The 55288-nt window shown below is 67.5% G+C and carries 55 protein-coding genes and 1 riboswitch (2 of these 56 only partly in view); of the genes, 24 read left to right on the top strand and 31 right to left on the bottom strand.

Annotated features, from left to right (window positions below):
• Together ACVWYS_RS07495 and ACVWYS_RS07500 are read right to left on the bottom strand one after the other, a co-directional pair.
• Nucleotides 1–558 carry the start of a glycoside hydrolase family 16 protein gene (locus tag ACVWYS_RS07495; RefSeq protein ID WP_456508884.1) on the bottom strand. Its footprint begins 606 nt before the window's first position, so 558 of the gene's 1164 nt are visible here — the first part of the coding sequence; the start codon lies at nt 556–558; its stop codon lies beyond the left edge, outside the window.
• Between the two features lie 209 nt (nt 559–767).
• Nucleotides 768–1394, bottom strand: a complete 627-nt coding sequence (locus tag ACVWYS_RS07500) for a DUF4430 domain-containing protein (protein ID WP_456508885.1) — start codon at nt 1392–1394, stop codon at nt 768–770.
• A 114-nt stretch (nt 1395–1508) separates the two neighbouring features.
• Between ACVWYS_RS07500 and ACVWYS_RS07505 the strand changes: the two genes are divergently transcribed.
• Nucleotides 1509–2219, top strand: a complete 711-nt coding sequence (locus ACVWYS_RS07505) for a DNA alkylation repair protein (protein WP_456508886.1) — start codon at nt 1509–1511, stop codon at nt 2217–2219.
• A gap of 21 nt (nt 2220–2240) precedes the next feature.
• Here the strand turns inward: ACVWYS_RS07505 and ACVWYS_RS07510 are convergent, their stop codons facing one another.
• From ACVWYS_RS07510 to ACVWYS_RS07520, 3 genes are read right to left on the bottom strand one after another with little or no spacing between them, the layout of a single operon-like run.
• The gene (locus tag ACVWYS_RS07510) at nt 2241–3455 is read right to left on the bottom strand and encodes a cation:proton antiporter (protein ID WP_456508887.1); all 1215 of its coding nucleotides are present in this window, start codon (nt 3453–3455) and stop codon (nt 2241–2243) included.
• On the bottom strand, nt 3452–3889 hold the full coding sequence (locus ACVWYS_RS07515; protein WP_344367551.1) for a hypothetical protein: 438 nt from the start codon (nt 3887–3889) through the stop codon (nt 3452–3454). The genes ACVWYS_RS07510 and ACVWYS_RS07515 overlap by 4 nt, the downstream gene beginning before the upstream one ends.
• A 35-nt stretch (nt 3890–3924) precedes the next feature.
• Entirely contained in the window at nt 3925–4179 is a 255-nt protein-coding gene (locus tag ACVWYS_RS07520; protein WP_456508888.1) for a hypothetical protein, read from the bottom strand.
• Nucleotides 4180–4356: 177 nt separating this feature from the next.
• A riboswitch (cyclic di-AMP (ydaO/yuaA leader) is annotated at nt 4357–4555 on the top strand.
• Between the two features lie 4 nt (nt 4556–4559).
• Here ACVWYS_RS07520 and ACVWYS_RS07525 point away from each other — a divergent pair.
• Nucleotides 4560–5234: a hypothetical protein gene (locus tag ACVWYS_RS07525; protein WP_456508889.1), complete on the top strand. Its 675-nt coding sequence runs from the start codon at nt 4560–4562 to the stop codon at nt 5232–5234.
• Between the two features lie 129 nt (nt 5235–5363).
• On the opposite strand, the gene ACVWYS_RS07530 is transcribed toward ACVWYS_RS07525, so the two are convergent.
• The 5 genes from ACVWYS_RS07530 to ACVWYS_RS07550 form a co-directional block, all read right to left on the bottom strand.
• On the bottom strand, nt 5364–6371 hold the full coding sequence (locus tag ACVWYS_RS07530) for a sensor histidine kinase (RefSeq protein WP_344367554.1): 1008 nt from the start codon (nt 6369–6371) through the stop codon (nt 5364–5366).
• Nucleotides 6364–7038, bottom strand: coding sequence for a response regulator transcription factor (locus tag ACVWYS_RS07535; protein ID WP_456508890.1), 675 nt, complete (start codon nt 7036–7038; stop codon nt 6364–6366). Before ACVWYS_RS07535 ends, ACVWYS_RS07530 begins: the two co-directional genes overlap by 8 nt.
• A gap of 5 nt (nt 7039–7043) precedes the next feature.
• Complete coding sequence (locus ACVWYS_RS07540; RefSeq protein ID WP_425547241.1) at nt 7044–7766, bottom strand: VTT domain-containing protein; 723 nt, start codon at nt 7764–7766, stop codon at nt 7044–7046.
• Between the two features lie 12 nt (nt 7767–7778).
• Nucleotides 7779–8549, bottom strand: coding sequence for a phosphatase PAP2 family protein (locus ACVWYS_RS07545; protein ID WP_456508891.1), 771 nt, complete (start codon nt 8547–8549; stop codon nt 7779–7781).
• Nucleotides 8550–8658: 109 nt separating this feature from the next.
• Nucleotides 8659–9216 (bottom strand): dihydrofolate reductase family protein, encoded by a 558-nt coding sequence (locus ACVWYS_RS07550; protein ID WP_456508892.1) that lies wholly within the window; start codon nt 9214–9216, stop codon nt 8659–8661.
• A 205-nt stretch (nt 9217–9421) separates the two neighbouring features.
• On the opposite strand from ACVWYS_RS07550, the gene ACVWYS_RS07555 reads away from it, so the two are divergent.
• From ACVWYS_RS07555 to ACVWYS_RS07565, 3 genes are all read left to right on the top strand, one after another.
• On the top strand, nt 9422–9619 hold the full coding sequence (locus tag ACVWYS_RS07555) for a helix-turn-helix transcriptional regulator (RefSeq protein WP_344367558.1): 198 nt from the start codon (nt 9422–9424) through the stop codon (nt 9617–9619).
• On the top strand, nt 9619–10824 hold the full coding sequence (locus tag ACVWYS_RS07560; protein WP_456508893.1) for a type II toxin-antitoxin system HipA family toxin: 1206 nt from the start codon (nt 9619–9621) through the stop codon (nt 10822–10824). Before ACVWYS_RS07555 ends, ACVWYS_RS07560 begins: the two co-directional genes overlap by 1 nt.
• Before the next feature lie 149 nt (nt 10825–10973).
• Nucleotides 10974–12143, top strand: coding sequence for a serine hydrolase (locus ACVWYS_RS07565; RefSeq protein WP_456508894.1), 1170 nt, complete (start codon nt 10974–10976; stop codon nt 12141–12143).
• Between the two features lie 13 nt (nt 12144–12156).
• Here ACVWYS_RS07565 and ACVWYS_RS07570 read toward each other — a convergent pair whose 3' ends face one another.
• From ACVWYS_RS07570 to ACVWYS_RS07585, 4 genes are read right to left on the bottom strand one after another with little or no spacing between them, the layout of a single operon-like run.
• A complete protein-coding gene (locus ACVWYS_RS07570; protein ID WP_456508895.1) occupies nt 12157–13044 on the bottom strand; it encodes a hypothetical protein in 888 nt (295 codons plus the stop codon).
• Between the two features lie 43 nt (nt 13045–13087).
• Complete coding sequence (locus ACVWYS_RS07575) at nt 13088–16228, bottom strand: efflux RND transporter permease subunit (RefSeq protein ID WP_456508896.1); 3141 nt, start codon at nt 16226–16228, stop codon at nt 13088–13090.
• A 1-nt stretch (nt 16229) separates the two neighbouring features.
• Nucleotides 16230–16700: an efflux RND transporter periplasmic adaptor subunit gene (locus ACVWYS_RS07580; protein ID WP_344367563.1), complete on the bottom strand. Its 471-nt coding sequence runs from the start codon at nt 16698–16700 to the stop codon at nt 16230–16232.
• Nucleotides 16697–19843 (bottom strand): efflux RND transporter permease subunit, encoded by a 3147-nt coding sequence (locus ACVWYS_RS07585; RefSeq protein WP_456508897.1) that lies wholly within the window; start codon nt 19841–19843, stop codon nt 16697–16699. Before ACVWYS_RS07585 ends, ACVWYS_RS07580 begins: the two co-directional genes overlap by 4 nt.
• Before the next feature lie 269 nt (nt 19844–20112).
• On the opposite strand from ACVWYS_RS07585, the gene ACVWYS_RS07590 reads away from it, so the two are divergent.
• Nucleotides 20113–20307 (top strand): DUF1918 domain-containing protein, encoded by a 195-nt coding sequence (locus ACVWYS_RS07590; RefSeq protein WP_456508898.1) that lies wholly within the window; start codon nt 20113–20115, stop codon nt 20305–20307.
• Between the two features lie 48 nt (nt 20308–20355).
• On the opposite strand, the gene ACVWYS_RS07595 is transcribed toward ACVWYS_RS07590, so the two are convergent.
• The gene (locus ACVWYS_RS07595; RefSeq protein WP_116768293.1) at nt 20356–21810 is read right to left on the bottom strand and encodes a DUF5129 domain-containing protein; all 1455 of its coding nucleotides are present in this window, start codon (nt 21808–21810) and stop codon (nt 20356–20358) included.
• A gap of 104 nt (nt 21811–21914) precedes the next feature.
• Between ACVWYS_RS07595 and ACVWYS_RS07600 the strand changes: the two genes are divergently transcribed.
• The 3 genes from ACVWYS_RS07600 to ACVWYS_RS07610 are packed head-to-tail and all read left to right on the top strand — an operon-like array spanning nt 21915 to nt 24643.
• The gene (locus ACVWYS_RS07600) at nt 21915–22448 is read left to right on the top strand and encodes a hypothetical protein (RefSeq protein WP_456508899.1); all 534 of its coding nucleotides are present in this window, start codon (nt 21915–21917) and stop codon (nt 22446–22448) included.
• Nucleotides 22445–24127 (top strand): DUF5671 domain-containing protein, encoded by a 1683-nt coding sequence (locus ACVWYS_RS07605; RefSeq protein ID WP_456508900.1) that lies wholly within the window; start codon nt 22445–22447, stop codon nt 24125–24127. The genes ACVWYS_RS07600 and ACVWYS_RS07605 overlap by 4 nt, the downstream gene beginning before the upstream one ends.
• 48 nt (nt 24128–24175) lie before the next feature.
• Nucleotides 24176–24643, top strand: a complete 468-nt coding sequence (locus ACVWYS_RS07610; protein ID WP_116768291.1) for an SRPBCC family protein — start codon at nt 24176–24178, stop codon at nt 24641–24643.
• 45 nt (nt 24644–24688) lie between these two features.
• On the opposite strand, the gene ACVWYS_RS07615 is transcribed toward ACVWYS_RS07610, so the two are convergent.
• A complete protein-coding gene (locus tag ACVWYS_RS07615) occupies nt 24689–25726 on the bottom strand; it encodes an isopenicillin N synthase family dioxygenase (protein WP_344367568.1) in 1038 nt (345 codons plus the stop codon).
• A 438-nt stretch (nt 25727–26164) separates the two neighbouring features.
• On the opposite strand from ACVWYS_RS07615, the gene ACVWYS_RS07620 reads away from it, so the two are divergent.
• Nucleotides 26165–27106, top strand: a complete 942-nt coding sequence (locus ACVWYS_RS07620) for an alkaline phosphatase family protein (protein ID WP_237563547.1) — start codon at nt 26165–26167, stop codon at nt 27104–27106.
• 37 nt (nt 27107–27143) lie between these two features.
• Here the strand turns inward: ACVWYS_RS07620 and ACVWYS_RS07625 are convergent, their stop codons facing one another.
• The 3 genes from ACVWYS_RS07625 to ACVWYS_RS07635 form a co-directional block, all read right to left on the bottom strand.
• Nucleotides 27144–28346 (bottom strand): alkaline phosphatase family protein, encoded by a 1203-nt coding sequence (locus ACVWYS_RS07625; RefSeq protein ID WP_456508901.1) that lies wholly within the window; start codon nt 28344–28346, stop codon nt 27144–27146.
• Nucleotides 28343–29611 carry an alkaline phosphatase family protein gene (locus tag ACVWYS_RS07630; RefSeq protein WP_344367570.1) on the bottom strand — a complete coding sequence of 423 codons (1269 nt, stop codon included), beginning with the start codon at nt 29609–29611 and terminating at the stop codon, nt 28343–28345. The genes ACVWYS_RS07625 and ACVWYS_RS07630 overlap by 4 nt, the downstream gene beginning before the upstream one ends.
• Before the next feature lie 96 nt (nt 29612–29707).
• Nucleotides 29708–30415, bottom strand: coding sequence for an endonuclease/exonuclease/phosphatase family protein (locus ACVWYS_RS07635; RefSeq protein ID WP_116768287.1), 708 nt, complete (start codon nt 30413–30415; stop codon nt 29708–29710).
• A 170-nt stretch (nt 30416–30585) separates the two neighbouring features.
• On the opposite strand from ACVWYS_RS07635, the gene ACVWYS_RS07640 reads away from it, so the two are divergent.
• Nucleotides 30586–31389 carry a thioesterase family protein gene (locus ACVWYS_RS07640; RefSeq protein WP_456508902.1) on the top strand — a complete coding sequence of 268 codons (804 nt, stop codon included), beginning with the start codon at nt 30586–30588 and terminating at the stop codon, nt 31387–31389.
• A gap of 16 nt (nt 31390–31405) precedes the next feature.
• Here ACVWYS_RS07640 and ACVWYS_RS07645 read toward each other — a convergent pair whose 3' ends face one another.
• Complete coding sequence (locus ACVWYS_RS07645; RefSeq protein WP_456508903.1) at nt 31406–31795, bottom strand: DUF2177 family protein; 390 nt, start codon at nt 31793–31795, stop codon at nt 31406–31408.
• 16 nt (nt 31796–31811) lie between these two features.
• Between ACVWYS_RS07645 and ACVWYS_RS07650 the strand changes: the two genes are divergently transcribed.
• Nucleotides 31812–32558, top strand: coding sequence for a lipoate--protein ligase family protein (locus ACVWYS_RS07650; protein ID WP_456508904.1), 747 nt, complete (start codon nt 31812–31814; stop codon nt 32556–32558).
• On the opposite strand, the gene ACVWYS_RS07655 is transcribed toward ACVWYS_RS07650, so the two are convergent.
• Complete coding sequence (locus ACVWYS_RS07655; RefSeq protein WP_456508905.1) at nt 32555–34114, bottom strand: carboxyl transferase domain-containing protein; 1560 nt, start codon at nt 34112–34114, stop codon at nt 32555–32557. The two genes, ACVWYS_RS07650 and ACVWYS_RS07655, sit on opposite strands and share 4 nt — an antisense overlap.
• Nucleotides 34108–35367: a CaiB/BaiF CoA transferase family protein gene (locus ACVWYS_RS07660; RefSeq protein WP_456508906.1), complete on the bottom strand. Its 1260-nt coding sequence runs from the start codon at nt 35365–35367 to the stop codon at nt 34108–34110. The genes ACVWYS_RS07655 and ACVWYS_RS07660 overlap by 7 nt, the downstream gene beginning before the upstream one ends.
• A 126-nt stretch (nt 35368–35493) precedes the next feature.
• Here ACVWYS_RS07660 and ACVWYS_RS07665 point away from each other — a divergent pair, with 126 nt between their 5' ends.
• Nucleotides 35494–36201, top strand: coding sequence for a FadR/GntR family transcriptional regulator (locus ACVWYS_RS07665; protein WP_456508907.1), 708 nt, complete (start codon nt 35494–35496; stop codon nt 36199–36201).
• Nucleotides 36202–36207: 6 nt separating this feature from the next.
• A complete protein-coding gene (locus ACVWYS_RS07670; RefSeq protein WP_456508908.1) occupies nt 36208–37539 on the top strand; it encodes a carboxylesterase family protein in 1332 nt (443 codons plus the stop codon).
• A 27-nt stretch (nt 37540–37566) separates the two neighbouring features.
• On the opposite strand, the gene ACVWYS_RS07675 is transcribed toward ACVWYS_RS07670, so the two are convergent.
• The 3 genes from ACVWYS_RS07675 to ACVWYS_RS07685 all read right to left on the bottom strand — a co-directional run bounded on the left by ACVWYS_RS07675 (nt 37567) and on the right by ACVWYS_RS07685 (nt 39498).
• Entirely contained in the window at nt 37567–38397 is an 831-nt protein-coding gene (locus ACVWYS_RS07675) for an oxidoreductase (RefSeq protein ID WP_456508909.1), read from the bottom strand.
• Between the two features lie 166 nt (nt 38398–38563).
• On the bottom strand, nt 38564–38821 hold the full coding sequence (locus tag ACVWYS_RS07680; RefSeq protein ID WP_456508910.1) for a hypothetical protein: 258 nt from the start codon (nt 38819–38821) through the stop codon (nt 38564–38566).
• Between the two features lie 44 nt (nt 38822–38865).
• The gene (locus ACVWYS_RS07685) at nt 38866–39498 is read right to left on the bottom strand and encodes a cysteine hydrolase family protein (RefSeq protein WP_456509574.1); all 633 of its coding nucleotides are present in this window, start codon (nt 39496–39498) and stop codon (nt 38866–38868) included.
• A gap of 134 nt (nt 39499–39632) precedes the next feature.
• Between ACVWYS_RS07685 and ACVWYS_RS07690 the strand changes: the two genes are divergently transcribed.
• Together ACVWYS_RS07690 and ACVWYS_RS07695 are read left to right on the top strand one after the other, a co-directional pair.
• Nucleotides 39633–40166: an N-acetyltransferase family protein gene (locus ACVWYS_RS07690; RefSeq protein ID WP_456508912.1), complete on the top strand. Its 534-nt coding sequence runs from the start codon at nt 39633–39635 to the stop codon at nt 40164–40166.
• Nucleotides 40167–40261: 95 nt separating this feature from the next.
• On the top strand, nt 40262–40750 hold the full coding sequence (locus tag ACVWYS_RS07695; protein ID WP_456508913.1) for a hypothetical protein: 489 nt from the start codon (nt 40262–40264) through the stop codon (nt 40748–40750).
• A 70-nt stretch (nt 40751–40820) separates the two neighbouring features.
• On the opposite strand, the gene ACVWYS_RS07700 is transcribed toward ACVWYS_RS07695, so the two are convergent.
• From ACVWYS_RS07700 to ACVWYS_RS07725, 6 genes are all read right to left on the bottom strand, one after another.
• Complete coding sequence (locus ACVWYS_RS07700) at nt 40821–41246, bottom strand: NAD(P)-binding domain-containing protein (protein ID WP_456508914.1); 426 nt, start codon at nt 41244–41246, stop codon at nt 40821–40823.
• Nucleotides 41247–41306: 60 nt separating this feature from the next.
• Nucleotides 41307–42581 (bottom strand): cytochrome P450, encoded by a 1275-nt coding sequence (locus tag ACVWYS_RS07705; RefSeq protein WP_456509575.1) that lies wholly within the window; start codon nt 42579–42581, stop codon nt 41307–41309.
• 55 nt (nt 42582–42636) lie between these two features.
• Nucleotides 42637–44268, bottom strand: a complete 1632-nt coding sequence (locus tag ACVWYS_RS07710) for an FAD-dependent oxidoreductase (RefSeq protein ID WP_456508916.1) — start codon at nt 44266–44268, stop codon at nt 42637–42639.
• Between the two features lie 100 nt (nt 44269–44368).
• Nucleotides 44369–45655 (bottom strand): ABC transporter permease, encoded by a 1287-nt coding sequence (locus ACVWYS_RS07715; RefSeq protein ID WP_456508917.1) that lies wholly within the window; start codon nt 45653–45655, stop codon nt 44369–44371.
• Nucleotides 45652–46350 carry an ABC transporter ATP-binding protein gene (locus tag ACVWYS_RS07720; protein WP_456508918.1) on the bottom strand — a complete coding sequence of 233 codons (699 nt, stop codon included), beginning with the start codon at nt 46348–46350 and terminating at the stop codon, nt 45652–45654. Before ACVWYS_RS07720 ends, ACVWYS_RS07715 begins: the two co-directional genes overlap by 4 nt.
• Before the next feature lie 120 nt (nt 46351–46470).
• Nucleotides 46471–47847 carry an alpha/beta hydrolase gene (locus ACVWYS_RS07725; protein WP_456509576.1) on the bottom strand — a complete coding sequence of 459 codons (1377 nt, stop codon included), beginning with the start codon at nt 47845–47847 and terminating at the stop codon, nt 46471–46473.
• 276 nt (nt 47848–48123) lie between these two features.
• Between ACVWYS_RS07725 and ACVWYS_RS07730 the strand changes: the two genes are divergently transcribed.
• The 8 genes from ACVWYS_RS07730 to ACVWYS_RS07765 all read left to right on the top strand — a co-directional run.
• Nucleotides 48124–50733 carry a bifunctional lysylphosphatidylglycerol flippase/synthetase MprF gene (locus ACVWYS_RS07730; RefSeq protein WP_456508920.1) on the top strand — a complete coding sequence of 870 codons (2610 nt, stop codon included), beginning with the start codon at nt 48124–48126 and terminating at the stop codon, nt 50731–50733.
• Nucleotides 50734–50975: 242 nt separating this feature from the next.
• Entirely contained in the window at nt 50976–51296 is a 321-nt protein-coding gene (locus tag ACVWYS_RS07735) for a hypothetical protein (RefSeq protein ID WP_344367589.1), read from the top strand.
• A complete protein-coding gene (locus tag ACVWYS_RS07740) occupies nt 51293–52219 on the top strand; it encodes a hypothetical protein (RefSeq protein WP_456508921.1) in 927 nt (308 codons plus the stop codon). The genes ACVWYS_RS07735 and ACVWYS_RS07740 overlap by 4 nt, the downstream gene beginning before the upstream one ends.
• Before the next feature lie 64 nt (nt 52220–52283).
• Nucleotides 52284–53534, top strand: coding sequence for a V-type ATPase 116kDa subunit family protein (locus ACVWYS_RS07745; protein ID WP_456509577.1), 1251 nt, complete (start codon nt 52284–52286; stop codon nt 53532–53534).
• Nucleotides 53531–53971 carry an ATP synthase subunit C gene (locus tag ACVWYS_RS07750; RefSeq protein ID WP_456508923.1) on the top strand — a complete coding sequence of 147 codons (441 nt, stop codon included), beginning with the start codon at nt 53531–53533 and terminating at the stop codon, nt 53969–53971. The genes ACVWYS_RS07745 and ACVWYS_RS07750 overlap by 4 nt, the downstream gene beginning before the upstream one ends.
• Nucleotides 53972–53989: 18 nt before the next feature.
• Nucleotides 53990–54214: a V-type ATP synthase subunit F gene (locus ACVWYS_RS07755; RefSeq protein WP_344367593.1), complete on the top strand. Its 225-nt coding sequence runs from the start codon at nt 53990–53992 to the stop codon at nt 54212–54214.
• Nucleotides 54211–54732, top strand: a complete 522-nt coding sequence (locus tag ACVWYS_RS07760) for a hypothetical protein (RefSeq protein WP_456508924.1) — start codon at nt 54211–54213, stop codon at nt 54730–54732. The genes ACVWYS_RS07755 and ACVWYS_RS07760 overlap by 4 nt, the downstream gene beginning before the upstream one ends.
• Nucleotides 54720–55288 carry the start of a V-type ATP synthase subunit A gene (locus tag ACVWYS_RS07765; protein ID WP_456508925.1) on the top strand. Its footprint extends 1180 nt past the window's final position, so 569 of the gene's 1749 nt are visible here — the first part of the coding sequence; it begins with the start codon at nt 54720–54722; the stop codon falls past the right edge of the window. The genes ACVWYS_RS07760 and ACVWYS_RS07765 overlap by 13 nt, the downstream gene beginning before the upstream one ends.

Here is a 55288-nt window from a genome sequence, read left to right on the forward strand (position 1 = left end):
GACAACCGCACCCCAGCCCCGGGTCGTGGCGGCCTGCGAACCGTCGCCGGTGGCGGCGACGGCGGCTTGGGCGGAAACGGGCGCGGCGGCCGGCGTGACCGACGTCGAACCCGTGGCGGCTGCCGCCGGAGCGGCACCCCCTGCGCCCGGATCGACCGGTGCGGCTGCGGGTGTGGCAGGGACTGCCGGCGCCGCCACGATTCCGGGATCTGCCGCTGTAGTGGCCGACCCGCCGACCGGCTTCAGCGCAGACCCGGTGGCCGGCGCCTTACTCGCTGCGGCCGCCGACGGCGTCGACGCCACGGCGGGATGTGAGGCCTCGCTGGCCGGGGAAAGGGCTGCGGCTCCTGCCGTGGGAGCAGCGCCGCACCCGGTCAGGGACAGTGCGCCCATGGTCAGCGCAATGGCGATTTTGTTGAAGTGTGTCGTCTTGAACTGTGCTTCTTTGGACGGTGCATCTTTGGACGGTGATTTCGTGAACAACGGACCCCTCCGGGCTTGGTGACTGGCGCACACAACCGTCGCTGCCAGGGCGGCGGCCAGTGCGGGAAGCTTCATCCGGCCCCTGCCGCAAGGGCACGGGCGAGCAGACGCCGAACGGCGCAACCGGGCCCGGCAAGGGGCAGTCCGGGGCCCTGCGTTCGGGCCAGGCCTTCGCGGCCAGTCGCCTACGTTACTGGATCGTTACCTTGGCCCGCAAACCTGCGCTTGTCGCCGCAAGTGCCGGAGTCGGGCGGCTTGATCGGATGCGGCGGCCCGGCGCCCCCTCATTCTCCAGACGGAAAATCGTAGGCGGCCGGGATCTTTGCCGGGGGAGTGCCGTAGCTCAGGACGATTTCGTCGTGTGCCTTCAACGGGAGGTCCCGGATGCCGGCGTCGTACTTCTGGCCGTTCACGTAGAGGGTCCACCCGTCCAGCGATCCCGCCCCGGTGCCCGGGGCGCCGCTGCCTCCGAGGACGCCCCATTCCGTGAAGAGCTGCCCGAGGGTGAAGACCTGGCCGGCAGTGGGGGACTCGATGTGCACCACGCCGGTGGTGTCGTGGGTGTGCAGCGCGGAGATGCCGTTGGCCCTGTTGTCCGGGCCGGCCGTGATGCCGATGTTGGCCGGCACAGCTACGGCCTTGCCGTCCTTCAGCACGTCCAGATGCGCATGGTAGTGGTCCACGTTCCCCTCGGCTGTCAGCACCGAGAGACCGGCCTGGGCGATCCGTCCGGGAGCCCCTGCGATGTCGAGGCCAAAATCGGCGGCGGAGGCTGTGGAGGTCGTCGGCGCCGCCGACGTGGCAGGCACCTCGGGGGACGGCCCGGAAGCAGCACACGACGCCACCCCCAACGTCACGGCGGAAAGTGCGACGGCAAGTGCCAGCTTGGGGTGCCTGGTGGTGGTGTGCATGGCTGGAGAACCGCTTTCAATCGGAAACTTGTCCCAATCAGTCTAGGTAGGCGCAGCCGGCGGGGCACGATTACGCGTTTTCCCGCCCGCGCGCCGAGGGGAAAGAATGGACCTGTGAGTGATGCTGGCGATTTCATTGACCTCGCGCTGCAGCGGGAAGGTTCCTGGAGCCGTGCGGAGGCGCTGCGGTACGGGCTGGGAAAGAATCCGGGGGGCGGTGGCCTCGGTTTCTACGGCGCCTCCGTGGGTGCCGTGCGCGGGACCGTCCGGGATGCCGGCCGCCGGTATTCCGGACTCGCGCATGATGAGATCACGGCACTGAGTTCTGAACTCTGGGCGGTGCCGGTCTTCGAGCGCCGCCTCGCAGCAGTCGTGCTGCTGCAGGACAACGTGAAGCTGTTGACCAACTCGGATCTCACCCGGCTGGAGGGCTTCATCCGGGAGGCTCGGCTGCCGGACCTCGTGGATCCGCTCGCCGTCGACGTCGTCGGGCCGCTCGTGGACGGTCTGGACGTCCTGGGCAGGGTGCGGGCCGACAGCGTGCTGGACCGGTGGGTGCGCGAGCCCGATCCCTGGCTGCGCCGGGCCGCGCTTCTTTCGCCGCTGATGGCGTTGCGCGCCGGCGCCGGGGATTGGGACAGGTTCGTCCGCCACGCGCGGGCGGTGCTCGGCGAGGACGCGGCGGGTTTGACGTTCGACGCCGACACGGAGGCCGACGGCGCCACAGCCGACGACGCCGCGGCGGTGCGGGACGCCGTAACGCGGGTCCTGGCGGAAATGGCCAAGAGGAGACCCGAGCTACAGTTCACGCCCGTCGGAAGGTGACGTTCCCTTACTCGATCTTGTTCAGTGCTTCGGAGCGTTTGGATCGCCTGGATCAGATTGGTCGGCGGTGCTGCCGGCTTCGCTTGAGCCGCCGCCGGCCTTCGCGGGCAACGCGAACCTCCTGGCCGCCCGTGACCCGGCCACTGCGCTCGCGGCGATGGTGATCAACGCACCCATCAGCAGGGCTGCTGCCTCGCCGGGGAACAGGACGTCAAGCTGCGTGCCGATGCTCGCAGCTGCCACCGGCACGCCGAGCTGGGCCGCCGACAACACGCCGAGCGGCAGGGGGAGCCCCAGGAACGCCAAACCGGCGTGCGCCAGCAATGTTCCGGCTCCCAGTGCCAGACCGAGCGCAATCATGTCCGGATGCCCGGCCAGGTCCTTGAGCGTGAGGGATGCGCCCAGCCAGACGAAGAACAGCGGGCCCAGGAAGCCGTCGCTGAGGGCAAAAAGTTGCCGGGCCAGCCGCCTCGGTTCGCCGACGGCCGCCACCACCAGGCCGAAGGAAAAGCCCGCCATCATCACGGACACGTTGCCGAAAGTCGCGACACCGGCCAGGGCAAACAGCACCGCCAACTGGATCCTCAGCTCCAGGGCAAACTTGCGGTTCTCCGAGAGCCGGTGCACGTGGCCGCGGATTCCCGTGCTCTCCAGCCAGCGGAGTATAAAAAAGAGCGCCACAGCGCAGCCCGCCACCGTGAGCACGGTCAGGGCCGCCCGGCCCGCGTGCGGCGGATCCACCAGGAGCGGCAACGCCACAATGCAGGCTATGTCAGCGATCGCCACCTGTGCGGTCATGGAAACGACGTCGGGTCCGCCGAGGCGCAGAGAATCGACGATCGGGAGGACCAGCGCGGCCGACGAGGACGCCAGCAGCACGACGTAGAGGGGAGCATGTCCAGTCCCGAAGAGCAGGCCGATGCCGGTTCCGACGACCACTGCCGCCGCGGCGGCCGCCACGGCGCGGCGGGTGCCTTTGCCGAGGGCGGAGCGGATTTGGGGATCCCGCACGGGAACATGGGTTCCGGCCACGAACATCATCAGTGCAAACCCGATGTTGGCCAGGAAGCTGAACGTCGGATCTGCCGGGTTCACCAGGCCCAGGCCCGTCCGTCCGATCGCGATCCCGGCCAGCAGTTCGCCCAGTACCACCGGCAGCCGCCAGTGCACCGGCAGCGCGAGCAGGGGACCAGCCAGGGCGACGACGGCGATCAGCGCCAGGGTCAGGAAGGTCATGGCTCGAGACTGCGGGACGGCCCCGGGCCAATCGGGGCAACAAGCTTCACCGGAATGTCGGTGTTCTCGTCCGTGAGGTAGGAGGCGCAGACCCGGTGATAGCCGTCGGCAATCTGGGCCGCGACTCCGGCGTCGAGGTCCCCGCGGACCAGGAGGACGGGGGAGAGCGGGCGGCCGTCGGCAATCTTGGCCAGGTCGGAGGCCACATGGGGGTTGTCCCGGGTCAGGAGCGGCAGGCCTGAGGCCCGCAGGATGTCTTTGGCCACGTGGTGGGTTACGGGCGCCAGGCGCAACGACTCCACGATGACGGCGGCCCGTGCGTCATCGGTGAGCAGCGAGAGATAACGACCGGCGGCCGGATAGTCGTGTTCCTCGGGCTCCCCGCGCCACAACACCTGGTCGCCCTCATGGCCCTTGTCCGAATCCTTTGTCATGGAATGAGACTAGTCCCGTGGAGGGGGCAGCGCGCCTACGTTCCTGACCGCCGTTCCACCACCGCGTAGGCCTTGCCGTCCAGGAATGCCCAGTCGTTGACAACCATAAACCCGAGGGCGTCCACCCGGTCGTTCAGGACGTGTTCGTCGAAGCCGCCGTCCCGTGGCTCCGCATCCCATGTGGACACATGGACGTCCGGGCCGTCGAGGATCAGCAGTTCGGTATTGACGTCGAAATCCTCCTGGGGCTGGTTGCTCAACTGGCAGATGGCGATACAGTGGCTGTTCATTTCGGGCCTCCGCTTCCAAGGTGGTGCTGATGGCATCATCTTATGGTCGAAAAGCTGCACCGCCCTATGGGCAACTGCCGGACCGCACTGTGGCGGCCGTTACCTGAATGTGACTTTCGCCTGCGGTTCGCGCTACGGTGGATAAGTGCCTGTTGTCTCCGATACGGGCGCTCCCCAGCCGATTGCCTAACTCTGCCGCGGCCCGGGGGTAACTCGCACCAACGACCGGCAGAGACGGGGAAACCACTTTTGGCCTGCTGATACGCAGGCCTTGGGGTGAAGCCGCACAGTGCCCGCAACGACGGGCCCCGGAGTGCGGCCGGGTGACTCCCATCCGAATCCGACAGCTCACCTCGCAGGCATTGGGAGAGGCTACATCCATGTCTTCAATCAATACTTTTGCGCGCCATGCCGCCGTCCTCGCCGCCGCATCCGGCCTGGTTCTTACCAGCGGAATGGCCGCCAACGCAGCCCCGGCACCCGTGCAGCGGGACTCCGCCCCGGCCTCCGCCGCGGACGTCAAGGGACTTCTCAGCGCGCCCGTCAGCGCCGATTCAAGCGTCAAGATCAGCTTCGACCGCCCCGCAGTAAGCTCTGTCGCCGCGCCGGTCATCGAACAGCCCAAGCCCGTTGCCGCTGCTCCCGCAGCAGCGCCGGCAGCAGCACCCAAGGCGGCCGCGGCGCCGTCCGTACAGGTGCAGGCAGCTCCGGCGGCCGCCCCGGCCGCGGCGCCCGCCGGTGGCCGCAACGCCATCATGCTTTCTGCCGCATACAGCCAGCTGGGCATCACCCAGGACTGCACCGCGATGGTGGAAAAGGCCCTTGGCGCGGCCGGTAAGCCCGTCGGCGACATCGGGCCCCGGGCCTTCCTCGGCCTCGGAACCGTTGTGGCGGCCCCGCAGCCCGGTGACATGGTGGTCCAGTCCGGCCACGTCGGCATCTACGCCGGCAACGGCCAGGTGATCAGCGGCGGCATGAACGGCGCCAACCAGACGATCGTGCACCCGCTGTCCTGGCTCACCGCGACCGGCGGCGTGACCTTCGTCCGCGCCTAAACCCCGCACGGGCCAGACGGCCCCTCCCGGGGCCACCCAATCCGGAAAGACCGGCGATCGATTTTCCCTTGGGGGCAAGCGATCGCCGGTCTTTCCCTTGTCCGGATTCTCACGGATTCCCCCGGTCTCTCAGTCATTTTTGCCCGCGGCGAGCGGAAGCGTCATCTTCATGACCGTGCCGGCGTCGCCGGTGGAGGCAACCTCGACGGCGCCTCCGGCAGCCACGGCGATCTCCCGGACCAGGGCCAAGCCGATGCCAAAGCTCCGTTGTCCCTGTGTTCCGCCGGTGCTGGCGGTCCGCACGAAGCGGTCAAAGATCCGGGCCTGGTCCACTCCGGTGATCCCGGTCCCTGTGTCCGCCACGGTGATGACCGCGCGGTTCTGCTCGATCGCCGTCGTGATGGTCACACGGCCGCCCGGCGGGGTGTGGGAGAGGGCGTTGTCCGCCAGGGCCAGGACGGCGCGGCGCAAGGCGTTGGCGTCGATCCTGGCCAGCGGCCGGGCAACGGCGAAGAAGTCCAGGCGCACGTCCCGTTGCTCCGCGACCAGCCGAAGGCTTTCGGCGACGCCGGAGGCGGTGTCGGCGAGGTCGGCAGGCGCTGCCGAGCGGTCAGGGGCGTCGGTGGTGGCCGCGAGGAGCAGTTCGTTGACGATCCCGGTCAGCGTCGCCGCGTCCTCCCGGATCCGGGCCAGGTCCTGGGCCTGTTTGGAGCCGGGCTCGGTGTTGCGCTGGGCAAGCTGGATCCTGGTGTCCAGGATGGTCAAGGGAGTGCGCAGTTCATGGCTGGCGTCCTGGACGAAGCGCCGCTGCCGGGCCAAGGCGTCGCCGAGGGGGCGGATGGCGCTGCGCGCGCTGAGCCATCCGACGATGCCTGCCAGCACGATTCCCGCGACCCCGGCGATGAGCATGGCTTCGAGCACGTCCCGGGAATCCAGGTAGGCGTAGGCCGCCCCGGCCGATGCCGAACGCGGAACTTCAGGATGGGCCAGCTGGTTGACGAGGTACAGCGCCGTGGCGGCGAGGAGTCCGAGGACCATGACCGCGCAGGCGGCGCTGATCCGCAAGGCGACTTTGAGGGAGGCCTTGCGCAGGGTGGAGTGGTCCGGGGTTTCGCCGGCGCCCCCGCCGTTACTCATGGGCATCGCCGATCTGGTAGCCGACGCCGTGCACGGTGCGGATGACGGCCTTGGAGATCTTCCGGCGCAAGTGGTGGACATAGGTATCGATCACCCCCGGCTGGTCGGAGGCATGGAAGTGCGCTGAGAGGAGTTCGTCCCGGGTGAAGACCCGGTCAGGTTCCGCGGCCAGGGCTGCCAGCAGCTGCCCTTCCTTTGCGGTCAGCGACACCGTGTGCCCGTAGACCGAGCGGATCGAGCGCTGCGCCGGGTCAAGTTCCCAGTCCCCGATGCTCAGCGGTGCCGGCACTGCGGCATAGGTGCGCGTCAGTGCGCGCAGTCGTGCCGCCAGTTCGCCGGCGTCGAACGGTTTGGTCACGTAGTCGTTGGCGCCGGCGTCCAGACCCCTGACTTTCTCCTCTGCGTCGCCCAGCGCGGTCAGGATCAGGATGGGCGTGCCGATTCCTTTGGACCGCAAGGCCCCGATGAGGGCGATGCCGTCCATCACGGGCAGACCGCGGTCGATCACCATGACGTCCCAGGCCTCGGTCAGCCCCGCGTGCAGGCCGTCACGACCGTTGGTGACCAGCCGGACGTGGTAATCCGTGTCCAGAAGCTCGGCGATGAGCGGTCCCAGGGCGGCGTCATCCTCGACGAGCAGCAGGGACGGCCGGTCAGCGGTTGTCATGTCAGCTATTCTTCCGTGACCAATTCCCGGGCCGGCAGTCCCTCCCCGGTTTCCGCCTCCGTGTCGCCGGCAGTTACCCCCGCGCGCCGGCTGGTGCGGCGGCGCCTGAGGAACTGCACGATACCCGGGACGACGGAGAGCAGGACCATGCCCACGGCGATGACGTCGATGTTTTTGGCGACGATGTCAAAGTGTCCCAGCCAGGTACCCAGCATCGTCACGGAGATTGCCCACGCCGCCGCGCCGGTGATGTTCCAGAGGACGAAGGATTTGTACTCATAGCGTGCGATCCCGGCACTGAGCGGCGCGAAAGTCCTGACCATGGGGACGAAGCGCGCGAGCACGACGGCGGCGCCGCCGTGCCGCCGGAAGAAGTCTTCCGTGGTGGTCAGGTGGGCCGTCTTCAGGATCCGGGCATCGTCCTTGAACCATCGCCGGCCGAAAGTGCGGCCCAGCATGTACCCCACCTGGTCCCCGACGACGGCGGCCGCGGTGACGACGCCGATCAGCACCGGCAGCGTCAGGTGCAGCTGCTGGTGCAGGAGCCCGGCGGTGAAGAGCAGCGAGTCTCCGGGCAGGAAGGGAAAGAGCACGCCGGACTCGATGAAGACCATGAGCGCGATGACGCCCAGGGCTCCCGGGCCCAGACCGGCGAGCAGGCTTGCCGGATCCAGCAGCGACGGTGACCCGGCGGCTTGCGCGGCCGGAAGGAGGGCTGAAATGTCCACGGTGTGCAGGGGTTACTTCCTCTCAGATGCCGGCTCAGAGGCCAGCGGGCGGGCGATGGCACGGGCAGGTAGCCGGTCCGCGATCTTCGGCGCGGCAACGTTCCAGAGCCCGGTGAGGATCACCACGGCTGCGCTGGCAGCCAGGAATGATGCCGTGACGTCGGAGGGGTAGTGGACGCCGATGTACAGCCTGGACCACGCCACGATGAGCGCCATCGCCGCGGCCGCGAAGGCCGTTACCTTGGCCCAGCGGGTCCCGCGGGCCAGGAAATACAGCGCGAAACCGAGAGCGACGGCAAAGGACACATGGCCGCTCGGGAAGCTGTTGGAGCCGGTTTCCGGTGCCAAAGGATCGAACAGCAGCGCGGGGTTCGGCCGCTGGCGGGCCACGAGGATCTTGAAGAATTCGCTGGCCACCCAGCCGGACACTGCCACCAGGCCGAATGCTATCGCCTTGACCAGTCCGCCGCGGAACAGCCAGATGCAGAGGGCGACGGCGGCGATCAGCGCGACGCCGGCGACCGGGCCAAACACGACGTTCAGTATCATCGCGACGGCGGTCAGGGCCGCGGCGTGATGCTGGCTGAGGTCCTGATCGACGCCGAGCTCGGTGGCGCTGAAGCCCGGCGTCAGCTGCGCCGCCAGGCCGAGAGCCAGGACGGCGGCGGAGAGGAGGAGGCCCAGCAGCAACCAGTGGCGGACCTGGGGGAGGGCCGGCAGCAGCGGCCGCGCGGCGGTACGACCTAGTGCTGTATCGCGTTCAACAGGGACGGGTCCAGTCATGGGTCCTCCGGCTCGGGACAAGGGCGCCAGGTTGGCGCCGGTTTCCACTCTTCCGCGAGGCAATTAAGAAACGCTTAAGAAGTGCCGCCCGGACGTTCCGCAGGGCTGATTACGCGGCGTAGCGCAGCAGGGTCACTCCGTTGCCGAAGGTCCGGGTCTCCAATAGCCGGAGCTGGACCGTTTTGTCCTCAGGCTTGAACAGGGGACTACCCCGTCCCACGAGAACCGGATGGACGTACAGCCAGTATTCGTCGATCAGTCCGAGCCGCCGGAAAGTGTCCGCGAGATTCGCTCCGCCAAGGGCCAGGTCGCCGCCCGGCTGCGACTTCAGCGCCAGGACTTCTTCGGCCACGACCTCCGGCACCACGGTGGTGTTCCAGCCGGCTGGCTTCAGCGTCCGGGAATACACGATCTTGGGCATCTCCCGCCAGATGTGGGCGAACTCGGCCATCGGGGCGCTGACATCGGGGTCGGCGTCCGCTGTCGGCCAGAACTCCGCCATCAGCTCGTAGGTGACGCGGCCGTCCAGGAAGGCGCCCATGGCGGCGAGCTGCTCGTTGAAGTGGCGGTGCAGTTCGTCGTCGACCATGTGCCAGCTCAGGTCCCGGTCCGGGCCCTCAAAGAACCCGTCCAAGGACACCTGCATGGCCATAATAATTTTCCGCATCGGGCGCTCCTTGCGTTTTTTCCAGCGTACCCCGGCAGAATCCTGCCGGTTGGGGGGTTTCGGTCATGTCCAGCCCCCGCCCCACCGCCGATCCGGCAGGATCTTGCCGAATTGCGGCCACTGAGGCAGGATGGGAGCCACGACCCGCCCAAGCGGCAGCATCCTGCCTCTTCCGGTGCGGGGAATACGGGAGGCAGGCGCGGCTATGAGTGATGTTTTGTCAGTGGCTGCGGGCATCCGGAGCGCCCGCAAGGACGCCGGAATCACGCAGGAGGACCTGGCCCACCTGGCGGGAACTTCGGTGCGCACCGTCCGATCCATCGAAACGGGAAGCGGCAACCCGTCGCTGCAGGCCGTCATCGCCGTCAGCAATGTCCTGGGCCTGCATCTGACGGTGCAGTGATGGGGGTCCTGGCGCCGGGGGACCTGCAGGACCTGAAGTTCGTCCGGTCCGCGGACGTATATAAGAGCGGCATTTTGGCCGGACACCTGAGCCGGACCGATTCCGGCGCGGTGAGGTTCGACTATCTCCCGGACTATCTCACGTCCGGCCTGCCTCCCGTGGCTGTCTCCCTCCCGCTGTCCGCGGCAGCGGTGGAGAGCACTGCCGGGGCGTTGCCGGCGTTTTTCGCCGGACTCCTGCCGGAGGGGCACCGGCTCACGGTCTTGAAGAACGCGACCAAGACCAGCTTCGACGACGAACTCACCCTCCTGCTGGCCGTGGGGGCGGACGTGCCGGGGGATGTTCAGGTGGTCCCCGCGGGTGCCCCTCGGGCGGAACCGCCCACCCTGGCCGACACGTCCCGGCCGGAGGAACTCGACTTTTCCGTGCTGGCCAACACGGTGGACCTGCACGGCCTGCCGGGGGTCCAGCGGAAGACCAGCGCCTCGATGCTGACGACGCCGCTCGCCCTGCGCGGGCACCGCTACGTGCTCAAACTGGACCCGCCGGAACATCCGCATCTGGTGGTCAACGAGGCGGCTCATTTGCGCGCCGCGAAGTCGCTGAAGATCCCTGTGGCCAAGAGCCGGGTCATCGCGGACCGGAACGGCCTCCCCGGCCTGCTGGTGGAACGGTTCGACCGCGTCAGGAATCCGGCCGGCGACTGGATCCGGCTTCCCCTGGAGGACGGCACCCAGGTGCTGGGACTGCCCCCGGCAGCGAAGTACGGCGTCAGCTCGGAGCAGGTGGCAGCGGCCCTGGCCGGGATCTGCAAGGCACCGGTGGTCGCGAGCCGCAACCTCTACCTGCAGTTCGTCTTTGCCTGGCTGACCGGCAACGGTGACCTCCATGCCAAGAACCTGGCCGTCCTCGGGAACCGACCGGGACGCACCATCGCCCCGGTCTTCGACGTCCCGTGCACCCTCCTCTACGGCGACGAAACCCTCGCTCTGCCCGTCTCGGGGAAGACCAGGAACCTCAAGGCGAGGCACTGGGCAGAGTTCGCCGCCACGCTGGGCCTTCCCCCGCGAGCGGCGGCCTCGGCCAACAGGACCGCGCTCGCCGCCGCGGGCACCGTCAGGCTGGAGGACCTGCCGTTCACCGGGTCGCCGCTGCACGGTGCGCAGCGGGAACTGGGATTTCGACGGCGGGAGCTGACCGGCTGATCGCAGCTTTTCCCACGGCCAGGCTCTTGCGCGGGGTCCGGGGAGGGTGCAGAATGCAGGGACTTTAGTGCCCCACAGCGGTCAGTCGCCGTCCGAGGGAGAAACATGTCTGCGAACGTTTTTCGAACAGATGCCCCGGGGAATTCGGGATGACTGAGCCGGCGCGTCATTACGGGACCGGCGGGCACCGGGCCTCCGACGGGTCGAAGCCCGGGCCATGGCCCCTCGCCTGGCGGGTGGGAAGGATCCGGCCGCAGTACCTGACGGCGGCCGCCGTCGCAGTCGCCCTGGCGGTGACCGGCAGCGTCTACGCGAGCGGCCAGGCGGGGATGCCGGGGATGCCGGCTGAGCCCGCGGCCGCGGCGGCCGCTGCGGCTTCCGGTACCGCCGTCACGGCCCCGCTCACGGCGCAGGCAACGCCGGCAGTCACTGACACCAGCCAAGCGGCCGCGACGGAAGCTACCGTGCCGGAAACTACCGGGCCGGAAACCACTGATCTGGCCCTCCCCGCCCCGTCCGCGACTGCCGCCCCCTCCGTCACGCCGCCCGCGGCCTCCGGGACTGCCGTCCCCTCCGTCACGACGCCTCCGGAAATCGCCGACGAGCCCGTCGCTGCCGTCACGGTCCCGACGGTCACACCCGAACTGGGCGGCCGGATCAACGCGATCATCGCGGCCAACAGCGCGTATGCACTGGGGGTGTCGTTGATCGATGTCTCGGACGGCGTGGTCCACGGCTACGGGGTCCAGGGCAATTTTGTCGCCGCCAGTACAGCCAAGATCCTTGCCGCGTCGGCCTATTACCACCTCGTCGAGACCGGCCGCGCCTCGCTGAGTGCCCCGTTGGGCGCCTCGACGGCGGGGGCCCAGATCCGCCAGATGGTTCAGCAGAGCAATAACGATTCATGGCTCCTGATACTTCGGGCTGTCGGTCAGCAGCGGATGACGGCTTACGCCGCGTCAATCGGGATCGGCTACGACTTCACGGTGAACCTGCTGACCCCGGAGGAGATGGCGCGGACCCTCTACCTGCTCTACACGGGGCAGCTGCTCAATGCGCGCAACACGGCCCAGCTGTTGTCTTACATGCAGAACACCAATTACGAGACCCTGATCCCGCCCGCGGTTCCGCCCGGCATAGGGGTTCACCACAAGTACGGGCTGCTGTTTGGAAACCTGCATGATGCCAGTGTCCTGGACAAGGACGGCCGCGCCTTCGTGTTTGTCGTGTACACGCGCGGCCGCGACTACTCGGACATGGGCCCCCGTACGGCGATCATTCAGCAGCTCACCCGGACGGTGACCGCCGCGTTGTTCTGAGCAATGATGGCTGTTAGGAACCGGTGCAGGCCTTTTCGGTGGTGCCGTAGACGTCAGGACTGACCGTATAGCCGTGGCGATCCTGGGCCAGCGCACGCTTGTTGACGGCCGCCAGGGCGGCCGCATCAAGCATCGTGGTCGAGACGAGGTTGAGGAACTCCTGGCTGTCCCCGCTGGACGCCGTGACTTTGAAGCTCCCCACGCCGGCGCGGTAGTACTTTTGCTGGTGGCCGACAGACGCCCCGTCCAGCGGGTTGAATTCGTCGATCTTCAGGATATTGGCTTTCCGGCTGACCACCTGGGCGCAGTCCAGGAAACCAATCGAGGGCGCTGACGCCTGCGTATAGGGTCCAAATCCTTTTGCGGGGTGCGCCAACATGGCGATGCCTGCCCGTGCCTTGTCGACTCCCGAGACGAACGTGTTCGGGGCGCCGGTAAACTTTCCGGCGTCGAACTCCTCCGGGTACTCACCCAGGAGCCAGACGGCTCCCTTTTCGGTCTGCGCGAAGAAGGCCAGTTCGGATTCCCCAAGGACTCCGTCCGAGTAATCGCGGTCCCACAGGACCACCGTGCGGACTCCGTCGATCTCCTTTGTCAGTCCCGTCACGATCGACACCACGCGGTGCGTGTGGACCTCCGGCGGACTCGTGGTGAGGTCCTTGACGGTGCCAGTGAACTCGGAGCGGGTTCCCGGCTTCATGGGAAGCCAAGTGTTGTCCACCGTAGGCTCGTGGGGGAAGTTTCCGGCGTTGAAGTCGGGCAGCGAACCCGGTCCGCAGTCTGTCGCGGTCGAGGCGCGGGCCGGCGCGGGTGCGGTGCCGGCCTCCGCTGCACCGGCCGTGAGGAGGGACAGCGGCAACGCCAGGAGGCAACTGACTACGGCAATGTTCTTGTGCAACATCGGACATTCCTTTGCGGGGTTCCAGGCCGGCCCGTAGCCGGGTTCAAACGGTCGCCGGGCCGGCGGCCGCGCGTTCCTTCTGACGTGTCTTCTTGGATTTGGCGAACCGGAGATAGAGAGAGGGAACGATGAACAGATTGAGCAGGGTGGAGGTGACCAGGCCGCCCAGGATGACGACGGCCATGGGGTGTTCAATTTCATGGCCGGGGATGTTGCCCATGACGACCAGGGGCACCAGTGCCAGCCCGGTGGCCAGGGTGGTCATGAGGATCGGCGAGAGCCGCTCCGCCGCCCCGCGCATCACCAGAGGACGGCCGAAGGTCTCGCCCTCATGCATTTCCAGATACTGGCAGTGGTTGATCAGCAGGATGCCATTGCGGGCAGCTATCCCCATCACGGTGAGGAAGCCAACGAGGGACCCGAGGGACAGGACACCGCCGGTCATGTAGGCGGCTATGACGCCGCCCACCAGGGCTACCGGCAGCGTCAGCAGCGACAGCACGGCCAGCCGCCAGCTCCGGAAGGACGCCTGCAGCAGCAGAAGGATCACGGCAAGCGCCGCCGCGGAGAAAATCATCAAGCGGTTCGTTGCCGCTTCGCGTTCGGTGTACTCGCCAAGCAGCTGCACGCTGTAGCCGGTCGGCAGATCCAGGCTTTCCAGCCGCGACTGCAGCGCGCCGACCACCCTTCCCAAGTCCGCCCCCTGGGCCAGGAACGATCCCACTTCCACGCGGCGGGAGCCGTTGGTGCGGTCGATCTGGTTCGGCGTCGGCACCAGGCTCACGTTCGCGACGTCGGCCAGGCGCACCCGCTGTCCGCTCGGCGTGTCGATGGGCAGGTCTTCAATGCTGGTGACGCTGGCCCGGGTCGCCGGGGTGCTCCAGACCTGGACGTCGTAGGCCCGGCCGTCGCGGAAAACGTCCCCGACTTCCTCGCCCGCCACGAGCGTCGCGGCAGCACGCCGGACGTCGCCGGGCTTGAGCCCGTACTTTTGCGCCGCGGCCAGATTGACCGTGACGGCGATCTGGGGGACCTCCACTTCAAGGGAGACATGCGCGTCTTCGGTGCCCTGGATCCCGTCCAAGATGGCCTTGACCCGCTGCGCCTGTTCCCGCAGCACGTTCAAATCGTCCCCGTACACACGGACCAGGATGGGCTCGCTGGCGCCGGTGATGACCTCTTCGATGCGCTCCTTCAGATATGTTTGGACGTCGCGGTGCAGTCCCGGGTAGCCGTCAACCACTTCCTGGATGGCGGCGACCGTCTTGTCGTAATCGGCGTGGCGGTCGATGCTGATCCAGTGTTCGCCGGCATTGACACCGACGATCTCGTCCGCGGCGAACGCCTGCCCAATGTGCGTCCCGCAGTTCAGGACGCCGGGGACCTTGAGGAATTCCTCGCAGCCACGCTGCGCGATCCGGTATTCCTCCGCGGCAGAGGTTCCCGGCTGCGAGACCCAGTGCATCAGGAAGTCCCGTTCCTTGAAGGTGGGGAACAGGGACGAGCCCATCAGGGGAGCGATGACCAGGCCCACCACCGCCAGCACCCCAAAGCCGGCGTAGCCGTACCGGGGCCTGTTCATGGTCTTGGACAGGGCGGCGTGGTAGCCGCGTTTGAGCACCCGCACCAGGGGAGGGTCGCGTTCCTCGAGTTTGGCGTTGCCCAGAAGGATCAGCGCCAGGGCCGGTGTGACAGTCAGCGCCACGAGCATGGAAGCGAGGACAGCCAGGGTGTAGGCGACGGCGAGCGGGCGGAAGAAGACGCCCGTGAGCCCGTCCAGGAAGAAGATCGGCACGGCCGCGACCACGATGATCAGCGTCGCGTACACGATCGGGCTCCGCATCTCGAGCGAGGCCCGCAGGACCACCGACGACGCGGATTCGTCACCGCCCGCGGCGCGGTGCTGTCGGAGCCGGCGCATGATGTTCTCGACGTCGATGATCGCGTCATCGACCACGACGCCGACGGCGATCACCAGCCCCGCCAGGACCATCGTGTTGATCGAACTGGACGTGAAATACAGCACCAGTGCGGCTGTGAGCAGGGACAGCGGAATGGCGATGAGGCTGATCAATGCCGTGCGCCATTGGAAGAGGAACGCGACGAGGATCATGACGACCAGCAGGCAGCCCAGCAGCAGCGCGACACTGAGGTTGGAGATCGCCTCCTCAACGAAGCTGGCGGGGCGGAAGATCGTGGTGTCGAAGTTAATGCCGCTCAGGCCCGGCTGCAGTTCGTGCAGGGCCTCCTCTACGCCCTTGGTCACATCCAGGGTGTTGCCCCAGGGCAGCTTCTCGACGATCAGCATGAGCCCGTGGCCGTTGTTGATCACGGCGTCACCAATGAGCGGCTGATGGTCCTCCACGACCTGGGCCACATCGCCCAGATGCAGTGCCACCCCGTCCTTTTCCCGAATGGTCACCTGGGCCAGGTCTGCAGGGGTCTGGATGGGCTGGACGTGACGGATGCCCATCCTCTGGGTGGGGCTGTCGATGAAGCCGCCTGTTCCGATGAACCGTCCGGGCGAGTATTTCAGCAGGCCGGCGTCCAGGGCGCCGGCGGTGACTTCCATAACCTGGTTGAGGGAGACGTTCTGGGCCTTGAGCTTGTCAGGTTCAACCTGCACCTGCAGCATCTGGAGCCGCTCACCCCAGATGGCCACGTTGGCCACGCCGGGTACCCGCAGCAGCCGGGCCCGGATCGTCCAGTAGGACAGCATCGACATTTCGATGAGCGAGTGCTCTTGGGATGTCATCCCGATCTTCATGACCCGGCTGGTCGAGGACAGCGGCTGCAGCATCACCGGTGGGGCCGCCCAGGTGGGCAGCGCCGCGGTTACCGAGGCCATCCGTTCCGACACCAGCTGGCGGGCGTTGAGCAGGTCCGTGCCCTGGTGGAAAACCAGCACGATCGACGACAATTGCGGCACGGACTTTGACCGCAGCTCGTCCAGACCCGGCATGCCGCTCACGGCGGCCTCGATCGGCACGCTGACGAGCTCTTCGACTTCCTGGGCGGTCAACCCCAGGCACGCGGTCTGGATTTCCACGCGGGGCGGGGCGAATTCGGGGAAGACATCCACGGACGCGGCACTCAACTGCAGGGAACCAAGCAGCATTACGGCGCACGCGAGGGCGACGACGACCGTCCTGAATCGGAGGCTGATCCCGATGAGCCAGCGCATGTCAGTGGGCCGTGTCGAATTCAGCGCCGAAGAGTTCCTCGGCCCCCGTCGTGACCACTACGGTGCCGGCCGGAGGCCCCTCCGTCAGGACGGCGACGTCGCCGTTGATGCGTTCGACCGTGATGGGCTGGCGGATGTAGACCCGGGGCTCGGGGTTGGTGTACACCCACGTCTTGCCCGTGCTGTCATAGATTACGGCCCCGTAGGGGACGGTGAGCTTCTTGGTCTGGGGATCCGTGGCCGTCGCGGCGGTTTCGATTCCGACGCGTTGGACGGCGTGTTCGGTGAGGGTCAGCCGGTGCAGGTCCGTGCCGGGCACTTCGGCAACGACCGCAGGGTCGCCGTCGGCCGGGGCGGCTGCCGGCGTCGGGCTGCAGCCGACGACGCTGAGTGCCGTCAACGCCGTCACAAACGCCCCGATGATGAATGACGCAACCTTGGTGCCCCGCTGCTGCGAAGGTGTCGAATTCATGATGCATCCTGACTTTCCGTCCGTGCAGCGGAGCCCTGGCTGGTCTGTGCGCCGGGTGCCGGCTTCGGCTCGAATCTGAGCAGCACGGCGGGCACAACTAGCAGGGTGAAGAAAAGCGTTGTCAGCAGGCCGCCCCAGATGATTACGGCGAGCGGCTGGATGATCTCCGTTCCGACGACGCCCCCGAAGAGGACCAGGGGCAACAGCGCCAGGCCCGATATCAGGGTCGATATCAGCACGGGGCCGAGCCTCTCCCGGGTCCCGCGGACCACCAGGGCAGGCCACGGTGCAGTGGCGTCCCCGGCACGCAGGCTCCGGACGTGGCCCGTCAACAGGAGGGCGCCGCGGACGGCGATCCCCAGGACGGCGGCGAAGGCGACCAGAGCGACCAGCGAGTTGACCCCGCCCGTGGCCTGGGCGGCCAGCACGCCGCCGGACAGCGCGAGGATCAGACCCAGGAAGAGCGGTGCGGCAAGCCGCCAGCTTCCCGTCGCCGTTTGCAGCAGGACCAGGATGCCGGCCGCGGCAACTGCCGCGAGGAGCCAGAGCCACTGGTAATTGCTCTGCTGCTGGGCGTATTGAGTGAGGATTTCCGCGTGGTACGACATCGGGAACTGCATCTTCTGCAAGCTTGCGTCGATGTCGCGCTGGATGTCGCCCAGGGGGCGCCCCTGGATCTCGGCTTTGACGTCGATGCGCCGCGACGTGTCATCGTGCAGGATGACGGACTCGTTCCCGACCATGGTCACTTGCGCGATGTCGCCGAGGCGGGCATGTCCGCCATTGGGGGTGTCGATGATCAGGTCGCGGACGCTGTCCAGGCTGTTGCGGGTGGCTGCAGTCCCTTTCACGATGACCGAGAAGACTTTCTGCTGTTCGTAGAGGTTCCCGACTTCAATGCCCTGCAGCAGTGCGGCGGCCGCACGCCGGACGTCGCCGGGGACGACGCCGGCCTTTTGGGCGGCGGCGAGGTCCACCTTGACCTCGGCGATCGGCTGTTCGGCCGGCAGGTCGACATGGGGGTTAACGACTCCGGCCGTTTGCTCCAGCAGCTGTTGCACCTCCGCCGCCTTCTGCCGCAGGATCGCCGGGTCGAGTCCGAAGACCCGGACGGCAAAGCCGCTGTCCGCCTCTTCCCGGATCTGGTCGATGCGCTCCTGGGGGTAGGTGGAGATCTTGCTTGTCAGGCCCGGATATCCTGCGATCACCCGGTCGACGGCGGCGGCCGTGTCGGCGTAGGAGGCGTCGTCGGCCACGGTCACCCACAGCTCGCCGGAGCTGACGTCGCCGACCTGATCGGAGGTGATGGCCCGCCCGACGTGCCCACCGACGTTGGCCACGCCAGGGAGGGCGCGCAGCTCTGCGGCTGCTGCCGCGGTGACCCGGCTCATTTCCTGGTCGGAGGTGCCGGCACTCGCGTTCCAGTGCACCACCAGGGTCTTGTCCGCCAGCACCGGCACGACGGGATTGCTCCCGGCCAGCTGGGGAACGAGTGCAAGTCCGGCCAGTGCCACCACCGCCGCGGCGGCGAACACCCACCGTGTCTTCCCCGCCAGGCGCGTCACGAGCCGGCCGTACGCGCCTTCGAGCCGCCTTAGCGACCGGCGCTCCGGCGCGTTGGAACCGACAGGAAGGACGAATGCCAGGGCAGCAGTGACGGTGATCGCGATGATCATCGAGACAACCAGGGCGATCAGGTAGCTCTCCACCAAAGGCCCGAAGAGGGCGCCGTTCTCACCGGAAATGAAGAGCGCAGGCATGACAGCCAACGCCATGATCAGCAGCGAGTAGAGGATCGGCGTGCGGACAGCCCGCAGGGCCGCCGGGATCACTGAATCGCCCGGTTGCCGGTCCTGTGCCTGCTGGCGCCGTGCCCGGGCAAGGCCGTTGAGGTCCTCCGCGACATCGCCCACGATGACCGCCAGGGCCAGCACCATGCCGGCCAGGACCATGGTGTTCATCCCGGTGCCGCGCCAGTCGAGCACCAGCGCCGCCGCGGTCAGCGACACCGGAATGGTGATGAGGCTGATCAGGGCCGTGCGCCAGGAACGGAAGAAGACGCCGAACAAGGCAACGATCAGCAGGAGAGTAATGAGCAGAGCGATGCCGAGCGTCCCGACCTCGTTGTCGATAAATGAGGCCTGCCGGTACACGCTGGTATCGATGGTGACTCCTGGCAGGCCTGGCTGGAGCGCGCGGAGTGCCTCGTCAACGCCGCGGGTCACGTCCATCGTGTTTGTCTCGGGGAATTTCTCGATGACCAGCAGCAACTCGGCGTCCCGGCTCAGCAGGGCGTCGCCGATCAGCGGCTGGTGGTCCGTGGCCACGGTGGCCACGTCCTTGAGCAGGAGATTGCCGCCGGCCCCCTCGATGGGAACCTGGCCCAGATCCTCCGGCGTGGTGATCGGCAGGACATGCTGAACACCGATCCGCTGGTGGCCCGTCTCGAAGAAGCCGCCGGTGCCCGGTGTGGATGCCTCCAGGTAGCTCAGCGGCGAAACCCACACTGAGTTGCCCGTCGTCTTGATGACCTCGTCCAGCGTAACCCCCTTGGCCTGGAGCTGCGCCGGATCCACCAGGACTTGAAGTTGTTGGTCCCGCAGGCCCCAGATCGCCACGTTCGCGACGCCGGGCACGGCCAGGAGCCCGGGCTTCATGGTCCAGCGGGCCAGCACTGACATGTCGATGGCCGACATGTCTTTGGAGGTCAGCCGGATCATCATGACCCGGCTCGTCGAGGACAGCGGCTGCATCAGCACGGGCGCCGCCGACACGTTGGGGAGTGCGCGTGCCTGGGTCAGCCGTTCGGAGACCAGCTGGCGAGCGCGGAAGAGGTCGGTCCCTGGCTTGAAGACCATCTGGATTGAGGAAAGGCCCGGCACGGACTTGGACCGGATCGCCTCCACCCAGGCAACGCCGTTCAGCAGGTCGGCTTCCATGGGCGAGGTGATGAGCTGCTCAACCTCGGCGGCCGAGAGTCCCAAGGCTTCAGTCTGGATTTCCACCTGCGGCGGGGCGAATTCCGGAAAGGCGTCCACGGACATGCCCGGCAGGCTGGTGAGCCCGAGGGCCAGGATTCCCGCCGCCGCGGCGAGGACCAACAGCCGGAACTGCAAGACCCAGCGGAGGATTGCACCCATCATGGCCGGTACCGCGCAGGCTCCACAGGAGTGCACACATCAGGGGAATCAGGGTCGAGTCGTCGGCGTCGTCTGTATCCGGGGACGTGGAGTGGCCCCGCCGCGAAACCGATCACCGGGAAAAGGGTTTTTGAGGCTTTTCCTGTTTGCCAAATTGCCTGTTTGCTTCGCACGGCGCGGCTCCTTGGTTCAAGGCCATAGCGCCCCCCAGCCGTCAAGAGCAATAATGATCTTCGGGCACACAGGCGTCAATAGAAATGCAGGTGACCGCCATGAATGCAGCCGCAGGAGACCGCATCATCATCCGTGGGACCACGGTGGAGTCCACGGACCGGCACGGTCTGATCCTTGAGGTCAAGGGAGCCGATGGGGCGCCCCCGTACCACGTCAGATTCGACGACGGCCACGAGACGATCATGTTCCCCGGCGGGGATTTCGTCGTCGAACGGGCCGGGAACGGGCCCTAAAAGGCACCTTCGGAGGGCGCCGGGAACTGGGCCCCAGGACGCTCCGCCCTAGAAACCCGACGAGCTCCCGGAACCGGAAAAGCTGCCGCCGCTGGATCCGTACCCGGTGGTGGCTCCGCCGCCGCGGGCGGTGCTGACGCTGCTGACGCCGGTGCTGAAGCCGGAATTGAAGCTCGGCACCGAGAAGAAGTAGTAGGACGGATACACGGTGCCGAGGATGCTCGGCTCGTAGGAGCGGCCGTACCTGGCTTTGGTCCCGGCCTGGGCGCTCTCCATGTCCTTGCGCATGAGCCCGGCCTCCTTCTCGTTGCGGGCGTAGGCCCCGATCACGGTATCGGCGTGCTGCTTCAGCAGTTCGGACAGCCGGGTCCGGGCATCACGCAACCGGTCCAGCGCCGTCTCGGGCGTGATGGAGCCGTCGGCCAGTTCCGATGACCAGCGTTCAAGGTCGCTGCGGCTTTCATCGCGAAAGGACCGCAGGGCAGCCGCCGTCGCTGAGGATCCCTCGGCACGGCGCTGGCTGAGCATCTCTTCCAGGCCGTTCAGGTCGCTGCGGAAGGGTGCGAGCTGGTGGTCCCAGGCGGCCGGCCAGGATGCTCCGCGGTTGAGCAGGGCATTGGTATCGGCAATCACGTCGTCCAGCACGTCCAGTTCCGCCGCCGCGTCGGCGTAGTTCCGGATCAGTTTGAGGTTGGGCCGGCGGCTAAGGTCCCGGCGGCTGAGGGCATGCACCTGATTGGAAAGCTCGGTGGCCATGTTGTAGCGGTTCATGAACGTGCGGTGTTTTTCCAGGACCGTGCTGCCGTACCGCGAGGATTCGGGGATGGTGCTGGCGTTGAGCTCGGTGACCTGCAGGTCCATGCTGACGTTCGCGTAGCTGGCGTCGCCCCGCGCGAGTTCCTTCCGGCAGGACACCCTGGTCCGCCACCGGACGATCAGCCATGCTGCCGCGCCGCAGACCGCGGCGGTCACCGTCAGCCAGGCCGAGGCAACGAAAGCCGTGGACCGGTACCATGGCTGGTTGATGAGTTCGGCGCCGCGGCGGACCCCGGCAATGGTGCCGTCAGTCCACTGGGCATCGCGGAACAGTTCCTTGGAGGCGTTCTGGATGTCCTCGCGCTGTTCGGGGGAGACCTTGCGGTCCTCACCCATGTAGGTCCCGACATGCCGGCCGACCGGGTCCAGGGCAAAAATGAACAGCCCGTCCGCCCACTTCTGCCCGTCGGGACTGATCCATTCGGGATGTTCGGCGCGGGCGAACCTCAGGACTTCCTCGTTCAGGTTGTCCGCGGCCGTGCCGTTGTATGTGTAGATCGCAACCTTGGTGGGCTGATAGAACTCGGTGGACCGCACCGCCGGCAGGAGCGTGTTTTGGTCCAGGACCCCGGCGCGGTCCTCAACCACGACGGCGGTCGGTGTCACGGCGAGCGCCGCGGCGGCTCCGCCGAGCAGTCCGACCATGAGCAGGAGCACAGCGGCGAGGGCATTGCGCATGATTCCCATTTTCCGAGCGTAGTGGGTGGCCCCGGCCGCGTCGATGCAACCGCCGCGGGAACGGGACGAAAGACACCATGACCGCGCACCGGCCCGGCGTCCATACTTGCGGCATGAGTTCTCCGCCGGAAGGATCCCAGCCCGAACGACCTCCAGGAGAACCAGAACCGGAGGAAACGAAGCCCGGTCCGGCGCGCCCCGCCAGGCCCGACCGGACCCTGCTGGCCATCATGGTCGCGATCGCGGTGATTGTGATCGTTGCCCTGGCTGTCGTCCTGACCCGCGGAGAACCGGCGCCGCTGGCCGAGTCGACGCCCGCCGGCGTCGTGCAGCGCTATGCCGCCGCTGTTATTGCCGGGGATGAGGCGGCCGCGTCCGCCTACTTGACCCCGGCCGCCCGGAGCAAGTGCAACAGCGAGGCCCGTCGGGCCGCGCAGAACCTGCGTGTCACGCTGGTCTCCACCACCGAGCGGCCGCAGTCAGCCGACGTGCGGGTGCTCATCACCGTGTCCGAGCCGGGCGGGCCGTTCGGCAGTGCTGAATACCAGGTGGAGGACGTCTTTGACCTCGTCCGGTCGGGGAACGGCTGGCAGATCGACAACGCACCCTGGCAGCTGACGGTGTGTCCCGGGCAGGTGAAGCAATGAGCGCCCAACGGACAGTGCGCCGGCTGATCACCTACGCGCTGCTGTTCGCGCTGGTGGTGATCGCCACCGTCGGGCTCGGCGGACTGCTGGGCCGCCTGTTCGTGACGGGAACGGAACTGGCCGTGGACGATGTCGCGGGGCTGGCGCGCTCGCTGGCCTTCGCCCTCATCGGCGGCCCGCTCGCGGCCGTCTTGTGGTGGGTGGTCTGGCGGCGGCTCGAGGACCCGGAGGAACGGTCCGCCGTCGGGTGGGGCCTCTATGTGACCGGCGCCTACCTGGTTGCCCTGCTGATCGCGTCCACCAATCTGATCAACACGCTGTCCTCGCTGATCGGCGGCCCGGGCCAGGAGTGGCGGCTGTCGCTGGCCACGGGACTGGTGTGGGCGGCGGTCTGGGTCTGGCACCGGTGGATGTGGCGCCATCCCCGGAAGGGTCCGGCCGAGCTGGCCGAGGTCCCCACGGTGCTCGGCTCGGTGCTGGGGCTCGTGCTGGGCGTCGGCGGCGCCGTCTCGGCCCTGTCCACCCTTCTGGATGCCGCCCTGCGGGGCGCCGCGGTTGAGGCATCGGTGGGCAAGCCATGGTGGGTGTCGGCGCTGCAGTCCCTGGTTTGGGCCGTCGGCGGAACCGCCGTCTGGTGGTGGCACTGGAAGCACGACGGCGGCCGGCGGCTGCGCACCGGGCTGGCTGACGTCGCACTCATCACCGTCGGGGTGCTCGGCGCCGGCATCCTCACCCTGGCCGGGTCCGGGGTGGCACTCTTTGTGGCCCTTCGCCTGCTGTTTGACCGTACCGAAGCGCTGGAGCTGTTGCTGGAGCCCCTCGCTCCCGCCGTGGCGGCGGCTGCCATCGGTTGCCTCGTCTGGGTTTACCACCGCAACATCGCGAGCGGGCGCTCGGAAACCACCCTTCAGGGCGGCAGGCTCGTGACCTCCGGCGTCGCGCTGGTCGCGGCGGCGTCGGGGATCGGCGTGATCGTGAATTCGGTCCTGGCCATGACGGCGACGCCGCTGGCCGGCGCCGGGGCGCGGACGCTCCTGCTCGGGGGAATCAGCTCCCTCCTGGTGGGCGGGCCTGTCTGGTGGCTCGCATGGCGTCCGCTGGAGCAGGCTGCGGGGACAGGCACAGCAACCGGCGCCGGACTGAACGCCCGGCGGATCTACCTGGTCGCCGTGTTCGGCCTGAGCGCCGTCGTTGCGGTGGTCACCCTGCTGGTGATCGGGTTCCGGCTGTTCGAGTTCTTCCTGAGCGATGTCAGCGGCGGAAGCCTCATAGACCGGATCCGCGCCCCGCTGGGGCTCCTGGTCGCCACCGGGCTCGTGTTCGGCTACCACTTCGCGGTATGGAGGCAGGACCGGGCCGTCCTCGCCACGGTCGGTCCGGTCCGTCCGCGAACGATCGGCCACGTGATCCTGGTGGCCGGACCGGATTCCGCGGCCTTGCGCCGCGTCATCAGCGAGGTCACGGGGGCAGCGGTCACCGTCTGGACGCGGGCGGACGCCAGGGCTGCTGACCTGACCGGCGTGCCTGCACTTCCCGGCGGCCCGCCCGGGCCACTCCAGGAGGCCGGCGCGGCGCAGGAAGAGCAGCTGGCGGCGGCACTGCACGGCGTGTCAGCGGCCCGGGTTCTGGTGGTTGCGGATCAGCACGGGGGGATCGACGTCATCCCGTTGCAAGGCTGACCGCCTGTCCTGCGTCAGGTGGGGCCGGCCACGCCCTAGGATGGCGGCATGTCTACCTTTGAAGTTACGCGCAGCGCAGTCATTCCCGCACCGGCAGAGGACATCTTTCCGCTGGTCGACGACTTCCACGAATGGACCAAGTGGTCGCCGTGGGAGTCTGTTGACCCTGCCATGGAGCGCAGCTATTCCGGCGTCGAATCCGGCGTCGGCGCCAAGTACGCCTGGAGCGGCAACCGGAAGGCCGGCTCCGGCACCATGGAGATCGTGGACGCCGCCGCGCCACGCAGCATCAAGATCCGCTTGGAGTTCACCAAGCCCTTCAAGGCCGTCAACCCCACCACGTTCACTTTCACGCCGTCGGGCAGCGGCACTCAGGTCACGTGGACCATGACCGGGGAGAACAAGGGCATCGGCAAGGTCTTCGCCCTCTTCATGAACATGGACAAGATGGTTGGTGCAGACTTCGAGAAGGGGCTCGCCGCGCTCGCCACGGCTGCCGCACAGCCAAAGGCCTGAGCAGGGAAGCCCCGCCCGGTGACGTTGCCCCGCCGCCGGGGCAGTTCAGGACCCGGTGGTCGGGACCAGTTCGGGGTGATGGATCCGGGCGACCTCCGGGTGGGCGCGCAGCCAGCCCTTGAGCACGTTGGCGCCGTAGGATGCGAGCATCGGGTTGTCCGGGTCATCGGTGATCCCCCGGGACCGGGCCGCGAGCGCGGGCGGGAGGGGCACCGGATCTATGACGGCGTCGAGCCGGGGCGACCAGAAGAACGGGACCGTGTAGCGGTCGACGCCGGGCGGGGGCGCCTCGACGCGGTGGATGGTGGCCGCCAGGTAGCCCTGGGTCGCGACTTCGAGCATTTCTCCGAGGTTGACCACCAGGGCCCCCTGAACCGGCTCCACCGGAATCCAGTTGTCGCTGCCCGGCGGGAGCACCTGCAGGCCGCCGACCTCGTCCTGAAGCAGCAAGGTGACGAAGCCGTAGTCCGCATGGGCGCCGACCCCCTGGGGACCGGCATCGGCGACGACGCCGCCGACATAGTGGACGAGCTTGGCCATCCAGGCCGGCGAGTCCCGGAACGGTTCGTCGAAGTAGTCTTCCGGCAGTTCCAAGGACACGGCGATGGCGCTCAGCAGTTCTGCGCCGATCCGTGACATGCGGTCCGCCCAGGCCATGCACACGCTCCGCAGCTCAGGCAGCGCGCGGTCCGGCATCAGGTTGGGCCCCTGCACCAGCCAATACGGCTGATCCGGCGGGTAGCCCTCGACGGCGGGGCGCTCCGGTCCAAAATCGAGCTGTTCACGGGCGTCCGGCCGCCCCCGGGTGACTTCGTGGCCCAACCGCGTGTAGCCGCGGAAATGCGGTGAGAGCCGGTTGTCCAGTTCCAGCCTGGACTCAAGCGGAAGCTCGAAGAACCGCCGGGTGACGTCGAACAGTTCGTCCACCTCGCCGGGAGTGGCCCCGTAGCCCGTGAGCTGGAAGAAGCCCACCCGGTGCGAAGCATCGCGCAAGGCTTCAATAAACGCCGGGTCAAAAGTGCCGTCCCGCCCTCTGGCTGCACTGAGATCCAGCAACGGAATCGAATCCGATGGTGCGTTCATGCTTGCAAACTACCACCACGGCATCCCCTACTGAACGGTAGGCCGGTTCCGGTTGCCCGGACGCCAGCCGAATTGGCGGTGCCGGTTCCCAGCTATTGCCTAGGCTCCTCGCGGGCTTTCTTGATCGCGGTGTGTAAGAGTTCAACAACGAGGGTTGCCAATGCCACGCTGATCGGGTTAACGAGAAAGCCGGAATCCATGCGCCGGAACGCCACGAAAGCTCAACGTCGAATCGCCGCGCGGCTGCTTGTTGCAGCAGTCCTGGTGCTGTCAGCAGCAGCGTGTCAGCCCTCGCCGCCCGGTGGCAGCCCGGGAACGGGATCCGGCACGCCTAGTGCCACGCCGAGTACCGGCGCGTCAGCGGGCACCAGCAGCCCCGGCGCCACGTCCGGGGGCTCTGCCTCGGCGCAGGCGGGCTCAAAACCGGGGCATGTGTTCGTGATCAACCTCGAGAACAAGGGCTACAACAAGGTGTGGGGTGCCGGTTCTGAGGCCACCTATCTCTCCCAGACGCTCCGCAGCCAGGGCGTCCTGCTGTCCGAGTACTACGGAATCGCCCACAACTCGAACCCGAACTACCTGGCCCAGATCTCCGGCCAGGCATCCAACGCCATGACCCGCGACGACTGCCCCACGTACGTCGCTTTCAAGCAAACGGGGACGGCCGCGCTGGGGCAGGTGGAGGGAACCGGCTGCGTGTATCCGGCATCGGTCCCCACGGTCGCCGGACAGCTCAGCGCCGCCGGCAAGACGTGGAAGGGGTACATGGAGGACATGGGGACGCCATGTCGGCATCCCAAGCTCGGCGCGAAGGACACCAGCCAGGGTGCCAAGGTGGGCGACCAGTACGCGACCCGGCATAATCCGTTCGTGTATTTCGAGTCCATCACCTCGACCCCGGACTGCCAGAGCAACGTGGTGGACTTCAGCCAGCTTGCCGGTGACCTCCAGTCCGTCGACACCACACCCAATTTGGCCTACATCTCGCCGAATCTGTGCAACGACGGCCACGATAGCCCCTGCGTCGATGGCAGCGCCGGCGGGCTGGCGGCCGCTGACAGCTGGCTGAGCCAGCAGGTCCCGGCGATCCTGGACTCCCCGGCGTTCAAACAGGACGGGATGCTGGTCATCACCTTCGATGAAACCGAGGGAAAGACGGTAGGACCGTCAGCCCTGCTGCCGGGCGGGACGGCCGGCGGCAAGATCGGTGCGCTGGTCATCTCGCCGTTCACCAAGGGCGGCACGACGTCGGATCAGGCGTACAACCACTTCAGCCTCCTGGCCAGCATCGAAGACGCCTTCTCGCTGCCGCGGCTCGGTTATGCCGGGGCGCCGGGCCTGAACAGTTTTGGCGCGGACGTCTTCAACGCCGGCTCCTAGCGGCGGCGCCCCGCCCTCGTCGCTGCCACGGCGCCGTTTAGACCCCCGCGTTGTAGACGTCGAGCCCGAAACGGTTCAGTCCCGGGGTTCCCGCATAGCCCAGGTATGGCAGGCCAAAGCTGTCTTCGATACTGGCCAGCAGGCTGTAGTGGTTGTAGGGGGTGGTGGACCACGTTCCACCCTTCGTGAAGGGTGAGATCACGAGGGAGCCGACGCGGCCACCGCCCGGGCCGGTGATGCCAGGCTCGGGGGTGTTGGGCCCGGCGGTTGCGGCGCAGCAGGCAGTGGCGTCGGACTGCGGCCCGTCGGATTCGTCAAACGTGATCACCAGGACGCCGTCCTCCTGGAAGGCCGGGGACGACGTAATGACAGGTACCCATTGCTTCAGCCATTCGTCCGCGCTTGCCAGGCCGCCGGGTTGTCCGTCCACGCAGGGGGTGTCGTGGCCGTCATGACACAGGTTTGGGGTGATCATCGACAGGTTCGCGGTGGTGGCTACCGAGGTGAGGTCCTTCGTCAGGGCGGTGAGGTCGACGTCGTTCTTGGCGCAGTCCGGGGAGCCGGTGATCCCTGCGAAGTAGACAAAGGGGTTGTGGCGGGCCGCGTACTGGTCGCCGACCCTGGCCTTCTGCGTGTCATCCACCGCGCCGAGGGCCGGGTGGCGGCACGGCGTTCCCATGTCTTCCATGTACCCCTTCCACGTCTTGCCGGCGGCGGTGAGCTGCCCGGCGACGGTGGGCACCGTGTCTGGGAAGACGCAGCCGTCCCCGACGGCCTGGCCTTGGCTGGCCGTTCCTGCTTCCGCGAAGGGAGAGTAGGTCTGGCAATCGGCCTGCATCTGGGGGTTGGGGCCCTGACCGGAAATCTGGGCGACGTAGTTCGGCTGTGAATTGTGAGCCGTGCCGTAGTACTGATTGAGCAGCACGCCCTGGCTGCGCAGCGTCTGCGAGAGATACGGTGCGGCCGACGCCGGGCCCCAAGTCTCGTCGTAGCCCTTGTTTTCGAGGTTGATCACGAAGATGTGCTTTGCGCCGGGCAGGTAGCCCTGGCCCGCGGTGGTTGCGGCCGGCGCGGCCGCATTGGCTGGCGTGGCCGCCGTGACGGCCGAAGGGCCGTAGCTGAGCGCCGCGGCGGCCAGCACGAGCAGCGCGGCGGAGGCAAAGCGCTTCAGGGTGCGGCGGCTCGCGCGCCGTTGCCGTGCGGCGCGTGCGGCGGGGGCTGTTTGGGTAGTGGGGTTCACGGGAGATTCCATCCGTCGGCGAGTGCTTTTTCTTTGAGTCCAGACCATTCCTCGGCCGGTGGTGGTCCCACGGGAGTGCAGGCGGGGCCGGCCACGAACGGCGGGACAAAGTATTTGGGAGCGGCCAGGTTTGCCGGCCTGCTGAAGTCCAGGACTTCGGCGATGTTGCGGGCTGCCCGGTCGCGCGGGGTCAAGGGCGGCAGGTTCCATCGCCATTCGATGGCCTTGAGGACCGAGGTGTGGTCGTAGACGTCGTGGGCAACGTACCGGCGTCGTGCGCGGGGTGAGACCACCACGGAGGGAACCCGGAAACCGCGCAGGGCGGTTTCCGGGTTGGTGTCCGGTGCGGTGGCTGGCGCGACGTGGTCGTAGAAGCCGCCCCACTCGTCGTAGTTGATGACCAGCAGGGTGTTCGCCCAGGCCGGCCCGGTGGTGACGGCGTTGTACACCTCTGCGAGGAAGAGCTCGCCGGAGCGGATATCGGCGTGCGGGTGGTCGTCGCCGGAGGTCCCGGAGCCTTCGTCGGTGAACCGCGGGTCCACAAAGGACACCGCGGGCAGGGTCCCTGCGGAGCAGTCGGTGAGGAATTCGGAGTAGTGGTGCGAAATGCCCTGATACTTGGCGCCCCAGAGCGCGGTGAAGGGGATGTCGCCGTAGTAGTACTTGCCGGAAACGCCGGCGGCGGCAAGCCGGTCCCAGATGGTGGGCAGCGTGGACGTCACCGTGGAGTTGTGCAGCCGGTCGGTGGCGGCGGCGTGCTGGTAGAACCGGTTCGGGTAGGTTTCGGCCATGGTGGCCGCGAAATACTGGTCGCAGACCGTCCAGTCCGGACCGGCCTGCCGCCAGAAGTCGAGGTCGGCGGCGTTGTAGTACCCGACGGCGAATTCGTCGTTTTCGCCGGCCCGCAACCAGCCGTTGTTCTTGCCGTTGTTGTACTGGATCCGGCCGCCTTCGTAGGAGTGGTCCGGATCCGGGTGGCCACAGCCCTGGAAGTCTGCCAGGTGGTGCGTGGTGTGCGGAATACCGTAGCGGTCCGTGAAGGTCAGGCCGGCCTGGGCGCCGTCAGCTCCGGGGAGCCAGCCCAGGAAGTGGTCAAAGGAACGGTTTTCCATCATCACGACGATGATGTGGTCGATGCCCGATGCGGCGGCCGGGGGCAGGACGGCCGTGGCGGCCTCCGCCGCGCGCCAGCTGGTGCCGGCAGCTAGCGCGGTAGCCGTGGCCGTTCCGGCAGTGGTCAGGAACGTGCGTCTGGAGAAGTTCACGCCCAGCAGTAGATCACGGCAAGATTACGATAAGCCTGCTTTCGATACCCGGTTCACCGTTTGTTCACCCGGTGTTCTTGACAGCGGGATGGCCCGCTACGGAGCGGCGGGTCCCGAACCGTTTCCGGACGCCTCCTGGCCGTATTCGGCCGTGATCAGGATGGGAAGGTGGTCCGAGGCGCCGCGGGGCAGTGTCTCCACGCTTTCGATCTCCAGCCCCTGGGAGGTGGCGAAGTCGAAGTGGCCCTTGAAGACCTTGTAGCGGGTGTAGGTCCGGCGGTCGCTCATGGTGAGGTCGTAGCCGGCGTCCTTCATCTGCGCTGTGAGGGATTTGGTGAAGAACGGATAGTTGAAGTCACCCACCATCAGTGACATCAGCCCGCCGCCCATGCTGAGCAGCTCGGCGTGGGCGGCATGGATCTGGTTCCGCCGCAACGAGTTCGACGCCGTCAGCGGTGCGGCGTGGAAGGAGGCGATGACGAGCTCGTGGTCGGTCTCGTTGTCCGTGACACGCGTTCCGATGAGCCGCTCATGCGCGGGTGCCAGGACGCGGTCGTGGAGGGACTTCTTCAAAGCGAAGGTCTTGGTGTCGTAAGCGGTGAAGCGGTCCTTGCGGTAGTAAATCGCCAGGCCCAGCCGGTTCCCCCGGGTGGCGTCGGCCAGGTGGAGGTTGCCGATGGTGGCCGGCAGGTCCTCGGTATCGCACTCCTGGAGGCACAAAGCGTCAATCTCGAAATCGCGGGCCAGATCGACCAGCTCGCCACTGGCCTTGTGCTTGCGGAGGTTGTAGCTAATGACTCGGATCAGGAGAGCACCCCTTCGGATGATAGTTGCGAACGCTGTGATCGAGTCTACCCAGTCCGGCTGGCCGAACGCTGAATATTGAGCGCATCAGGGACCCCGTGGCCTCCCGGCGAGGCGTTCGGCGATAGGGTGGTCTGGAATTCTCCGATGGAAGCTGCGAAAGGTCGACGTTGACTGCTGAACTGCCTGTTCTGGCCGAGGGCGATTTCTACTATGAGGCGCTGGGGGACGGGCGTTTCCGCTCCACAATCCACGCTCAGGGTGCCTGGAACGTGCACGAGCAGCACATGGCCCCGGCATCCGGGATCATGGCCGACTGCCTGGCCAGGCACGAGCCGCGCGAGGACATGCGCATGGCCCGTCTCAGCTACGAAATCCTCGGGCTGATCCCCGGCGGGGACTTCGAGGTGGTGACCTCCACCCTGCGCCCGGGCCGGACCATCGAACTGGTGCAGGCCGAGCTCGTCGCGGGTGGCCGCACGGCCATCCGCGCCACGGCCTGGCGGATGATCACCACGGACACCTCTGCCATCGCGGCTTTCGAGGATCCCCGGATCCCCGCCCCTGAGGACTGCGAACCGTACGACGCCGCGAGCGTGTGGCCCGGCGGCTACATCGCGTCCCTGCACATGCGGATCGCCGAGGGCCACCGGGCGGGGTCCGGGACGGTGTGGCTCCGCACCGACCATCCGCTGACCGACCGGGCGGACAGCGGCGACCTCGCCCGGCTGATTGGCCTCGTGGACACGGCCAACGGCATTGCCGCCCGGGTCCCGCCGGGCAAGGGCAGCTACGCCTTCCCCAACCTGGACCTGCAGATCCACATGTACCGGCAGCCGGAGGGGGAGTGGCTGGGGCTGGATAACGAAGTATCGTTCGGCACCGACGGGATCGGGCTGACCTCCACGGTGCTGCATGACCTCACCGGACCGTTCGGCCGCGCCGAACAGATCCTGACGCTGCGAAAGTCCTAGTTCGTCCGGGAGATTCCTAGTTCGTGTGGAAGACGACCCAGCCGGCCAGCGTGGCCAGGCCCGTCAAAGCCGCACCCCAGAGGATGTCGACCACGATCAGCTGCCACGGCCAGGTCTTGAGGGTGGCGGCATTGGTCAGATCGTAGGTGGCGTAGCCAAACACGCCCAGGGCGGCACCGTAGCCGACGGCGGTGAGCCAACTGCCGCCGTCGAGCGCGGGCCGCAGGGCAAAGAACACGATCCCGGCAATGTAGATCACGTAGAACACCACCGCGTACCCTAGATTGGGCTTGTCGGCCAGCAGGCCACCAATCTGGCGGCGGTAGAACGGGTTCATCGTCTTGAGCCAGATGGCGTCGATGATGGCGAACGCGGCGGCTACGACGAGGAATTGCAGGATGACCATAAGGGAGCATAACAACATGCCGCAGGCGCCAGCCGGACCCCGGACACTGTCGGTGGTGCGGCAGGAGGAATCGCTCGGCGCCGCCGCCGACCTCGACTTCGCGCTCGGGCTCCTCCAGAAGGTCAAGACCGGTGCACTGGGTCCCACCCTCCGGCTCTACCGGCCCGTTCCCACGGTCGCCTTCGGGCAGCGCGACACGCACCTGACCGGCTTCGAGGCCGCCGCCGCCGCCTGCCGCGAACACGGCTTCGAGCCTCTGGTCCGCAAGGCCGGCGGCCGCGCCGCCGCGTACCACCAAGGAACGCTGGTCATCGACCACCTGGAACCCGACACCGACGCGATCGCCGGGGCCAAAGGCCGGTTTTCGCTGTTTGGCGAACTGCTCGCCCGGGCGCTGCGCGACGCCGGCGTGGACGCCGGCGTCGGAGAGATCCCGGGCGAATACTGCCCCGGCGAGTTCAGCGTGCACGGCCGGGACCCGCAGGTCCCGGAACACCTCATCAAACTCGTGGGCACCGCCCAGCGGGTGGTCGCCGGCGGCTGGCTCTTCAGCTCCGTGATCGTGGTGGAGAATTCCGCCCCGATCCGCTCAGTCCTGGAGGCCAGCTACGCCGCGCTCGGCCTGGAATGGGACCCGGCGACGGCGGGCGCCGCCGATGACCTCGTGCCGGGCCTCGACGTCAACGCCGTCGAAGCCGCCGTGGTTGCCGCCTACGGCCGCTACGCCGCGCTCAGTGATGCGGAGTTCTCGAGCCTGCGCTAGGCGCGGTCCTCAACCGGACCGGCCCCGGACCGGGGAGCAACAGGTGGGAGCAGGCCGCCCAGGTTGCGGTACTTCGCCAGCCGCCGGGGGAGTAGCTCGGCGATTCCTGCACTGGCGAGGGTACCGAGTTCGTACTCGATGGCCTGGCCCAGCCGCCGGCAGAAGGCCTTCGGTTCGTCGGCGGCGTCGGGGCATTCATCCACGATGTGCTCCACGAGTCCGTTGGCGTGCAGCGATGCCACGTTGACACCCTGGGCTTCCGACATGGCCGGCGCGAAGCCGGTGCTCCGGTGGACGATGGCGCTGGCGCCCTCGGGCGGGAGGGGAGACAACCAGGCATGCTGGGCCGCGATGGTCCGGTCCGCGGGCAGGAGGGCCAGTGCGCCGCCGCCGGCACCCTGGCCGAGCAAGACCGACACCGTGGGCGCGTTCAGTCCGATGAGGTCATGCAGGGAACGGGCGATCTCGCCGGCCAGGCCGCCTTCCTCGGCCTCCGGGGACAGCGCCGCGCCGGCGGTGTCGATCACGGTGACAAGAGGCAGCCCGAGTTCTTCGGCCAGGCGCATGCCGCGCCGGGCCTCCCGGAGGGACGCCGGGCCCATCGCCGTCTGCCGGGAAGGCCGGGGCCGGGTGTGGCCGATGACCACACAGGATTGATGGCCGAAGCGGGCCAGCGCGAGCTGAAGGCCGGGGTCCTTTTCGCCCTGGCCCGTGCCGTTGAGAGGCAAGACATCCCGGGCACCGTGCGCGAGTAGTTGGCGCACATCCGGCCGGCGGGGATTGCGGGAGATCCTGATCGATTCCCAGGCGCCGGCGTCGGACGGCTTCACCGACAGCGTCGCGGGAGGCACCACCCGCGGCTGCGGGCCGGCGGTCACAATGCTCAAGGCGCGGTCGACGACGTCGGGCAGTTGCCCGGGCGGGACCACCGCGTCGATCAGACCCTTGTCGAAGAGGTTTTCGGCCCTCTGGACGCCCTCCGGGAACGGTTCGCCGCGGAGGGCCTCGTAGACCCGTGGTCCAAGGAAACCGAGCAGGGCTCCGGGCTCGGCGGCCGTGATGTGGCCAAGGGATCCCCAGGACGCCATGACGCCACCGGTGGTGGGATGCCGCAGGTAGACCAAGTAGGGCAGCCCCGCCTGCCGGTGGGCGCGGACGGCCGCGCTGATCTTCACCATGGACAGGAACGCGATGGTCCCTTCTTGCATGCGGGTGCCGCCGGACGCCGGGCCCGCGAGGAGAGGAAGGCCTTCGCGGGTGGCCCGTTCGACGGCGTTGACGATCCGTTGCGCCGCGGCGAGGCCGATGGAGCCCGCGAGGAACCGGAATTCGCTGACGATGACGGCGACCCGGCGCCCGCGGATGAGGCCCTCGCCGGTGAGGACGGATTCGTCCACTCCGGTCTTGGCCCGGGCGACGGCGAGTTCCTGCCGGTACTCCGGCCCGGGATCGGGGTCCACGACCGGCGCGTCCCAGCTCCGATAGGAACCCGGGTCGAGGACCGCGGCGAGGAGTTCGGCGGCGTCCAGGTGCCGGACTCTCTGTTGGGTCAGCATGCCGGGTGACCTTCCTGTGCCGTGCCGGATTCTGTGGCCGTGCCGCCACTGCTCGCCGGCACCAGCCCAAGCCATGTACGGATCCGTTCACCGTCCTGGCCCAGCAGCGGCGGTGCAGTGTGGGCCTTCAGGGTGGTTTCGGTAGTGTCGGCGGGGCCGAAGAACCGCAGCGGGGGACCGGGCAGGCTCACTGTGCCGAGGACTTTGTGTTCGACGTCGATCACGAGCCCCTGCGAGCGGACCTGGTCCCATTCGTAGACCTCGTCCAGGGTTCTGACCTTGCCGGCCGGGATGCCGGCGGCGTTGAGTTTGGCGAGCAGCGGCTCGGCGTCGTAATCCGAGAACATGCGCTCCACTTCCTCGATGACTTTCCCGCGGTTGCGAACGCGGTCCGCGTTGGTGGCGAACTCCGGCCGCGCGGCGTCGATCCCGAACTCGGCAGCGAACGTGCGCCAGAGTTTTTCGCTGCCCACGCTGATCTGGACCCGGCCCTGCCGGCAGTGGAACAAGCCGTAGGGGGCGATGGAGGGGTGGTGGTTGCCCTGGGCCCTGGGAACCTCGCCGGCCACGGTGGACCTGGTGCCCTGGAAGGCGTGGACCCCGATCAGCGCCGCCAGCAGCGAGGTGCGGACGATCTGGCCCTGGCCGGTGCGTTCGCGCTGCAGCAGCGCGGCCAGGGTGCCGAACGCCCCGTACATGCCGGCGAGGAGGTCTGCGATGGGGACCCCGACGCGCTGCGGATCGTCCGGCCCGGACCCGGTCAGCGACATCAGGCCGGCCTCGCCCTGCAGGATCTGGTCGTAGCCGCTGCGCCGGGATTCCGGGCCGTCGTGCCCGAACCCGGTGATAGACAGGACCACCAGCGCCGGATTCAGGGCATGCATCTCCGCAGCGGAGAACCCGAGCCGGTCCAGGACGCCGGGACGGAAGTTTTCGATGACAACATCGGCGCGCTCCAGCAGTTCACGCAGGACTGACCGGCCGTCGTCGCTCTTCAAATCCAGGGCAATGGACTCCTTGTTGCGGTTGCAGGACAGGAAGTACGTGGCCTGGGGATCGTCCTCGGGGCCCACGAACGGCGGGCCCCAGCCGCGGGTGTCGTCTCCGGTGCCGGGGTTTTCCACCTTGAACACCCGCGCGCCGAGATCTGCCAGCATCATGCCGGCGTGCGGGCCGGCGAGGGCGCGGCTCAGGTCCACCACGAGATAACCGGTCAGGGGACCGTGGTCGCGCGGCATGGGTTCAGAAGTCATGAGGTGGGCTCCGGATCTGGCGATGATTAGATTACTGGCTTAGTGGCCTAGCCTCCTAGACACTAGGTGTCTTTGTCAATAGTTCTCCGGTACTCTTAGAAGTCAGGACAGGCTGGAAGGACGCGCATGGCAAAGCAGGCAGCAACGCATCAGATTTCCCGCGTTTCACGGCCGCGGCTCTACGAACAGCTGGTAGAGCAGATCATGGATTTCATCGAGGCCGCCCAGCTGGGTCCTGGCGACACGCTGCCTGCCGAGCGGGACCTTGCCGAGCGGCTGGGGGTTTCGCGGGCAACGCTGGCGCAGGCCCTCGTGGCCCTGGAAGTGCTCGGCGTGATCGACGTCCAGCACGGCACAGGTGCAGTGCTGGTTTACCGGCCCAACGTTCCTTCGGTGATCAAGGGCCTCCGCGAGCACCGCAGCCGGCTCCCCGAGATCGTTGAGGCGCGCAGCACGCTCGAGGTCAAGCTGGCCGAGCTGGCCGCCTCACGGCGCACCGGGCAGGATATGAAGGCCATCGATCAGGCCCTCGAGGCCATGGCGGAAGAAGTCGCCACCGGAGACCGCGGTGCACGCGGCGACGAGCTCTTTCACCAGGCGGTGACCGCCGCCGCGCATTCGGCCGTGCTGGCCCAATTGATGACATTCATTGCCGGAATGGTCCTGGAAACGCGCCTCGAATCGCTTGGACAGCCCGGCCGTCCGGAGCAGTCGCTCGCCTCCCACCGCAAGATCGCCGATGCGATCAGGTCCCAGGATTCGGCCGCCGCCGCGGCGGCAATGCTGGAGCACATTGACCTTGTCTCCGATGTGGCACTGCTGAAACACGGCTGAACCGGTATGACTGCGGACCATTCTTTCGCACCGCCGTGCGGTCCCGTTACCGGATGGCGCGACGGCGCCGTCGTGCGTGCCACCGGCATTCCGTACGCCACGGCGCGCCGTTTTCAGCCGCCGGCGCCGGCCTCCGACTGGACGGACGTGCTCACGGCAACGTCCCTGTCCCCGGCGTGCCCGCAGGCCCCGGTGCCCTTCCTGGACGACGTGCTGGGCACCCGCTACGGCGAACTCCCCGGCGACGAGCATTGCCAGCACCTGTCGATCACCCTGCCCGCCGACGTCGGGGACGGCGAACGGCTGCCGGTCATGGTGTGGCTGCACGGCGGGTCCTACACGTCCGGCTCGGGGGACCTGGCGATTTTCGACCCGGCCGTGCTGGTTGCCGAAACCCGCGTCATCGTCGTCTCGGTGACCTACCGGCTGGGCATCTTCGGATATTTGTCCACCAGCACCGGCCGGCCGGCCAATCTGGGCCTGCTGGACCAGATCGAGGCGTTCCGCTGGGTCCAGCGCAACATCACATCCTTTGGAGGCGATCCGGGCAGGGTCACCGCCTTCGGGCAGTCGGCCGGCGGCGACGCCGTCGCACATCTCATGGCGACGCCGGACGCGGCGTCTCTCTTCCAGCGGGCCATCATCCAAAGCGCACCTTTGGGGATTACCCGCGGGCGGGAAAAGATGAGCGCCGCCATGGGCGCCGCCGCGGAAGCCGTCACCGACTCCACCCCGGCGATGGAGGTCGTCGCCCTCGAGGAGGATGTGGCCCGGGCTGCCAGCAAATTCGGGCTCATGGCTGCCATGCCGTTCGGAACCCAGTACGGGCACGCGCCCCTGCCGAAGGAGTCCGAGGTTGACCAGGCCTGGAATGCTGCCGCGCCGGGGATCGACATCCTCATTGGCCACACGGCGGAGGAGGCCCGGCTGTTCCTGCCCCAAAGCCCACGCCTCAGCCGGGTGGCGCGGCTTCCCGTCGTCGGCAGCGCCGTGCTCAAGGCCGTCACGTGGGTGGTCACCGAAGTGGTGTACGGCAAGTCAGCCAGACAGTTTGCCAGGCGGCATGTGCGCGCGGGCGGACGGGCCCACAGCTACGTGCTGTCCTGGCGGGCGCCCGGCAACATTTACGGCGCCGCACACACGGTTGACCTGCCGCTGCTGTTCGGCCACCAGCGGACATGGGAGTCCGCCGGACTCCTGGCCGGTGCGACCTGGGACGAGGTCAACGCCCACGGCCGGGCGATGCGGGCACTCTGGGCAAAATTCGCGTACGGGGAGAGCCTGGGAACCCGGGGAGAGATTCCCGGCTCGCTCCGGTACCGCGCCGTCCGAACGTAGGCCGGGCGTTGACGCCGCCGGGCCTGTTCAGCGGTCGATGCCCGTGCTGAGGCTGAGCCCGCGCCATTGGTCCAGTTCCGTACGCTGTGCGTCGGCGACGGCGGCAAAGGCGTCGAAAGCGTCTTTGCCGAGCACCATGAGCGAGGGCGGGTTGGCGCTGTCGACGACTGCCAGGATGGCTTCTGCGGCCTTGGCCGGGTCGCCTGGCTGGGTGCCGTGGACTGTGTCGTTCTCCTTGCGTCGCTTCCCGGCCGTCTCCGCATAGTCCGGAATCGCCGTCGCCGACTGGGTGAGTGAGCGGCCGGCGAAGTCGGTCCGGAACGCGCCGGGCTCGATCACGGTGACCTTGATGCCGAGGGGCTGCAGTTCCTTGTGGAGGGACCCGGACAGGCCCTCCAGGGCCGCCTTGGTTGCCGAGTAGTAGCCGGACCCGGCCGGTGAGATGCGTGCTCCGATGGAGGTGATGTTCAGGATGTTCCCTGCCCTTCTCGCGCGCATGTCCGGGAGGGCCGCTTTGATCATGTCGACGGCGCCGAAGACGTTCGTGTCGAACAACTGCCGGATGTCGGCGTCGTCCGCTTCCTCCACCGCGGCGCGGTAGCCGTAGCCGGCATTGTTGACCAGCACGTCGATGCCGCCGAAGCGCGTCCGGGCCTGCTCAACTACGGAGCTGATCTGTGCCTTGTCGGTGACGTCGAGGGGAAGGGCCAGTGCGGTGTCCGGGAATTCGGCCGCGATGTCCTCCAGGGTGGCGACGTTTCGTGCCGTGACGACGGCGTTGTGGCCGTGCGCGAGCACTGCCTGGGCGAGGGCGCGGCCGAGTCCGGTCGAGCATCCTGTGATGAGCCAAGTGGACATTGGGTCTTCCTTTCATTTCTCCGGAACCGGAGCATGGAGGCGGTCCGCGTGGGGCCGCCAGGGGTTCCTATACAGAACACCGCAGAATCGGCACGTTTGGGAGTGGCTGTTGATACAGGTAGTGACAGACCCCCTCGGGACCGGCCGGCCCGGGGTGGCAGCGCCCCTATGTCAGGGCGACGGCCATCACCCAAAGCAGTGCGAAGGCCCCGACGGCGATCATCGGGCGGTTCCATTTACTCTTCACTGTTCCGTCGGAGGACTGGAGTCCGGAGGTGCGGGCGTCCTGCCAGGCCTTGGCGATCTCGTCACGGCCGGTGGCCACCACGGGACGGCCCGACGCCGAGCGGTGCGTTCTGTACTGCAGCGCAGAGTCCGTCCTGTGAGCCTTCGGTTGATTCAGGTTCGCGTCCGGTGCTTTCAATGGTCCCCCTCCATGCCCCGAGCAGTCGTCGGGACAAGAGGAACCTACATCAATCGGCCTTCTGCGGCTGCGTCGCGTCCTGCCTGAGTGCTGGCGAAAATGTCCGGTTTCGGGACGGACGTGCCGTGTTCAACAGCGTCGATCCACTCACCGGTGGTCAGGACGGAGGCGAAGCGCGACTGCAGAACCACGAGCACGGCGCTGTGCAGCTGTTCGGCGCCCAGTGATCCCGCGTGGTTGGACATGGCTAGAGTTCCTGTGGCGTCGGAGAGGAACTCGACCTTCAGTCCACGGTGTGCCGCGTCCCGGGCGGTTGATTCGTCGCAGTTCTGCGTCATGTATCCGGCGATCACGACCGTGTCGATGTCACGCTCAGCGAGCCATTCCGCGAGATCTGTGTCGGCGAAGCAGGAGGGAAGGGTCTTTTCGATCAGGTGGTCATGGCTACGGCTGCTGACGACGGGATGCAAGGCGAATCCGTGGCTGCCGCGGGCGAAAATTGGCGATGTTTCCGGCGCAGTTTGCTGGACCGCAATGACAGGAATGCCTGCTTCCGTAGCGGCGTCGATGGCTTTGCCGATGTTGGCCAGGCTCACTTCCGGGTCGGGGAAACCGATCGGCAGGTTTCCGGAGATGTATTCGTTCTGCACGTCGATGACGAGAAGGGCGCGGTTCACGGAGGCTCCTTGAATGTGCGTGGTCGAGCGGGCGAGAGGCATCCCGGCGTTGCGATCCTAACCTCTTTCCGTGCGGGAGAGTCCCTCCCGCGCGCCGCACGGCACCGGTGAACTCAGTTGGTAGATTCGCGAGCATGACCACTTCGGATATCAGCGTCAGGGCCGCGACCGAAGACGACGCCGCACGGCTGGCAGAGATTCACGTTGCGGCATGGCGGGCCACGTACCGTGGCGTCATGACCGATCAGTATCTTGATGGCCTCGACGTCGGACGCGCGGCGTCTGCGTGGCGCCGCAATATTCGCGAGCCCCGCGAGGGGACTATGCACCTCGTGGTCCAAGACGGCAATGAGGTGACGGGATTCGCCATTGTCGGTCCCGCCGTCGGAGGCCCGGCAGCGGGCACCGGTCAGCTCCACGCGATCAATGTGCATCCGGACTGGTGGGCGCAGGGCGCAGGGTCCGCCTTGTTTGCAGCCGCCGAACAGCAGTTGATCGAACTCGGCTATGAGCGGGCAGTTCTCTGGGTGGCGAAGAGCAACGACAGGGCCATCAGCTTCTACAACAACCGTCGCTGGCTCCACGACGGAGCGACCCTGGAAGACACCAGTTTCGATCCTCCCGTGTCAGAGAACCGCCACAGCCGGACCTTCCCTCGGGCGCGGTAACCGGCTCATTCATTCGTGGCAGGCTTCGGCAACGATCAGGGCACGAATCCGGCACAACCGTGTCCCCGGGCTGTTGTTCCGCCGAGAATGACCGGATGGCATTCTCTCTGAAGTACCGTGGCCGGCGGTTCACGACCGCTGCGCTGATGGGTGCCCTGTTGCTGCTTGCCCCGATTTCGGGTTGCTCTTCGGCGGCAGGCGGGGAGCCGCCGTGTTTCCCGCCCGCCTATTCGCTGACCCCCGCGGAAGCCACGCCGGGGGACAAAGTCACCGTGGCGGCGCCGGACGCCGACTGCAATCCCCGCTACGGTTTGAACGCACGAATCCAGGTGACCGTGACCGATGCCTCGGGTGCGGAAGTGGTCAAAGCTACAACGGAAATGAACGACGCCGGCGGGTTCTCCTACACATTTGTCGTACCTCTTCGGGCGGTGGCCGGAGATGCGGTGGTCACCGCCGTGCCTTACAACATTGACTGGTGCGATGACACCGGCAGGAACAACCGCGTGGCGGCCTCAAGGGATGTCCTGCCGGAGCGGGTGTCGTGCGTGATTCCCATGCAGCCCCTGGCTATCACGCGCTGAAGCGCTTTCCTCGGCGGTGTGACGCGGTCGGCGGCCTAGTTCCCGATATCCCTGGTGAGGATCTTAAATCTTACGCCGCGGCCTGGGCCCTGTCCGAATGCCAGAGCGAACCAGAGCTTGGCGAAGTCATCGACGAGGCCCGGTAGACGCGGGCGTCCGGTGCGTGGTCGCTGATCAGCGCGATGCTGCTCATGGCCGTGCCGCCGGTGTTGTTGGTGGCGTCAATGACCATCTTGTGGTCAAGCGCGGCGGCCATTGCCCGTACGGCGTGTTCCATGGCGGCGCCGTTGATGGCCAGCAGGACGACGTCTGAGGAGGCGATCGCGTCGTTGATGGTGTCGCGGGCAGCGCCGATGCCGTTGGCGAAGTCGGCGAGGTTGGCGTCGTCGGGGGTGCGGACGCCGAAGACCACCGGGTAGCCGGCTTCGGTCCAGCGGCGGGCACGAGTGCGTCCCATGATGCCGGCGCCGACGACGGCGATTTTGGGCTGGATCAAGAGAATTCTCGATTCTGCAACACCGACGCGGGGCCGCAGCCAAAGCCGGGTCAGCCGGCCCTACCGGACCGTGCCGTCGCCGGCGGGCCCGTCAGGGGCGAGGACGCCGTCGATGTCCACCGGGAGGTGGGACGGGCCGCGCAGGAACGGACTCGGCCGGTACGGGGGCGGGTCGGAGACCAGGCGCGGGCTCTCCAGCCTGGTGGCGAAGGCGGTGAGGGCGATTTGCGCTTCCAGCCGGGCCAGGGGCGCCCCGAAGCAGAGATGAACGCCGCCGCCAAAGCCGAGGTGTTGGTTGTTGTGCCGGTCCGGGATGAAGAGGCCGGGATCAGCCACGTGGGCGGGGTCCCGGTTGCCCGCGGCCAGGACCAGGGTGAGGGAATCGCCGGCCGGGATGGTGGTGCCGGCGATGTCGATGTCATCGAGGGCCGTTCTGAACGGGACGAAATGTACGGGCGGCTCGTAGCGAAGCAGCTCCTCGACCATCGGGATGGCCATGCCGGGATCATCACGCAACCTCTGGAGCTCGGCCGGGTGGCGCAGCAACGTCAGTGCGCCGTTGGAGATGAGGTTCACGGTGGTTTCATGTCCCGCGATGAGCAGGAGAAGCCCGGTGCCCACCAGTTGTTCGTCCGGCATGCGGCCTTCCGGGCCGTCATCGGTGACCATCGCCGACAGCAAGTCATTCCCCGGAGCGCGCCGGTGGGCGTCGACCAGCTCTTCCATGAACGCGCGCAGTTCCTTGCCGGCCTCAATCCGTTTCTTTTGCTGTGTTTCGGGATCCAGGCCGGGATCCGTCGATTGCAGGGCAACGTCCACCCAGACCCGGAAGCGCTGTTCATCCCCCGGGGGCACTCCCAGAAGTTCGCAGATCACCGTGACGGGCAGCGGATACGCCAGGTCATCGACGACGTCGATCCGGCTGCGGGCCGCCATGTTGTCGATGAGGTCAGTCACAATTTCCGTCATCCGCGCCTCCATCCCCGCCACCCTGCCCGGCGTCGTGGGTGGTCCGAAATGTCGCATGGTGATCCGCCGGAACTTGTCGTGATCCGGAGGATCCATGCTGAGGAACGTTGGCGTCATGCCCGGCCCGTCCCCTTCCCCGTCCTCACCGGCGGCGGCGCGCATCGCAGCGGCCGCCGGGTTGCGCTCAATGTCGGAACTGACCCGCGGATCGTGCAGCAGGGCGGCAATCTCCGCGTAGGTGCTCACGAGGTAGCTTCCGTCCGGAAGCCGTGTCACCGGGGTCTTGCGGAGCTCTTCGTAGAAGGGGTAGGGGTTGGCCCGGTTGGAGTAGTCGAGGATCTGCTCCCATGTGCTGGGCTGGGACATGGCGAAGGCTCCTTGGGTCGTGGGGCCGGTGGCTGCCGGTCTCCTGGGCGGCGCTCTACGGGACGCGGCGGTCAGTCAGCCTGGCGCGTCGCTCATTGGGATAGTGGCCGGTTACGACGACGGTCGCGTCCTGGGTGGGGTTGGCGGCGGCCGGGAATCCGGCGGGCACCGGCCGGGCTTCGGCCGGCTCGTCAACGTGGCGGAACGTGGGCGGGAAAGGCGCCGCCTGCTCGATCAGCGGTTCGTAGAATTCCAGCCATTTGTTCTGGTTGAAGGCCACCGCAGCCACGATGCGTCCCTTGTAGCCGTAGACGGCCAGGAACCGCCGCAACGCGACCGATCCCTGTACGATGGCGACCTCGTCCGCAACCGAAGGCACGCCCACGCTCTTGATTTCGGTGCCGAACTGGACGGACCAGAATTTCGGCACGGCAAGGTGCGGCCAGCGTTCGGTCTCGCCGCTGACCATATTGTGTGCTGCAACTTCGGCCTGGGAGATTGCGTTGCCCCAGTGCTCGACGGCGAGGAACTGGTAGCCGAACATCGGCTGCGGGGCGCGGGATGCGTCACCGGCGACGAAGACATCGTCGGTGACCAGCCCGTTGACGTCGAAAGCGCGGCAGCCGGCGTCGCACGCGACGCCCCACGGGCCGCTGGCCAAGCCGGAACCGGCGAGCCATTCGGCGTTACGGACGGCCCCGAGCGCGGTGACGGCCACGTCCACGTCCAGTGCTGTGCCATCGGACAGGTGGGCGCGGCACAGCTGTCCGGTCGCGTCGCCTTCGAGCGAAACCACCCTGACGCCGCAGCGCAGATCCACGCCGTTCTCTTCCTGCAGCTCTCCGGCGATTGCGCCGATGACACCGCCGAGCGCCGCGCCGAGCGGTGCCGGACCCGCCTCCGCCACAGTGACCGACAGGCCGAGTTCGCGGCACACCGAAGCGACTTCGCAACCGATGAACCCGGCGCCAATGACCAAGACCCGACGAGGGCGGCCGGCCAGGAGCTTCCGAAGCGTGGCCGCATCCTCCCGGGTCCGCAAGGTCAGGACTCCTGCCAGCGCCGCCTCCGCTGCGTTGGGCCAGGACCGGGCCCGCACCCCGGTGGCGATCAACAGCTTGTCGAACCCGATCCGGCTACCGTCGGCGAGCTGCACCTGTCGTGCGGCCAGATCCAGTCCTGTGGCGGCGACGCCCAGACGCCAGTCGACGTCGAGTGCCCGGCGGCGTGGCAGCGACGTGTCTTCGGACCGTACCGCACCGGCCAGGACCTGTTTCGACAGCGGCGGCCGGTCATACGGCTCGTGTGTTTCCTCGCCGATCAGGGTCAGCGAACCTGTGAACCCCTCCTCGCGCAGCCGTTCCGCTGCGCGCAGGCCGGTCAGTGACGCGCCCACGACGACGATCCTTCCGGATCGTTTGAAGCTGCCCCCGTTGCCTCCGCTAGCGGCTGCCGCACCCGGGGATTCTGTCGGAGGTTGCGAACTCGCCGGCTCCTCAAGCTGGTCGAGCCGGATGGCCTGTACGGGACAGGCGGCCGCAGCCCGCCGGATCCGTGTTCGCTGCACCTCGTCAGGGGCCGGGTCGTACGTGAGTGCCTCGTCCCCCTGGATCGTGAAGACGTCCGGGGCGAGGAAGGCACACTGCGCGTAACCCTGGCATTTAGTGAGATCGACGACGAGCCTCATGCCGAACTTCTCCCTGTTTCGTCAAGCCAATCGAGTCTAAGCCTCGCGGGCCGGCCGCGGAAGAGGCCTGCGGCCGGCTGCAGCGAGGCCCTGGCGGGCCTTATTCGTAGCGGAGGGCGTCGATCGGGTTTTGCCGCGCTGCCCGCCACGCCGGGAGGGTTCCGGCGATGAAGGCGATGACCATGACCAGGAGGATGACGCCGGCAACGGAGCCGGGAGCGAAGGCGAGGATGTGGAGGCCCTCCAGATCGCTGAGGGGCCCGCGGGCCAGGGCGCCGCTCACCGCGGTGCCGAGCCCGATTGCGGCGGCGGAGCCGATGGCGCTTCCGAGGAAGCCGATGAATGCCGCTTCGGTGCTGAAGAGCGCGAAGACGGATCCGCTGCCCATGCCCATGGCTTTCATGAGGCCGATTTCCCGGGTGCGTTCCTGCACGGACATCAGCAGGGTGTTCACGATCCCGAAGCCTGCGGCCACCAGGGCGATGACGGCGAAGGCGTCCAGGACGCCGATGATCCCGTTGATGACGGTTTTGACCGTGCCGATCCGGTCATCGAGGGTCTGGGCGGTGTAGCCGGCTGCGGCGAGCTTGCCCTTCATGTCGTTGACCTGGGCGGCGGAGGACGGTGCGAAACTGGCTGTCACGTTCGCCCAGACGGACTTTGATGCGGCAGGCGCGCCGGTTCCCTGGGCATCGGCGAGGGCCGTTGAGAGGGACTTGTTGATGAAAGCGCCGCCGCCGCCGAGCAGTGCGCTCTGTTCAACGCCGGTGATCCGGGCGGTGATGGAGTGCATGATTCCGGTCGCGTCGGTGATGCCGATCGTGGCGTCCTGACCGACGGCCTGGTTATTGTCGGCAAAGCCAAGCGGGGCCACGTAGCTGGCGGGAAGGATCAGCTGCGGCTGGGCTGCGGAATCGTCCAGGGGAGCGCCCGCCGCGAGCTGCGGCTGCGCCCCGGCAAGGGGGCTGACCGACAGCTGGTACTTGTCGTGGTCGTTCCATTGGATGAAGTCCGGGCTGAGCCGGGTCACCGGGGTGACGCCTGTGATACCAGGGATGGCGCCGATCGCGTCCAGATCGGCCTGGCCCAGGGCCAGCTGGGTTGAACCCGGCCTGCCGCCGGCCGCAAGGACTTTCGTAGTGGCGTCGTATTTTTTCGGTCCCGAGGCGGGATTGCCGCTCGTGTCAGTTTTGGCGACCGTGAAGGAATTGCTGGAGCCGACGGCGGCGATCTGGCTGTCGATGTAATTGGAGATGCCGGTGCCAAGACCGTTGGTAATGGTCAGGGTGAACGCTCCGACGAAGATCGCCAGGATGGTCAGCAGCGTGCGCAACTTGCTGCGGAAGCTGTTCGCCATGGCGGTCTTCAGGATTTCGAGCGGGTTCATGCCGCGTGCTCCTCGTCGGTGTTGATCAGCAGGCCGTCACGGATATAGAGACGGCGGTTGAAGCGGGCGGCAAGGTCGTGGTCGTGGGTGACGGTGATCAGGGTGATGCCGTGGTTGGAATTGAGGTCGAACAGGATGTCCTCGACGATGCGCCCGGTGGCCGTGTCCAGGTTCCCGGTGGGCTCGTCCGCGAACAGGACCTGGGGACTATTGATCAGGGCACGGGCGATCACGACCCGCTGTTTCTGGCCGCCGGAGAGGTTGCCGGCCTTGTTGCGGGCCTTGTCGGCCAGTTCGAGCTGTTCCAGGACGGCCATCCCGCGGGCGCGCCGCTCCCGGCTGCCGACGCCGGCAATCTTGAGGGGGAGGACGACGTTCTCCAGCACGCTGGAACCCGGGTTGAGGAAGAACTGCTGGAAGACGAAGCCGAACATCGTGTTCCGCAGCGCGCTGAGCCTCCGCCCGCTCAGGGTCTTCGCGTCAGTCCCGTCGACGTGGACCTGCCCGCCGCCGGGGGTGTCCAGGAGTGCGAGGATGTGCATCAGCGTTGATTTGCCGGAGCCGCTCTTACCCACGATCGCCACGGAATCGCCGCGGTCGATCTCCAGGGAGACGCCTTTGAGGGCGTCGAAACGGTCGGGCCCGCGCCCGTAGGTCTTGGTGAGGTCTTGGGCGGCCAGAATTGGCACAGGCATGGGGTTCCAATCAGGAGGTGGGACTGCATAAAGGTCAGGGGAGGGGCGGGCGGCGCCGGGCGGTCGGTGGCCCGGCAAGCTAGGTCAAGAAGCCCTGCGAACCGAAAGCGGTGGAGGCACTCATGACGGGGCGAGGCCGAATCTCTGGAAGAGCAGCGGCAGCCCGGTTTTGAGGCCGTAGCTCACAGCGTCCCCGCGATGTCCGATGCCGGGCCCGACGAACCGGTGCGTTGTCATGCCGGCGGCCTTCGCCTCTGCCGCGGCCTTCGCGCTCTGGGGCCCGTATTGCGGGTCAATGGCGCCGTTGGTGAAGATGGCGAGCAAATCGGTGTACGTGTGGGCTTTGAGGATCGTTACGGGCTTCTCCGCATCGAATGCGGCCTGGCTGCCGCCGAAAATGGTTTTCACGGTATTCGCCGCGGTGCCGTCCACGGGCTCCAGCTCTCCGGAGATGTCCAGCAGCGAGCCGAAGAGCTCCGGTCGCTTGGCCGCGAACGAGAGCGCGCATTCCCCGCCGTTGGAGTATCCGGCCACGGCCCACTGGGTCCGGTCCGTCGCCACGTTGAGGTTCTTACGGATGTAGTTGACGACGTCGGTAGTGACATAGGTGTAAACGTTGCCCTTGGCGGAGTCAACGCAGACAGGATTCTTGTAGGGACTCCCCAGCTGATCCACCGTGAGGAATAGCGGGGCCAGCCCCTGGTGTTGCTGGGCCAGGGTGTCGAGCTCCTCGATGGCCGTTTTGCTCTGTTCGGGGCCGCCCGGCTGGCCCATCATCATGATGACGATCGGTAGATCCGGCGGATTGTCCACCAGGGCAGCGGGCGGGAGGTAGAGGGTGGCGTCACGGGCTTGGAATCCTGAGGCGTCAGCCGGAATCGTGACTGTTCCGCTTCGTCCGACAGTCGGCATCCCCGCAGGGGGCTTCCATTCTTGCCACAATGCGGACCCGGTGACTGGCTGGTGTGCCGGGTTGAGTTTGGGCAGGGCAAGATGCGTCGTCTGGCTGATGCCCAACATGGCTCCCAATGTCGGGTTCAGTCCATAGCCGGCGTTGATCCCGAGCGCCGCCGTCGTGATGAACAGCACACTGGCGAGCACGGCAACCGCCTTCCGCCACCAGCAGGACCGCCACAGGTTAACGACAGCCAGGCCGAGCCCTGCGAACGCGAAGATCACCCAGACGCGGGTGTCCGTGTCCAGTGGCAGGCCGAAGACGTTCAGCACCCTTTCGCAGACAAACAGAGTCAGGGCTCCGGTCAGGGCGCCGGCAGCCACGGCGACGGCCGCCGTGACGAGCCACCTCCGCCGTCCGGGCAATTGTGATGCGTGCGACGCCGGATCGCTGGCCTCTCCGGCTGACGGCCGCGGCCGGCCGATCCGGCGCGGCAGGAGCCCGGCGCGCAGGAGCAGGAAGAGGACCGCCAGGGCGGACAGGGCATAGAAGGAATAGAGCAACGGCTCATTGATGACGCTGACATTGAGGAGCTGCTCCATCGTGTTTCCTCCTGTCCGCGATTGGGGTTGCGCCCGGCGGTCCGCCCAAGGCTGCACGCTGCTCCGCACGGGAATGCAGGCGCCTTCACGGGCTTTTATAGCACGCCAGCCGTAGGCGAAGCTGGGAATTTGAGGGGTGCTACCATCGTTCCGGCCCCGGGCCGCCGTCGATGGGCGATCAGCGGAACAGCCTTTGCGGGCTCGGACGTAAGTGGTCAAATGGAAGCGACAGGATGGGCCTGCCTTGAGTGTCCCGAAATCCTGAAAGGATTCCCAGTGCCAGAATCGCCGCCCCTCGCCGGGCACCGGCGGTTGCATCGCCGCAGGCCGGTGCGATGGCTGCTCTCGGTGTTGCGGGGGGCTCCCGTCACGGTGGCGTTCGTCGCCGTCTTCTGGATCATGGGTCTCCTGACCTCGAGTATTGTCTCCGGCCCTGCACTGCGCTGGAGGGCCGATGTGGCGGCCACGGCGCAGTCGCTGCCGAATCATTGGTGGACGCCTTTGACCGCCGCGTTCTGGGCCCGGGATCTGCTCGGCTATGTGGTGGGAACGGTGCTGGTGCTGTTGGCCTGCATACCGTTGGAACGGCAGCTGGGCAGCAGGAAATTCGCGCTGGCGGCCGTTGTGACCCAGATTGCGGGGCTCGTGGCGGCCGCAGGATTTTGGGCGGGCACCCGTGCCCTTACGGGGAACTGGGCCCGGGAAGTCGGCGGAACGTTTTTTCTTGGCCCGAGCGCTTTCATCTGCGGGACCGCCATGGCCGCCACGGCTTCCATGGGCACCTTGTGGAGGCGGCGGATCCGTCTGGGGCTCTTTGGGCTCCTGATTCTTCTCGCCCTCTACAACGGGGGGTTCGCCGATCTGGCGCGACTTGGAGCCGGTGCTGCCGGCGCGCTCCTGGGCCCGATCCTTCTGGGCCGCCGCCCCCGGCTGGTGCGCCCGGTGAGTTCACGGCATGAGGGGAGGATCCTCGTAGCTCTCCTCGTGGCAGTCTCGGCCGTCGGGCCCGTGGTTGCGGGCCTGGCCCCGCACGCTGTCGGGCCGCTCTCGGTCTTGCGCTTCCTCTTCACGGACATCCGGCCCGTGGACCCCCAGACATTGCAGAACGTCTGCGCAGTCCCGGCCCAGCACCGGGACTGTGAGGCCGCGCACCTGCAACTGAGGGCAGGGGCGGGCGCAATCTTCATGGCGATTGTTCCGTCCTTTCTTCTGCTGCTGCTTTCTGAGGGCCTCCGACGCGGACGGCGCTTCGCCTGGGCCGGTGTGCTGGTGGTCCAGGCCGCGCTATCACTGCTGGCGCTCATTACGTTGGTGGGGGTGCTCCTGGCGGCAGGCCCGGACACGGTTGCCGGGGAACTGGTGGATGCGAGCCAGCCGGGCCACAGCACCCAACCGCTGGCACTTGTGGTCCCGCTTCTCGTCCCCGTCATGATTTTCGGTGTGGTCTTGGCCTGCCGGAGGTTGTTTCCTGTCGCCGCACCGCCCGGGACCTACACCCGGCTCGCCCTGCAGGTCCTGGCCCTGGCCGGCGTCCTGGGCGTTATCTATGTCGCGGCCGGGCTGGTCCTCGCAGCGGATTTCACCCCCGTCCCCGGACTCGCCGATCTGGTGGCCGACGTCCCCGACAGGTTCCTGCCGCTGGGCTTCACGGTGGACGTTCCGCCCGCCTTCTTCCCGGAGAGCACCTTGGCAGTTCTGCTCTACGAGGGAGTGGGCATTGTCTTCTGGGCCATCACGGGCGTCCTGGTCCTTAAATCCTTCGTCCGTCCGACACACCCCCGGCACGGCGATGACAAAGACAAAGCGTTGGCGATCCTCACATCACAGGAAGGCAGTTCCATATCCTGGATGACGACGTGGACCGGGAACGCCTACTGGTTCTCCCGCACGGGTCAGAGCTTCATCGCTTACCGCGTCATCGCCGGAATCGCCCTGACGGCCGGCGGGCCCGTTGGACCCAAGAACCTGATCCCGGCGGTAGTGGAGGAGTTTTACGGCTACTGCAGGTCCAATGGGTGGACGCCCTGCTTTTACTCCGTTACTGCGGAGGTCCGGGATGCCGCATCCGGCCTCGGCTGGGATTCCGTCCAGGTCGCCCAGGAAACCGTCCTGCCCCTGGACACCCTGTCGTTCAAAGGGAAGAGATTCCAGGACATACGCACGGCCTTGAACAACGCGGCCAAGGCCGGAATCCATGCAGAATGGGTTCGCTATCCCACGGCCGGCCTGGGCATCCAGACCCAGATCCTGGCCATCTCAGAAGAATGGGTCGCGGACCGTAAAATGCCCGAAATGGGGTTCACCCTTGGCGGGCTCGACGAACTCAACGACCCTGAAGTTCGCTGCCTGCTCGCCATTGACGCCCACCAACAGGTCCACGCGGTCACCTCCTGGCTTCCGGTCTACCGCAACGGACGGATCGTCGGCTGGACCCTTGATTTCATGAGGAGGCGCAGCACCGGCTTCCGGCCGGCTATCGAGTTCCTCATAGCCTCCGCAGCAACGAGCCTCAAGGATGAGAACTGCGAATTCATCAGCCTCTCCGGGGCGCCCCTGGCCCGGGTGTCGCCCACCCTCCACCCGGACGGGACGCCGGAGCGTCCGCCTGCGACCGCCGGCCTCGACCGGCTCTTGGATCGTCTGGGATCCGCCCTTGAACCCGTCTACGGATTCCGGTCCCTCCTGGCTTTCAAGAGCAAGTTTCACCCCCGCTATGTCCCTCTCTACATGGTCTATCCGGACTCGGCAGCCCTGCCCGGCATCGCCAATGCCCTCACGCGCGCCTACCTGCCGGACCTGTCCCTGGGCGAGGGGTTCCGGCTCCTGCGCAGCATCCTTAGCGAACGCGTCGGGACGGTTGGACATCCGGGTCGTCGGCCGCAATGAGGGCGGACGACCATGGGGTCTTTGGTCTCTGCCTTCGCGCCAGGAGCCAAGGGATGATGTGAGGACCCGCTCAGGAATGTGGCTCTGCGGACCCGGAAGGCGGCCCTGAGGAATTCCCGGGAGACGAGATGGCGCGATTGAGTATTCTGGACCGTTTCAGGCCTGTAGGTACCCCGGGAGCTGCCGGGCCGGCCGGGGTGCCGGCTGCAGACGACCAGGGGCGGGCTGCAGAACTGGCACCAGTGTTCGCTGCACTCGCCGGCGACGTAGCAGCATGCGAGTCGCTCGTTGCGGAGGCACGCCTGAGCGCGGAAGGAGAGGTGGCCCGGGCCCGCGCCGAAGCGGCAGCAATCGTGGCCCGGGCCCGGCTTGACGCCGAGGCGGCACGCGTCAGGGCCGCCGTCCGGATCGAACAGGATGCATCGGAGCGGGACGCGCAGCTGCTGGAACAGGCACGCCAAGAGGCTGCAACACTGGAAAAGACCGGCCTGGCGCGCATTCCCGCCGTCGTCGGAGAGGTCATCGACAACCTGCTGGCTCCACAGAGCGCCGAGCAGTCATGAAAGCCGACTGGGTCGCGGCCTCTGTGCGTGCCCGGTCCATGGCGCAGCGGCGCGCCGGTGCCGGGGCCAGCCGGGCGATGGCCACCCAGCCGACGCTGGACAGTGCCGTGGCCCTCCTGCGGGAATCGAGCTACGGGCAACGACTGGCCGGGGCCCGCGGGCTCGCGGCCGCTGAACGGGCCGTCCAGGAAACCGTCCTGTGGCAACTGAGGGTGCTGGCGGGCTGGCTTCCGGCGTCGGGCACGGCGCTCGCGCGGACTGCTGCCGGGATTTATGAAATCGAAAACATTGCGGCCCTAGCGCATCACCTTGCCGGCGGAGGACCCACCCCGGAGTTCTACGCTCTTGGGGCGCTCGCCACCGCGTGGCCCAGGCTGCGGACGGCGGGCTCGGCCGAAGAACTCGCCGCCATCGTGCGCGCCAGCGCCTGGGGTGACGTCGGCACCGCCGGGCCGGGCCCGATGCGGGATGCGCTGACCGTCGCATGGGCGCGAAGGCTGGCCGCCTCGGCAGCCGCGGCGCGGCCGTGGTGCGGCGCGGCGTGTGTACTCGTGGCCGCCAGGATCGTGCTGGTCGACGGCGCCGCTCCCGCCGCGCAGGTTCTGCACCTGTTGCGTCCAGTCCTTGGCAGTTCCTGGGAAACCGCTAGCGACATCGAAGGGTTCACCGCCGCCCTTCCACACTCTCTTCAGGGCGTGGTGCTTGGCGTTGCGTCCCCAAAGGACCTCTGGCGTGCTGAGGCCCGGGCGTATGCCGCGGCGGAGAACGATGGATTCCGTCTACTCCGGGGTTCGATGCCCGGGCCGGACGTTGTACTGGGCGCCATCGCGGTTCTGGCCATGGATGCCTGGCGTGTCCGGGCGGCCCTGGCGGCGGCTGCCTCCGGCGCGGGGTCAAGCGAGGTGCTCGATGCCGCGGCGTGAATCTCTGGCTCCCGTCCGGATGGAACGGGTGGCCCTCGTGGTCCCCGAGCAGGATCGCCGGCGCATGCTCGCAGAAGTGGCCCGCAGCGCCGTCGTCGAACTTGACCTGCCCTACGCGCCTGGCCGCGGCGCCGAGGAACTGGACAAGGCGGTGGCCGCCGCCATCGTCTCCGGGCCTGCCGCGGCGCTGGCGGGCTGGGCACCACGGCGCGAAATTCCCGCACTGACGGCCAGGCTTGCCCCGCTCGGGGCCGCCGTTGTCCCGCTGCCGCGGCCGAAGTGGATCCAGCCACCCACGCTGCTTGGCGGACAGGCGCGCAGCGGAGTGTCCCGGACACTCGTCGATACCTATGGAACCGTTCCCTACGCGGATCTGGATCCCACATGGGCCGCCGGCGTGGCCTACGTGCTGATGTTCGGGATGATGTTCGGCGATGTGGGACACGGCGCGATCCTGCTGGGCATGGGACTCTTCCTCCGCACGGGCCGGAGCAAAAGACTGGCCAAACTGCACAAGACCTGGCCGTTCGTGAGCGCGGCCGGGTTGGCCGCGATGTTCTTCGGCGCGCTGTACGGGGAGGCCTTTGGTCCCACCGGCCTGGTGCCGGTCCTGTGGCTGCAACCCCTGGAGGACCCGGTGCAGTTCCTGATCGCCGGCCTGTGGGTGGGAGCGTTGCTGCTTGCCGGCTCCTACGCCGTCGGCACCATCAACCGTGTCAGGGAGGGCGGCTGGGCCTACGCCCTGTACGCCCGCTCGGGCGTCGCCGGCTCCCTTCTATTCCTTGCTCTGGGGCTCCTCGTCTGGGGACTCGCGACGGGCACCGGGTCCCTGACGGCTGCCGCGGCGGTCATCGGTCTCGGCGCACTCATCTTCATCTACATCGGACTCTTCGTAGAAGCCGGGGGCGGGGCCACCGCCGTCTTCCAGGCATTCGTCGAGCTTGTGGACACTGTGATCCGTCTGGGATCGAACCTGGTCTCCTTTGCCCGACTCGCTGCTTTCGGGTTGACGCACGCAGCGTTGTTGACGGTGGTCTGGAACGGGACGACGGCGTTGTGGGGACCGGATTGGCGCGCTGCCGCCGCCATCCTGGTGTTCGTCGTCGGAAATGCCGTGACGTTCGCACTTGAAGCGCTGGTGGCGGGAATCCAGGCCCTGCGCCTCGAATACTACGAACTCTTTTCCCGCGTCTTCCAGGCCGAGGGGCGCCCGTTCAGGCCGTGGTCGCCGGAACTGACCTCCACCGCCGGGGATCCGGACGCCACCGCTTCGGTCCTCCCGTCCGGCACACCGGCTGAAAGGCAATCACCGTGAACCTCTGGTTCGGCGCCATCCCTGTCTTCGTTATCGCCGCAACAGGCGCCGTCCTCCTCGTCAAACGCTGGCGAAAATCGGCATTCAAGGTGCTGGCGGCGCTCAACGTCGCCGTGATGGGAGGGGCCCTGGCCCTTCTGGCCGGCGCGTTAAGTGCAGGCCCGGCTGCCGCAACAGGCCAGGTGCCTGCCCTTGCCGCTGCGGCCGCTGACACGACTACGGGCGCCGGCGGATCGGCCCTGATCGCTGCGGCCATCGCCGTGGCCGGCTCATCGATCGGGGCGGCATTTGCCGTGGCCTACACCGGATCGGCGGCACTGGCCGCAATGAGTGAACGCCCGGAAATCTTCGGCCGGGCCATGGTTGTTGTCGGGCTCGCGGAAGGAATCGCCATCTATGGCCTCATCATCGCCATCATCCTTATCGGCAAGGCATGAGCGCGGAGAGCTGGAACGATGCCAGGAACCATTGCCGCGATTGGTGAACCGGCGTTGCTGGACGGTTTCCGGCTCGCCGGCGTCGTCATCTTCACCGGTTCCACGGATGAGGAAATCCGCCGCGCGTGGACCGCACTGCCCCCGGACACGGCCATCGTCATCCTCACGCCCCGTTCTGCACGCGCGCTGGAGCCGGCCCTGACCGATCCCCGCTCGCCTATGACCGTGGTGCTTCCCTCATGAGCGGGCTGTCACCGGAAGCAGACGCCACATTGGAGCCGGTGCGGCGGGCACTGCGCTCGGCGGCCGAACAGCAGGCCGCTGAGCTCAAAGACGAGGCAAGCCGGCAAGCCGGTGCCCTGCTGGATGCTGCACGGGCCGAAGCGGCGGCGATCCTCGCCGCAGCAGTGAAGGAGGGCGAAGACGCGGCCCGCTCCGAGGCCGCACTGCGCTCAGCGCGGGCCCGCCGCCAGGCCCACGAGCTGGTCCTGGCACAGCGCAGTTCCCTACGGCTGGAACTGCACCGCCAGGTGCGGGAGGCTGCGGCCGGACTCACGTCAGACCCGCGCTACCCGGAACTGGTGGCACGGCTGGCGGGACTGTGCCGGCAACTGCTGGGCCCTGATGCCCTCGTGTCAGAGAGCCTCGAGGGCGGCGTCTTCGCCGAGGCCGGTCCGCGCCGCCTGGACCTTTCGCTGCCTGTACTGGCCGAGATGACCCTGGACGCCATGCCCGCGGCGCGTGAGCTGTGGACCCCGTAACGTCCCGGCGGGTCGGCACCGTGGTGCGTGTCAGCGGACCTCTGGTGGAGATCGAGGGGGTGGAAGGACTGTCCATGCTGGAGTTGATCGCCGTCGGTCCCCGGCGCATCAGCGCCGAAGCTGTCGCCATTGCAGGGAACCGGGCAACCCTGCAGGCCTATGAATATACCGGCGGCTTGAAAGCCGGCGATGTTGCCGTCCCCACGGGTGATGAACTCGCGGGCCTCTTGGGGCCGGGACTGTTGGGACACGTGTTCGACGGGCTGATGCGCCCGTTGTCGTCTGCGCCGATGTGGCTGACCCCGGAGCGGTCCGGATCCGCGGAAGACCCCGCGGTTTTGGCCCGCGATTGGACCTTTCAACCGGCGGCGGTGCCCGGCACCACTGTCTCTGCCGGCCAAGTCCTGGGCACGGTCCCCAATTCCGGGGCGATGGAACACCGGGTCCTGGTGCCGGCGGGTGTGTCCGGCGAGCTTAGCTGGCTGGCCCAGGAGAGTCGGGTCCACGTCCTCGACACTGTGGCCGTGATCGGCGGCCGCGAGGTGGCGCTGGCCGA

The organism is Arthrobacter sp. TE12231 (assembly GCF_054062895.1).

Bases quoted from the DNA above. Each gene is read 5' to 3' on its own strand.
- ACVWYS_RS07515 (WP_344367551.1), bottom strand. From the start codon at position 3,889: ATGACAAAGGATTCGGACAAGGGCCATGAGGGCGACCAGGTGTTGTGG.
- ACVWYS_RS07755 (WP_344367593.1), top strand. From the start codon at position 53,990: ATGCCAGGAACCATTGCCGCGATTGGTGAACCGGCGTTGCTGGACGGT.
- ACVWYS_RS07580 (WP_344367563.1), bottom strand. From the start codon at position 16,700: ATGAATTCGACACCTTCGCAGCAGCGGGGCACCAAGGTTGCGTCATTC.
- ACVWYS_RS07585 (WP_456508897.1), bottom strand. From the start codon at position 19,843: ATGATGGGTGCAATCCTCCGCTGGGTCTTGCAGTTCCGGCTGTTGGTC.
- ACVWYS_RS07660 (WP_456508906.1), bottom strand. From the start codon at position 35,367: ATGACTTCTGAACCCATGCCGCGCGACCACGGTCCCCTGACCGGTTAT.
- ACVWYS_RS07745 (WP_456509577.1), top strand. From the start codon at position 52,284: ATGCTCGCAGAAGTGGCCCGCAGCGCCGTCGTCGAACTTGACCTGCCC.
- ACVWYS_RS07695 (WP_456508913.1), top strand. From the start codon at position 40,262: ATGGCATTCTCTCTGAAGTACCGTGGCCGGCGGTTCACGACCGCTGCG.
- ACVWYS_RS07615 (WP_344367568.1), bottom strand. From the start codon at position 25,726: ATGAACGCACCATCGGATTCGATTCCGTTGCTGGATCTCAGTGCAGCC.
- ACVWYS_RS07500 (WP_456508885.1), bottom strand. From the start codon at position 1,394: ATGCACACCACCACCAGGCACCCCAAGCTGGCACTTGCCGTCGCACTT.
- ACVWYS_RS07655 (WP_456508905.1), bottom strand. From the start codon at position 34,114: ATGCTGACCCAACAGAGAGTCCGGCACCTGGACGCCGCCGAACTCCTC.
- ACVWYS_RS07600 (WP_456508899.1), top strand. From the start codon at position 21,915: ATGAGTTCTCCGCCGGAAGGATCCCAGCCCGAACGACCTCCAGGAGAA.
- ACVWYS_RS07595 (WP_116768293.1), bottom strand. From the start codon at position 21,810: ATGGGAATCATGCGCAATGCCCTCGCCGCTGTGCTCCTGCTCATGGTC.
- ACVWYS_RS07760 (WP_456508924.1), top strand. From the start codon at position 54,211: ATGAGCGGGCTGTCACCGGAAGCAGACGCCACATTGGAGCCGGTGCGG.
- ACVWYS_RS07670 (WP_456508908.1), top strand. From the start codon at position 36,208: ATGACTGCGGACCATTCTTTCGCACCGCCGTGCGGTCCCGTTACCGGA.
- ACVWYS_RS07520 (WP_456508888.1), bottom strand. From the start codon at position 4,179: ATGAACAGCCACTGTATCGCCATCTGCCAGTTGAGCAACCAGCCCCAG.
- ACVWYS_RS07715 (WP_456508917.1), bottom strand. From the start codon at position 45,655: ATGAACCCGCTCGAAATCCTGAAGACCGCCATGGCGAACAGCTTCCGC.
- ACVWYS_RS07645 (WP_456508903.1), bottom strand. From the start codon at position 31,795: ATGGTCATCCTGCAATTCCTCGTCGTAGCCGCCGCGTTCGCCATCATC.
- ACVWYS_RS07525 (WP_456508889.1), top strand. From the start codon at position 4,560: ATGTCTTCAATCAATACTTTTGCGCGCCATGCCGCCGTCCTCGCCGCC.
- ACVWYS_RS07575 (WP_456508896.1), bottom strand. From the start codon at position 16,228: ATGCGCTGGCTCATCGGGATCAGCCTCCGATTCAGGACGGTCGTCGTC.
- ACVWYS_RS07590 (WP_456508898.1), top strand. From the start codon at position 20,113: ATGAATGCAGCCGCAGGAGACCGCATCATCATCCGTGGGACCACGGTG.
- ACVWYS_RS07665 (WP_456508907.1), top strand. From the start codon at position 35,494: ATGGCAAAGCAGGCAGCAACGCATCAGATTTCCCGCGTTTCACGGCCG.
- ACVWYS_RS07550 (WP_456508892.1), bottom strand. From the start codon at position 9,216: ATGCGGAAAATTATTATGGCCATGCAGGTGTCCTTGGACGGGTTCTTT.
- ACVWYS_RS07725 (WP_456509576.1), bottom strand. From the start codon at position 47,847: ATGGAGCAGCTCCTCAATGTCAGCGTCATCAATGAGCCGTTGCTCTAT.
- ACVWYS_RS07740 (WP_456508921.1), top strand. From the start codon at position 51,293: ATGAAAGCCGACTGGGTCGCGGCCTCTGTGCGTGCCCGGTCCATGGCG.
- ACVWYS_RS07710 (WP_456508916.1), bottom strand. From the start codon at position 44,268: ATGAGGCTCGTCGTCGATCTCACTAAATGCCAGGGTTACGCGCAGTGT.
- ACVWYS_RS07570 (WP_456508895.1), bottom strand. From the start codon at position 13,044: ATGTTGCACAAGAACATTGCCGTAGTCAGTTGCCTCCTGGCGTTGCCG.
- ACVWYS_RS07560 (WP_456508893.1), top strand. From the start codon at position 9,619: ATGGGGGTCCTGGCGCCGGGGGACCTGCAGGACCTGAAGTTCGTCCGG.
- ACVWYS_RS07535 (WP_456508890.1), bottom strand. From the start codon at position 7,038: ATGACAACCGCTGACCGGCCGTCCCTGCTGCTCGTCGAGGATGACGCC.
- ACVWYS_RS07565 (WP_456508894.1), top strand. From the start codon at position 10,974: ATGACTGAGCCGGCGCGTCATTACGGGACCGGCGGGCACCGGGCCTCC.
- ACVWYS_RS07650 (WP_456508904.1), top strand. From the start codon at position 31,812: ATGCCGCAGGCGCCAGCCGGACCCCGGACACTGTCGGTGGTGCGGCAG.
- ACVWYS_RS07675 (WP_456508909.1), bottom strand. From the start codon at position 38,397: ATGTCCACTTGGCTCATCACAGGATGCTCGACCGGACTCGGCCGCGCC.
- ACVWYS_RS07545 (WP_456508891.1), bottom strand. From the start codon at position 8,549: ATGACTGGACCCGTCCCTGTTGAACGCGATACAGCACTAGGTCGTACC.
- ACVWYS_RS07705 (WP_456509575.1), bottom strand. From the start codon at position 42,581: ATGTCCCAGCCCAGCACATGGGAGCAGATCCTCGACTACTCCAACCGG.
- ACVWYS_RS07555 (WP_344367558.1), top strand. From the start codon at position 9,422: ATGAGTGATGTTTTGTCAGTGGCTGCGGGCATCCGGAGCGCCCGCAAG.
- ACVWYS_RS07610 (WP_116768291.1), top strand. From the start codon at position 24,176: ATGTCTACCTTTGAAGTTACGCGCAGCGCAGTCATTCCCGCACCGGCA.
- ACVWYS_RS07530 (WP_344367554.1), bottom strand. From the start codon at position 6,371: ATGAGTAACGGCGGGGGCGCCGGCGAAACCCCGGACCACTCCACCCTG.
- ACVWYS_RS07605 (WP_456508900.1), top strand. From the start codon at position 22,445: ATGAGCGCCCAACGGACAGTGCGCCGGCTGATCACCTACGCGCTGCTG.
- ACVWYS_RS07510 (WP_456508887.1), bottom strand. From the start codon at position 3,455: ATGACCTTCCTGACCCTGGCGCTGATCGCCGTCGTCGCCCTGGCTGGT.
- ACVWYS_RS07720 (WP_456508918.1), bottom strand. From the start codon at position 46,350: ATGCCTGTGCCAATTCTGGCCGCCCAAGACCTCACCAAGACCTACGGG.
- ACVWYS_RS07690 (WP_456508912.1), top strand. From the start codon at position 39,633: ATGACCACTTCGGATATCAGCGTCAGGGCCGCGACCGAAGACGACGCC.